At 64.9% G+C, this 42,705-nt stretch carries 36 protein-coding genes, 1 tRNA gene and 1 pseudogene; 25 read left to right on the top strand and 13 right to left on the bottom strand.

Annotation, left to right across the window (positions count from 1 at the left end; genetic code table 11):
* From B1A78_RS06005 to B1A78_RS05995, 3 genes and pseudogenes are all read right to left on the bottom strand, one after another.
* Window positions 1-375, bottom strand: a pseudogene (locus tag B1A78_RS06005) (GNAT family N-acetyltransferase); the annotation flags it as partial.
* Complete coding sequence (locus B1A78_RS06000; RefSeq protein WP_077146084.1) at window positions 372-773, bottom strand: ketosteroid isomerase-related protein; 402 nt, start codon at window positions 771-773, stop codon at window positions 372-374. The gene B1A78_RS06000 and the pseudogene B1A78_RS06005, both read right to left, overlap by 4 nt.
* A 123-nt stretch (window positions 774-896) precedes the next feature.
* The gene (locus tag B1A78_RS05995) at window positions 897-1,514 is read right to left on the bottom strand and encodes a DNA-3-methyladenine glycosylase (protein WP_077146083.1); all 618 of its coding nucleotides are present in this window, start codon (window positions 1,512-1,514) and stop codon (window positions 897-899) included.
* A 102-nt stretch (window positions 1,515-1,616) separates the two neighbouring features.
* On the opposite strand from B1A78_RS05995, the gene B1A78_RS05990 reads away from it, so the two are divergent.
* Window positions 1,617-1,931 (top strand): 2Fe-2S iron-sulfur cluster-binding protein, encoded by a 315-nt coding sequence (locus B1A78_RS05990; protein ID WP_077146082.1) that lies wholly within the window; start codon window positions 1,617-1,619, stop codon window positions 1,929-1,931.
* Between the two features lie 31 nt (window positions 1,932-1,962).
* On the opposite strand, the gene rlmB is transcribed toward B1A78_RS05990, so the two are convergent.
* Window positions 1,963-2,730, bottom strand: a complete 768-nt coding sequence (rlmB, locus tag B1A78_RS05985; protein WP_179101991.1) for a 23S rRNA (guanosine(2251)-2'-O)-methyltransferase RlmB — start codon at window positions 2,728-2,730, stop codon at window positions 1,963-1,965.
* A 79-nt stretch (window positions 2,731-2,809) separates the two neighbouring features.
* Between rlmB and B1A78_RS05980 the strand changes: the two genes are divergently transcribed.
* Window positions 2,810-2,895, top strand: a tRNA-Tyr gene (locus B1A78_RS05980).
* Window positions 2,896-3,195: 300 nt separating this feature from the next.
* Here B1A78_RS05980 and B1A78_RS05975 read toward each other — a convergent pair.
* The 3 genes from B1A78_RS05975 to B1A78_RS05965 are packed head-to-tail and all read right to left on the bottom strand — an operon-like array spanning window position 3,196 to window position 7,724.
* Window positions 3,196-5,079, bottom strand: a complete 1,884-nt coding sequence (locus tag B1A78_RS05975) for an AMP-binding protein (protein WP_077146080.1) — start codon at window positions 5,077-5,079, stop codon at window positions 3,196-3,198.
* 4 nt (window positions 5,080-5,083) lie between these two features.
* Window positions 5,084-5,476 (bottom strand): 2,4'-dihydroxyacetophenone dioxygenase family protein, encoded by a 393-nt coding sequence (locus B1A78_RS05970; protein ID WP_218667950.1) that lies wholly within the window; start codon window positions 5,474-5,476, stop codon window positions 5,084-5,086.
* A 25-nt stretch (window positions 5,477-5,501) separates the two neighbouring features.
* Entirely contained in the window at window positions 5,502-7,724 is a 2,223-nt protein-coding gene (locus tag B1A78_RS05965) for a TonB-dependent receptor (RefSeq protein ID WP_077146078.1), read from the bottom strand.
* Between the two features lie 277 nt (window positions 7,725-8,001).
* Here B1A78_RS05965 and B1A78_RS05960 point away from each other — a divergent pair, with 277 nt between their 5' ends.
* From B1A78_RS05960 to B1A78_RS22245, 6 genes are all read left to right on the top strand, one after another.
* A complete protein-coding gene (locus B1A78_RS05960) occupies window positions 8,002-8,997 on the top strand; it encodes a helix-turn-helix domain-containing protein (RefSeq protein ID WP_077146077.1) in 996 nt (331 codons plus the stop codon).
* Between the two features lie 70 nt (window positions 8,998-9,067).
* Window positions 9,068-9,841, top strand: coding sequence for a glucose 1-dehydrogenase (locus B1A78_RS05955; RefSeq protein ID WP_077146076.1), 774 nt, complete (start codon window positions 9,068-9,070; stop codon window positions 9,839-9,841).
* The gene (locus tag B1A78_RS05950; protein ID WP_218667949.1) at window positions 9,838-10,827 is read left to right on the top strand and encodes a thiamine pyrophosphate-dependent dehydrogenase E1 component subunit alpha; all 990 of its coding nucleotides are present in this window, start codon (window positions 9,838-9,840) and stop codon (window positions 10,825-10,827) included. Before B1A78_RS05955 ends, B1A78_RS05950 begins: the two co-directional genes overlap by 4 nt.
* Window positions 10,814-11,860 (top strand): alpha-ketoacid dehydrogenase subunit beta, encoded by a 1,047-nt coding sequence (locus B1A78_RS05945; RefSeq protein ID WP_077146075.1) that lies wholly within the window; start codon window positions 10,814-10,816, stop codon window positions 11,858-11,860. The genes B1A78_RS05950 and B1A78_RS05945 overlap by 14 nt, the downstream gene beginning before the upstream one ends.
* Window positions 11,857-12,087, top strand: coding sequence for a lipoyl domain-containing protein (locus B1A78_RS05940; protein ID WP_077146074.1), 231 nt, complete (start codon window positions 11,857-11,859; stop codon window positions 12,085-12,087). The genes B1A78_RS05945 and B1A78_RS05940 overlap by 4 nt, the downstream gene beginning before the upstream one ends.
* On the top strand, window positions 12,087-12,785 hold the full coding sequence (locus tag B1A78_RS22245; RefSeq protein ID WP_144037708.1) for a hypothetical protein: 699 nt from the start codon (window positions 12,087-12,089) through the stop codon (window positions 12,783-12,785). The genes B1A78_RS05940 and B1A78_RS22245 overlap by 1 nt, the downstream gene beginning before the upstream one ends.
* A gap of 47 nt (window positions 12,786-12,832) precedes the next feature.
* On the opposite strand, the gene B1A78_RS05935 is transcribed toward B1A78_RS22245, so the two are convergent.
* From B1A78_RS05935 to B1A78_RS05925, 3 genes are read right to left on the bottom strand one after another with little or no spacing between them, the layout of a single operon-like run.
* The gene (locus B1A78_RS05935; protein WP_077146087.1) at window positions 12,833-14,386 is read right to left on the bottom strand and encodes a long-chain fatty acid--CoA ligase; all 1,554 of its coding nucleotides are present in this window, start codon (window positions 14,384-14,386) and stop codon (window positions 12,833-12,835) included.
* A gap of 29 nt (window positions 14,387-14,415) precedes the next feature.
* Window positions 14,416-15,663, bottom strand: coding sequence for an MFS transporter (locus B1A78_RS05930; RefSeq protein WP_077146073.1), 1,248 nt, complete (start codon window positions 15,661-15,663; stop codon window positions 14,416-14,418).
* Window positions 15,660-17,177 carry a class I adenylate-forming enzyme family protein gene (locus tag B1A78_RS05925; protein WP_077146072.1) on the bottom strand — a complete coding sequence of 506 codons (1,518 nt, stop codon included), beginning with the start codon at window positions 17,175-17,177 and terminating at the stop codon, window positions 15,660-15,662. Before B1A78_RS05925 ends, B1A78_RS05930 begins: the two co-directional genes overlap by 4 nt.
* A 35-nt stretch (window positions 17,178-17,212) precedes the next feature.
* Here B1A78_RS05925 and B1A78_RS05920 point away from each other — a divergent pair, with 35 nt between their 5' ends.
* The gene (locus B1A78_RS05920; protein ID WP_179101990.1) at window positions 17,213-17,914 is read left to right on the top strand and encodes a TetR/AcrR family transcriptional regulator; all 702 of its coding nucleotides are present in this window, start codon (window positions 17,213-17,215) and stop codon (window positions 17,912-17,914) included.
* Between the two features lie 5 nt (window positions 17,915-17,919).
* On the opposite strand, the gene B1A78_RS05915 is transcribed toward B1A78_RS05920, so the two are convergent.
* Window positions 17,920-18,780: an alpha/beta hydrolase fold domain-containing protein gene (locus B1A78_RS05915; RefSeq protein ID WP_179101989.1), complete on the bottom strand. Its 861-nt coding sequence runs from the start codon at window positions 18,778-18,780 to the stop codon at window positions 17,920-17,922.
* An 88-nt stretch (window positions 18,781-18,868) separates the two neighbouring features.
* Between B1A78_RS05915 and B1A78_RS05910 the strand changes: the two genes are divergently transcribed.
* The 4 genes from B1A78_RS05910 to B1A78_RS05895 are packed head-to-tail and all read left to right on the top strand — an operon-like array spanning window position 18,869 to window position 23,957.
* A complete protein-coding gene (locus tag B1A78_RS05910) occupies window positions 18,869-21,109 on the top strand; it encodes a TonB-dependent receptor (protein WP_077146069.1) in 2,241 nt (746 codons plus the stop codon).
* A 1-nt stretch (window position 21,110) separates the two neighbouring features.
* On the top strand, window positions 21,111-22,079 hold the full coding sequence (locus tag B1A78_RS05905; RefSeq protein ID WP_077146068.1) for a fumarylacetoacetate hydrolase family protein: 969 nt from the start codon (window positions 21,111-21,113) through the stop codon (window positions 22,077-22,079).
* The gene (locus tag B1A78_RS05900; RefSeq protein ID WP_077146067.1) at window positions 22,076-22,717 is read left to right on the top strand and encodes a nuclear transport factor 2 family protein; all 642 of its coding nucleotides are present in this window, start codon (window positions 22,076-22,078) and stop codon (window positions 22,715-22,717) included. Before B1A78_RS05905 ends, B1A78_RS05900 begins: the two co-directional genes overlap by 4 nt.
* 1 nt (window position 22,718) lies before the next feature.
* Complete coding sequence (locus tag B1A78_RS05895; RefSeq protein WP_077146066.1) at window positions 22,719-23,957, top strand: thiolase family protein; 1,239 nt, start codon at window positions 22,719-22,721, stop codon at window positions 23,955-23,957.
* Between the two features lie 205 nt (window positions 23,958-24,162).
* Here the strand turns inward: B1A78_RS05895 and B1A78_RS05890 are convergent, their stop codons facing one another.
* Entirely contained in the window at window positions 24,163-24,459 is a 297-nt protein-coding gene (locus B1A78_RS05890) for a DUF1330 domain-containing protein (RefSeq protein ID WP_077146086.1), read from the bottom strand.
* A gap of 150 nt (window positions 24,460-24,609) precedes the next feature.
* Between B1A78_RS05890 and B1A78_RS05885 the strand changes: the two genes are divergently transcribed.
* On the top strand, window positions 24,610-25,236 hold the full coding sequence (locus B1A78_RS05885) for a hypothetical protein (protein WP_077146065.1): 627 nt from the start codon (window positions 24,610-24,612) through the stop codon (window positions 25,234-25,236).
* A gap of 62 nt (window positions 25,237-25,298) precedes the next feature.
* Entirely contained in the window at window positions 25,299-27,638 is a 2,340-nt protein-coding gene (locus tag B1A78_RS05880; protein WP_077146064.1) for a TonB-dependent receptor, read from the top strand.
* 50 nt (window positions 27,639-27,688) lie between these two features.
* Here the strand turns inward: B1A78_RS05880 and B1A78_RS05875 are convergent, their stop codons facing one another.
* Window positions 27,689-28,297 carry a TetR/AcrR family transcriptional regulator gene (locus tag B1A78_RS05875; RefSeq protein ID WP_077146063.1) on the bottom strand — a complete coding sequence of 203 codons (609 nt, stop codon included), beginning with the start codon at window positions 28,295-28,297 and terminating at the stop codon, window positions 27,689-27,691.
* A gap of 212 nt (window positions 28,298-28,509) precedes the next feature.
* On the opposite strand from B1A78_RS05875, the gene B1A78_RS05870 reads away from it, so the two are divergent.
* The 10 genes from B1A78_RS05870 (at window position 28,510) to B1A78_RS05810 (ending at window position 42,258) form a co-directional block, all read left to right on the top strand.
* A complete protein-coding gene (locus B1A78_RS05870; RefSeq protein WP_083733884.1) occupies window positions 28,510-29,304 on the top strand; it encodes an HpcH/HpaI aldolase/citrate lyase family protein in 795 nt (264 codons plus the stop codon).
* Between the two features lie 2 nt (window positions 29,305-29,306).
* Window positions 29,307-32,729 (top strand): indolepyruvate ferredoxin oxidoreductase family protein, encoded by a 3,423-nt coding sequence (locus B1A78_RS22565; RefSeq protein ID WP_256837497.1) that lies wholly within the window; start codon window positions 29,307-29,309, stop codon window positions 32,727-32,729.
* On the top strand, window positions 32,726-34,054 hold the full coding sequence (locus tag B1A78_RS05845) for an MFS transporter (RefSeq protein WP_077146060.1): 1,329 nt from the start codon (window positions 32,726-32,728) through the stop codon (window positions 34,052-34,054). Before B1A78_RS22565 ends, B1A78_RS05845 begins: the two co-directional genes overlap by 4 nt.
* Before the next feature lie 36 nt (window positions 34,055-34,090).
* Entirely contained in the window at window positions 34,091-34,870 is a 780-nt protein-coding gene (locus tag B1A78_RS05840) for an SDR family oxidoreductase (RefSeq protein WP_077146059.1), read from the top strand.
* A gap of 7 nt (window positions 34,871-34,877) precedes the next feature.
* Complete coding sequence (locus tag B1A78_RS05835) at window positions 34,878-36,590, top strand: acyl-CoA dehydrogenase (protein ID WP_077146058.1); 1,713 nt, start codon at window positions 34,878-34,880, stop codon at window positions 36,588-36,590.
* 11 nt (window positions 36,591-36,601) lie between these two features.
* Window positions 36,602-37,483, top strand: coding sequence for an SDR family NAD(P)-dependent oxidoreductase (locus B1A78_RS05830; protein WP_077146057.1), 882 nt, complete (start codon window positions 36,602-36,604; stop codon window positions 37,481-37,483).
* Window positions 37,484-37,582: 99 nt separating this feature from the next.
* Window positions 37,583-38,203: a TetR/AcrR family transcriptional regulator gene (locus B1A78_RS05825; RefSeq protein ID WP_144037704.1), complete on the top strand. Its 621-nt coding sequence runs from the start codon at window positions 37,583-37,585 to the stop codon at window positions 38,201-38,203.
* A gap of 180 nt (window positions 38,204-38,383) precedes the next feature.
* The gene (locus tag B1A78_RS05820) at window positions 38,384-40,729 is read left to right on the top strand and encodes a TonB-dependent receptor (protein WP_077146055.1); all 2,346 of its coding nucleotides are present in this window, start codon (window positions 38,384-38,386) and stop codon (window positions 40,727-40,729) included.
* Between the two features lie 60 nt (window positions 40,730-40,789).
* Window positions 40,790-41,416 (top strand): hypothetical protein, encoded by a 627-nt coding sequence (locus B1A78_RS05815; RefSeq protein ID WP_077146054.1) that lies wholly within the window; start codon window positions 40,790-40,792, stop codon window positions 41,414-41,416.
* Between the two features lie 50 nt (window positions 41,417-41,466).
* Window positions 41,467-42,258 carry an SDR family NAD(P)-dependent oxidoreductase gene (locus B1A78_RS05810; RefSeq protein WP_077146053.1) on the top strand — a complete coding sequence of 264 codons (792 nt, stop codon included), beginning with the start codon at window positions 41,467-41,469 and terminating at the stop codon, window positions 42,256-42,258.
* The last annotated feature ends 447 nt before the right edge of the window (window positions 42,259-42,705 follow it).

The following is a 42,705-nucleotide window of genomic DNA, read 5'->3' as shown; positions in this document are numbered from 1 at the left end:
GGCCTGCGCCTCGCGGTGGTCGAAGAAGGCGTGGCCGATACCCTGGCCGCGATACTCCGTGAGCAGCACCGATTCGCCGAAATAGAATGTGCGGCCGATGTCGAAGCCCGCGGCGGCGAGCGGGGCTTGCCAGGCCGCATCCTGCGCCGCGAGCGGCGCGGCGGTGGCGGCGCCGACGATCCGGTCGCCGTCGCGCGCGACGACGATCACCGCGCCCGCGGCGGCGGCGAAGGCGGCGAGATAGTCGGCCTCATAGGCGGCATCGCCGTCGTAGAGATAGGGGAAGGCGCGGAAGACCGCGATGCGCAGTGCGGCGAGCGCGGGCAGCACCTCGGTCAGCCCCGCGCCGGTGACCGGCGCGACGTCGACACTCATGCGCCGACCTGTTGGAGCCAGTCGGCGAGATTATAATAGGTGGTGATGCGGTCGATCTTTCCGGCGGCGTTGACCGAGAGGAAGGCGCCGGCGGGCAGGCGATAGGTCTGGCCATGCGCTTCGGGCAGGCCCTCGTCGGTTGCGAGATAGGTGCCGCCGACGATGAATTCGGCGGCGGCGCGATGGCCCTCGGCGAAGATCACCATGTCGCTGAGCCGTTCGCGGTAGCAGCGCGTCATATGGTCGTTGAAGTCGGCGAAGCGCGCCTTGCCGTGGCGTGGTTCGCCCTGGTTGACGTCGTGGCGCACATCGTCGGCGACGAGCGCGAGCATCGCGTCGGTGTCGCCGGCGTTGAAGGCGGCGTAATAGGCGGTGACGATGTCGCGGGTGGTGGTCATTAGGGCCAATCCTCAAAGCTCGTCATTGCGAGCGTAGCGAAGCAATCCAGGGCGGTTTACGCGGGCTCTGGATTGCCGCGTCGCTTCGCTCCTCGCAATGACGAAGTTGTTTGGATAAGCGCGTCAGATCACTTCCATATTATAGCAGTGCCAGCTGAACACCGCCGCTGCGCCGCGGTGGGGGCGCCAGGCTTCGGCAATTTCGCGGATCGCTTTCTCGCTGGGGCGCGCGTCGAGCCGCATGATGCGGCCGACGGCTTCCTGCACCGCAAGGTCGCCCGCGGGCCAGATGTCGGGGCGTCCCTCGGCGAAGAGCAGGTAGATTTCGGCCGACCAGCGCCCAATGCCCTTGACCCGGGTGAGCAGCGCGATCGCCTCCTCGTCGTCGGCGGGGAGCGCGTCGAAGGCGAGGTCGCCGTCGATCACCAGCTGCGCGAGGCTTTTCGCATAGCCCTGTTTCTGCGCCGAGAGGCCGCAGGCGCGCAGCGCGTCGAAATCGGCGGCCGCGATCACCTCGGCCGGGCAGCCGGTGCCGAAGCCCGCCTCGAGCTTGGTCCAGATCGAATTGGCGGCGGCGACGCTGACCTGCTGGCCGACGATGGTGCGCAGCAGCGTGGCATAGCCGCGGTCGCGGATGCGCGGTTCGGGATAGCCGGCATGGCCGAGCGCGCGCGCGAATCCGGGCTCGATCGCCGCGAGCGCGTCGATTCCGGCGTTTAGCTGCTGCTGGCCGAGGCCCATCGCGATATTCTCCTTTTGTTCCGACTTGCCTGACTAGCAGCGCTTGATTTGGCGCGCAACGCGCGACATAGGCCATGCGAATCAAACGAATTGGGGATGCACATGGCCAAGCTGATTGTGGTGACGCGCGACGGGACCGAACATGAGATCGAAGGCGACACCGGCCTGACCGTGATGGAAAATATCCGCGACGCGGGGTTCGACGAACTGCTCGCGCTGTGCGGCGGTTGCTGTTCGTGCGCGACCTGCCACGTCCATGTCGAGGTCGCGGTCGGCGACCTGCCCGCGATGAGCGAGGACGAGAACGACCTGCTCGATTCGACCACCGACCGTGACGACACGTCGCGCCTGTCGTGCCAGCTGCCCTTCACCGACGCGATGGACGGGCTGAAGGTACGGATCGCCGCGGAAGATTGAGGCGTCGCCCCCGCGAAGGCGGGGGCCGCTATCAGCCCTGCGCTGTCGCGACCGCGTAGAGCGCGATCGCCGCGGCGTTCGAGATATTCAGGCTTTCCATGCGCGGCGAGATCGGCAGTTTCGCCAGCACGTCGCAATGTTCCATGACATTGTGCCGCATGCCGTCGCCTTCGGAGCCGAGGACGAGCGCGACCTTGCTGCCGTCGAGGACCGAGCCCAATGTCGTGTCGGTGTCGCCCATCAGCCCGATGCGCCAATATTGCGCCTCGGCAATCTCCTCCAGCGCGCGCGACAGGTTGACGACGCGCACCCAGGGCACGATTTCGAGCGCGCCCGACGCCGAGCGCGCGATGACGCCGCTTTCGGGCGGGCTGTGGCGGTCCTGCGTGATGATCGCGGCGGCGTCGAAGGCCGCCGCCGAGCGCAGCACCGCGCCGATATTATGCGGGTCGGTGACCTGGTCGAGGATGACGAGCGGGCGCGTGCTGCCGGCATCGACCTCTTCCTGGAGCAGGTCGCCGAGAAAAACGCCCTCGAGCGGGTCGACCTCGATCACCAGCCCCTGGTGCGGCGCGTCGCGCGCGACGAGGCGCGCGAGGTCGGTGACCTCGGCATAGCTGATCGGCACCACCGGCGGCAGGTCGAGCTGGCCCAGCGCTTCGCGTGTGCCCCAGATGCGCTTGACGGTGCGTTCGGGGTTGGCGAGCGCGGCGAGGACGGCGTGGCGGCCCCAGAAACGGATGGGCTGGCCCTTGGACGATTGGCCCGCAGGGCGACGATGGCGCGAAAATTGTCTCATATGGCGCGCCTTTCCCACGAGCGGCATTGACAGGCAAGCCTCGTTTCGCCATTGGGCCACTTCCCAACGCGGACCCCATGGACAGGTGGCCGAGTGGTTAAAGGCAGCAGACTGTAAATCTGCCCGGTTTTCCGTACGCTGGTTCGAATCCAGCCCTGTCCACCATCCTCCAATCCGAGGGCATCCGCTGAAGTTCCTAGAAATCCCGGAAAAATTGGCGTATTATCGCTCGCCCTGTCCGCCGGTCTTCGCAATAAGTTGATTCATGAAAGGACCACGATTCCTATTAGTGATCGGCAAATTGCAGACTACCGAAAGCTGATCGGAGGGGTCCTCAGAATTCTCTTTGGCCTTAGATTTCCAAGTGGTTAACTGCGGAGAAGGTTTTGTAAATGTCGGCTATGTCGGCTATGTCGGATTGATACCTGCAAGCTGACAGCCTCCAATCGGCAAAAAGTGTTCGGCCTAGGTTGCCGCCGCATGCTGCCGGGACTGCATCAATTCTGCGATCTTCGCCAGCGCATCGGGATTTTCGATCGTCGGCGGGATGCCGACATCGGCTCCGTTGACGATGCCGCGTATCGCGGCGCGCAGGATTTTTCCCGATCGGGTCTTGGGCAGTGCGCCCACGATATGCACCTGCTTCAAGGCAGCGACCGGCCCCAGTTCCTGCCGGACGAGCGAGACGATCTCGCCGGGCAGGGCGTCGCCGGCGTCGACGCCGCTCTTGGTAATCGCAAAGGCGATCGGGACCATGCCCTTCAGGCCGTCGTCGGCGCCGATGACGGCGCATTCTGCGACGGCGGGATGCGCAGCGATGATCTGTTCGATCTGGCCCGTCGACAGGCGGTGGCCGGCGACGTTGATGATATCGTCGGTGCGGCCCATGATGTGGACGAAACCGTCGCTATCGACATGGCCGGCGTCGCCGCTTTCATAATGACCGGCGAAGCTCTGGAAGGCGCGGCCGTACCCCTCGGCATTGTTCCAAAGAGAGGAATAGCAGCCGGGCGGCAGCGGCGTGGCGACGGTCATATGGCCACTCGCACCGGGAGCGACGGATACGCCGTCGTCGCCGAGCACCGCAAACCGGAAACCGGGAACCGGGAAGCCGGCGCTGCCGGCGCGGCGGCGTTCGTCTCCGAGACCGAGGCAGGTTGCGACCGCGGGCCAGCCGAGTTCGGTCTGCCACCAATGGTCGATCACGGGCATGTCCAGATGCTGCTCCGCCCACAGCAATGTGTCGGGGTCGGCGCGCTCGCCGGCCAGGAACATCGCGCGCAGGCGTCCGGTGCCGATATCGCGGATAAAGCCGCCGTCCGGATCTTCCTTGCGGACGGCGCGGATCGCCGTGGGGGCCGTGAAGAAGATATCGACGCGGTGGTCGGCGATCGTACGCCAGAATGTCCCGGCGTCGGGGGTGCCGACGGGTTTGCCTTCGAAAAGCAGGGTGGTGCATCCCGCGATCAGCGGCCCATAGACGATGTAACTGTGTCCGACGACCCAGCCGACATCGGATGCCGCCCAGAAGGTTTCGCCGGGCTTGATCCCGTAGATGTGCCGCATGCTCCAGGCGAGGGCGACGGCGTGGCCGCCGTTCTGGCGCACCACGCCCTTTGGCGTGCCCGTCGTCCCCGACGTGTACAGGATATAGAGCGGGTCGGTCGCTGCGACGGGAACGCAAGGCGTCGGGGCGGCTGCGTCATAGCCTTCGGCCCAGTCGCGGTCGCGGCCGGGGATCAGGTCGGCGGCGCATTGCGGGCGCTGCAACAGCAGGACATGCTCGACGCGGTGGGCCGCAAGGTCGAGCGCATGGTCGACGAGCGGTTTGTAAGGCAGGATCCGCCCGCCCTCGATCCCGCACGAAGCGGTCAGCAGCACACGCGGGGTCGCATCGTCGATGCGCTTGGCGAGTTCGGGCGCTGCGAAGCCACCGAACACCACCGAATGGATCGCGCCGATCCGTGCACAGGCGAGCATCGCGAACAGCGTCTCGGGGATCATCGGCATATAGATGATCACTCGGTCGCCCTTGCCGACGCCAAGGTCCGCCAGCATCCCGGCGGTGCGTGATACCCGGTCGAGCAGCGTGTCGAAGTCGATACGCTGCCGCGCGCCGGTTACGGGGCTTTCGTAGATCACGGCGACGTCGCCGCCGCGTCCCGCTGCGACATGACGGTCGACGGCATTGTAACAGCTGTTGAGGGTGCCGTCGACGAACCAGCCCAGACCATCGGTCCATCCGGTTCGCGGCCGGTCTATCCAGTCGATCGCGCCGGCCGCCTCGAGCCAGAAGGCGTCGGGGTCGGCGAGGCTGCGGGCATAGGCGTCTTCGTAATTGTCGCTCATGGTCTCACACGGCCGCGGTCAGATCCTCGAGCAATTTGTGATCGAGGATCGACGATATCTCGCCCGCTTCGTCGAGGAACGCAATCGGTCCGTAGTTGGTGAAGAGCAGTTCGGTATACTCGGGAAAGGCGGTGTGGTCGTGGATGACGTCCAGCGGTTCATAGCCATAGGTGCCCGGACCCGCCTCGCCCATGCGATAGGTCATGCGGCCCTTGGTCACATAATATTCGCCTGCGCCAAGATGGCGATGCGGCCCGAAGAAGCTGCCGGGCTGGGCGCGGAACAGCACCGTCCAGCGGCCGGTCTCGGCGCTCGAATAGAGCAGCGCGAATTCGATGCCGTCGGCGATCGGGGCCCATTTCATGGCGGCAGGGGGAGTCAGATGTTCGTCCATCATGTCGATATACTCGCGCGATAAAGGGTCAGAATTTGAAGGAGAATTCGGCGCCATAGGTCGACCGTTCGCCATAATAGCGTGGCACGAAGCCAAAACCGCTCGTGTCGGTGGCGTCGACGATATAGGCCTTGCCAGTGACATTTTTCGCCCAAGCGGCGAGTTCCCACCCCTGATCGGGATCGGCGAAAGCGACGCGAAGATTGAGGAGGCCATAGCCTTCGCCGGAGCTGATCAACTCGTCTTGGGCATTGTTGTAATATTTCTTGCCGGTGTAGTTATATTCGGCGCGCCAGCGCGTCTCGAACCGGCCGACCGGCACGGTGACCTGCGCAAAGGTCGACAGGGTGAACTTTGGTGCTCCGGGCATGCGGTTGCCCGAAAAGTCGCGCGGATCGCCGGTCACCGGGTCGATCGCACCCGACAGGTAGTTTTTGTACTTCGCATCGAGGATGCCGAGGTTGAGCCCCATGTCGAGCCAGTCGGTCGGCACCGCCGTCGCCTCGACCTCGATCCCCTTGATCGTGGCGTCGGCGGCATTGTCGAGGCCCAGCGTCGGCACCGCGCTGCCCGCCTGCCGGTTCACCGACAGCACCTGCAGATCGGTATAGTCGTAATAGAAGGCGGAGAGGTTGAGCCGCAGGCGGCGGTCGAAGAGGGTGCTCTTCAGTCCGATTTCGTAGGAGGTCAGATATTCCGGATCGACCTGCGTCCGCTCGGCGACGCTCGTGATGATTCCGATGTTGAAGCCGCCCGCCTTGAAGCCACGGTCGACGCTCGCATAGGCAAGGATGTCGTCGGTCACATCGACATCGGCAGCGATCCGCCAGGTGAAGGATTTGAAGGTGTCGCGCAGCGAAGCAAATGGCACCAGCGGCACAGGCGTTCCGTCCGGGATGTCGGCGTCGAAGAAGCCCGGGACGAGGTCGGCGCGGTGCGTCGCGCGCACCTTGTCGATTGTGTAACGCCCACCGACGGTCAGTCGTAGCGTCGGGATCACCGCATAGGTTGCTTGCCCGAAGATCGCATAAGCCCGGTTCTTGCGCGTCGCGCGCGTGATCAGCGGCAGCGCGCCCTGCGCAAAGGTCAGCTCGCCGAGCAGGTCGGCATTGCTGTCGGCATCCAGATTCTCCTGGAAATAATAGAGGCCGCCGATCGCGTTCAGCGGACCATTGTCATAGGCGAGCTGGAACTCCTGCGTCCATTGCTCGGCGTCGGTCAGAAAGGTGATTTCGTCGACGCGCTTGGTGCCACCGTCGACGTCGACGCGGTTGTCGACATCGCTCTTGTCGTAGCCGCTGATCGACTTGAACGTGAAGTCGCCGAAGCTCTGAGCGATGCTGAGGTTGACGAAGACATTGTCGCTGTGGTTGCGCGACTGGCCGTTGAAGTTGAGAAGATTGGGATTGTCGGGGAACGGATCGGAATAGCCGAACAGGTCGGCGCCGTTGATCGTGCCCACCGGCTTGTTTTCCAGATAGTCGCTGCGGTCGCGTCCGCCGCCGACCGACAGGCGGATGTCGGTGTCGCCGCTCGGTTGCCAGCGCAGGATGGCGCGGGCCGCCGCTTCGTCGACATCGATCGCGCGGTCGCCGGTGAACAGGTTGATCTTTTCGCCGTCGCGGCGGCGCACGATGCCGGCGACGCGCAGCGACAGCGTGTCGTCCAAGGGCAGGCTGACGGCGGCCTCGCCCTCGAACAGGTCGAAGCGGCCATAGCCGAAGCGGGCATTGCCCTCGAATTCGCCGTCGGGAAGCTTCGAGAAGAACTGGATCGCGCCGCCGGTGGTATTCTTGCCGAACAGCGTGCCTTGCGGGCCGCGCACCACTTCGATCCGTTCGAGGTCGAACAGCGAGAAGATCTGGCTGCCCGTCGAGGCGACGACGACATCGTCGCGGTAGATACTGATCGGGCCGATCGACGAGGCGTTGAAATCATTGTTGCCGACGCCGCGGATGAAGATGTTGGGCACGCCGCCAAAGGTCTTGATCTCGAGGTTGGGAACCTGATCGCCGATCGAAAGGCTATTGGTGAAGCCGGCTTCCCGGATCGCCGTATCGTCGAACGCGCTGACCGAGATGGGGACGTCCTGCAGATTCTGCGCGCGCTTCTGCGCGGTGACGACGATCTCTCCGACGCCGCCGCTCGGCGCATCGGTCTCGGCGCCGTCCTGCGCAAACGCCGGCGTGGCCAGGGTGAGGACCGAAAAGGCGGCGGCGGTCAGAAGCGACGTTCGGAACTGGCTCTTCATGATATTCCCTCCCAGGATGTCGGCGCCCTCTGTTGGGGCGTCCTGCTCATTCCGTCTTCTAGGCCGGTGGCGACGCCTCGCGCATGTGCCTGAGCGGTGCAAAATTTGGTTGAGGGAGAACTGGGCGGGCGGGCTGTAGTGCACGAAAAGCTGGGGCTTTGGGGCGCCACTTGTTTCGCAGCGCAACCATATTTGTATGAGCGTGCACCGATCTGTGTCGTAGATTGCATCCACGCTGCAAACCGCATAGCTTGCCGGGTTGGAGAGAGGGCAGACCATGTTTCTGACCGAGGAAAAATGGACATCGGAGCATTTGCCGCCGCCGCGCCAGTTGCCGGGGTTCCAGGAAGTGTTCGATCGCACCCATTTCCATTGGGCGCTGAGCGAAGGGAGCGGCGAGCGCTATGAGGCGCAGGTCCGCCGCCGCGCGATCGACGATTTCGTCTTTACCGACATCATTTGCGACCCGGTCACCGGCTATCGCACGATGGACGAGGTGAAACGCGGAGCCGAGGATTATTTCTGCCTCCTCTATTTCGAGGAGGGGCGGTGCCTGCTCCGTCAGGGGCGCAATGAATCGGTCGTCCGCCGCGATACGATCGCGGTGTGGGACAGCACCCGCCCGGCGATGTTTCGGAACAGCGAGCAACTGCATCAGTTGTCGATCATGATCCCGCACCAGATGGCAAAGACGATCGTGCCGGGGATCGAGGACATGTGCGGGCTGACCGTCGACGGCAGCGCGGGGCTGGGCGCGATCCTGCTTTCGCACCTGCGGCAAATCCACCGCACAGTCGAGACAGTCGACCCGCGCGATCGGTCCGCCGTCTTGCGCGCGACGGTCGAACTGGTCGCGGCGGCTTTCCGGCCCGATGCCGAGCAACTCGGCGGGACCAACTTTCGCCGCGCATTGCTTGGCCGGGTGCAGGATCATATCGTCGCGCATCTGGGCGACCCGGGGCTATCCGCAGCGAGCATCGCCGCGGCCTTCCGGTTCAGTCCGCGCTATCTGCATCGGCTGTTCGAGGAATTCGGCGTGACCGTAGGCACATGGATTCGCGAGCGGCGGTTGCTCGCGGCGCGCAGCGACCTCTCCAGCCGGTCGATGGCCTCCTATTCGATCACCGAGATCGCCATGCGGCGCGGCTTTGCCGACGCCTCGCATTTCAGCCATGCGTTTCGCGACGCTTTCGGCCTTTCACCGCGCGCCTTTCGCCAGTCGATGGCCGTGGCGCCCGAGGTTGACCTCCATGGTTCCCTCCTACCCAAATAAGCCGCCTTTCTGATGCAAGTCACGAGGTGTCCGCTCCCCTAGATCGTTCGAAAGACGATGGGAGAAGGATATGGCGGGCAGGCTCGCAGACAAGGTCGCGCTGGTCACGGGCGCAGCACAGGGTATCGGGGCCGGGATCGCGCGGGCGATGGCGGCCGAAGGCGCGCGGGTCATCGCCGCTGACCGCAATGTCGCGGGCTGCGAAGCGCTGGCGGACGAGATCGGCGTCGAGGCGCTGGGGCTCGACGTGACCAGCGAAGACGACTGGGCGGCCGCGGCCAGGCATATTGCGGCATCGCACGGCAGCCTGTCGATCCTGGTCAACAATGCCGGCGTCGAACTGGTCAAGCCGATGACCGAGCATAGCCTCGCCGACTGGCGCTGGCTGATGGCGGTCAATGTCGACGGGTTGTTCCTCGGGTGCCGGACGATGCAGTCGCTGCTCGCGGCGAGCGGCGCGGCCAGCGTCGTCAACATCTCGTCGATCGCGGGGCTGGTCGGCTATCCCGACCAGCTCGCCTATAACACGTCGAAGGGCGCCGTTCGGCACATGACCAAGAGTCTGGCGATCGAATGGGCGTCGCATGCGCTGCCGATCCGCTGCAATTCGATCCACCCCGGCTGCATCCGCACCCCGATGCTCGAGATGGCGGTCGAGGGCTGGGTGCGCGAAGGGTCGATCCCGCCCGATGATCCCTGGGCCGCGGTCGCCTCGCTCTGTCCGCTGAACGCGGTCGGCAGCCCCGACGACATTGCGATGGGTGCTGTCTATCTGGCGAGTGATGAGGCGCGTTTCGTGACCGGGATCGAACTGGTCATCGATGGTGGGTGGGTCGCCCGATGAGCAGCGCCAGCAATGCGAGCGACCGGCTGTGGATGTATGCCACGATGGTCAAGAGCCGGTATTTCGAGGCGCTGATCAAGCCCGCCTATTTCGAGGGCAAAAGCCCGGTGTTCAATATGGCGAAGGGGCCGCTGCCCGGAGAAATGCATCTGTCCGACGGGCAGGAGCCTTGCGCCGTCGGCGTGTGCGCGCATCTTCGTCCCGGCGATACCGTCACCGCGACGCACCGCCCCCATCATGTCGCCATCGCCAAGGGCGTCGACCTCGACGCGATGGCGGCCGAGATTTTCGGCAAGGCCAGCGGCCTGTCGGGCGGACGCGGCGGGCATATGCACCTGTTCGACGCGCGGGTGAATTTCGCCTGCTCGGGGATCATCGCACAGGGCCTGGGGCCGGCCGTCGGGGCGGCGCTGGCGAGCAAACTTCGGGGCGACGACGGGGTCGCGGTCGCCTTCCTCGGCGAAGGAGCGGCGAACCAAGGCGCCTTTCACGAGGCGCTGAATCTCGCGTCAGTTTGGAAGGTTCCTGCCGTCTTCGTGATAGAGGACAACGCCTATGGCATTTCGGTCGCCAAGCGCGACTGTACTGCGGTCGAACGCAACGCCGACCGTGCCGCTGCCTATGCGATGCCCGGCCATTTTGTTCCCGGCAATGATGCCGACGCGGTCCATGCGGTCGCCGGAGAGGCGATCGCGCGCGCAAGGCGCGGCGAGGGGCCGACGCTGATCGAGATCGAAACCTGCCGGCTCGAGGGGCATTTCATGGGCGATGCCGAGGGCTATCGTCCGGAGGGAGAGGTCGAGCGGCTGAAAGCGCGCGATCCCATTCCCGCCTATCGCGCGCGCCTGCTCGCCGACGGCTTCGAGGCGGCGGACCTCGACCGGGCGGAGGCCGACGCCCGCGCCGCGGTCGATGCGGCTTTCGCGGCCGCGCGCGCCGCCGCCTATCCGAAACCCGAGGAGGCCTTTGCCCATGTCTTCGCCTGACACTACGGTCGATGCCCGCCCGGCGCGCCGCCTGACGATCGCCCGCGCCATCGCCGAGGCGATCGGACAGGAGATGGAACGCGATCCCGATGTCCTCGTCATGGGCGAGGACATCGCGAAGCTCGGCGGGGTATTCGGCACCACGACGGGGCTGCTCGACCGCTTCGGGCCCGAACGCGTGCGCGACACGCCGATCTCGGAAACCGCCTTCATCGGAGCGGCGGTGGGCCTCGCGGCATCGGGTATGCGGCCGGTCGTCGAATTGATGTTCGTCGACTTCTTCGGCGTCTGCATGGACGCCATATACAATCTCGCCGCGAAGCAGAGCTATTTCTCGGGCGGACAGGTGACCTGCCCGATGGTGCTGATGACCAGCGTCGGTGGCGGTTATGGCGACGCGGGGCAGCACAGCCAGACGCTCTATGCGACCTTCGGCCACCTGCCGGGGCTGAAGGTCGTCATCCCGTCGAACGCCCATGACGCGAAAGGCCTGATGCTCGCGGCGATCCGCGATCCCAATCCGGTCGTGTTCATGTATCACAAGGCGCTGCAGGGCATGGGCTGGCTCGGCACGGTACAGCGGTCGATCACCGACGCGCCCGAGGGCGATTATGTCGTCCCGCTCGGCAAGGCGAAATGCGTGCGCGAGGGCGAGGACATCACGCTGGTCGGGCTTGGCCTTACCGTCCATCAGTCGCTCGATGCCGCGGCGCAATTGGCCGAAGATGGGATCTCGGCCGAGGTGATCGACCTGATCAGCATCGCGCCGCTCGACCGTGAAACGGTGCGCGCTTCGGTGCGCAAGACCGGACGGCTTATTGTCGTCGACGATGACTACCTCAGCTATGGCGTCGGTGCGGAGATCATCGCCAGTGTCTGCGAGGCGGGGATCGCCCTGCGCGCTCCGCCGCAGCGGATCGCCTTTCCCGACATCCCCGTGCCCTTCACCCCGGTGATGGAGCATTTCCTATTGCCCAGCGCCGACAAGGTGACCATCGCCGCGCGCCAGATGATGGAGGTTTCGAGCCGATGACCGATGTGGTGATACCATCCGGCCTGTGGAGCGCCGATGACGAGGCCGCAATCTCGGCCTGGCTCTATGCCGACGGCGATGCCGTTGCCGAAGGCGCGATCATCGCCGAGATCATGGTCGAAAAGTCGAGCTTTGAACTGATCGCGCCGGTTTCGGGGACATTGCGGATCGAGATTGCGGCAGAAACCCCGGTACGCGCGGGAGCGGTCGCGGCGCGGATCGTCTGATGCCCACGTCTGACGATGCGTTCGTGCATCGCGTGGCCGAGGCGATCGCATCCGGCGTGGCCGTCGAGGCCGGTGACGGATCGGCGGCGATAGACACCGACACACAGCGCCTCGATGCGCTGCTCCGGGGTGGTGACAGCGTCAGCGGCTGGCGGTTATGGACGAACAGCCAATGTCTTGTCACGACACGGCGTTTTGCGGCGACGCCTCGCTTCGCCGATGCTGCATTGGCGAGCACCCGCCGCGGATGGCCCGTATTCGTACGTGTAAGTGGAGGCACAACGGTCGTACATCGACCTGGCATACTCAATGCGAGCTATTTCGAGGCCTGGCGCGGCGATGGCGGCGAGGTGACCCGCCGGTTTCGGATCTTCTGCGAGCATCTGGCAACATCAATCCGTTCGGTCGGCGTCTCGACATGTCTGGGCCATGTCGATGGGAGCTACTGCGACGGCAGCCTCAATTTGGTATCGGGCGGGCAAAAACTGGCTGGTACCGCTTCACTAGTGCGGCGCAGAGGGGATACTATCGGATTGCTATCCCATGCATCCATCGGGGTGACAGGGCAGGTGGCGGTGGATGTCGAAGCCATCGAGCGCTTTGAGGCCGAGCTAGGTTTTCAGCCGTCATACTCCGAAGATGTGCATACAACGCTGGAACAGCGTCTTATGTCTGCTCCCGCAAGGGCAGACCCCTAAAGCGGCCGGTCCGCAACCGGCCAAACGAACTCGCTTTGGTGCAAGGCTCAAATAGCTTTCGCTTGCTTCAGGAGCTCGCTTCTCAGAGCGGTCTTCAAGATTTTGTTGGCGCCACTCAGCGGCATCGGCTCGTTTCGGATGTGGATTGCGCGAGGGCATTTGAAATGCGCCAGACGGTTCCGGCAATGCGCGATGATCTCATCGGCGCTGGCGGACATTTGGGGCCGGAACAGAACCACGGCATGCACCGTCTCCCCCCAATGCGGGTCGGGCACCCCGATTACTGCGCATTGCGCCACCGCAGGATGCGCGCCGATCACGTCCTCGACCTCCTGCGAGTAGATATTCTCGCCGCCCGAGATGATCATATCCTTGATGCGATCGACGACGAACAGATAGCCCTCCGCATTAAAGTAGCCGGCATCCCCCGTGTGCATCCAGCCCCCGCGCAGGGCTTCCGCCGTCAAATCCGGACGGTTCCAATAGCCAAGCATCACGTTCGGCCCGCGTGCGACGATTTCCCCGACCTGGCCTGCAGGCAATCCGACATCGTCGGGGCCAACCACTCTGACCTCGGACAGTCGCACAGCACGTCCTGCGGATCGCAAGAGGCCCTGATCGCCTGTGCCCCGCATGTGATCGCGCGCGCCGAGGATCGTCACGACCGGCGCAAGTTCGGTCATTCCATAGGATTGAAGAAAATGCGTTTGGGGAAGCGCTGCCATGATCTCGTCGAGCAGCGCCTCGGGCATGGGTGCGGCGCCATAGGAGATGAGCCGCAATGACGACAGATCGGACCTTGCAAGGTCGGGCGTGTCGAGCAGCGACCTGATCATGGTCGGCACGAATGTCGCATGCGTGACGGCTTCGCGTGCGATAACCTCTATTACCTCGGTTGCGGTGAAGCGCGGAAGCATGACGTGCGTTCCGCCCGCATGCGTGACCGAAAAGAGACGCGCGGCGGCAGCGACATGAAACAGGGGGCCGTGGTGCAGATGCACGGTATCGGGTCCGAGACCCACATCCGCCATGGTGTTGTGGGTGTTCGCCATGAGGTTCGCGTGGCTCAGCATGACGCCCTTGGGCGCGCCCGTCGTGCCGCTCGTGTAGAGCAGCAGCGCAAGGTCGTCACCGCTCCGGCCGGCATCGGCAATTGGCTCACCTGCATCGAGCAGCGCCTCATATTGCAGATCTCCGTCCTGGCTGTCGGCATCGCCGAGGCGGATGATTGCGGCTCCGGAGCCTGCGGCCTCACTAAGCTGATGTGCCTGGTCGGTAAATTCCTCGCCGAGCAATATGAGGGTGGGGGAGCAGTCCGCGACAAGGACCGCGAGTTCGGGCCCGGAAAGGCGGTGATTCAGCGGAACAATTGCGCCGCCGGCCCAGATCGCGGCGAAAAAGGCTTCGAGCGAGCGATGGCTGTTCAGGGCCAGCAGGGCCACGCGCCCGCCCGGGGTCAAGCCGAGACTTCGGAAAACCCCCGCGAGCTTTTGCACCCGCTCGGCAAATTGTCGCCAGCTGTAACGGCGGCTGCCGTCGATGAGCGCCGGCGCGTCCGCGCGGGTCGCCGCCGTCGTTGCAAGCGAACGGGACAGGCTCACGACCATAGCCTCCCTCGGTGCTTCTGCTGTCATGCGGCCTGAGGCGTCGAAAGCGGCGCGAAAGATCGATAGGCTATCGATGCGCGCCAGTAGCAGAAGGCGGGCGCGAGCAGAGCCGGAGCAAGCGCGAGCAAAGCGAAACGGAGCGAGTCCGGCCCCCCGTGCGCGTCGCTCAGCATCCCGACCGCGAGGGGGCCAAGTCCAGCCCCGATCAGGTTGGAGACGAGCAACGATACCGCGGTCGCCATCGCCCGGAGATTCGGGGCGGCAATCGTCTGGATCATCGCGAACGCCGGGCCATAGGCGGCCGAAGCAAATCCGGTCCCAAGCAGCACGAGCGCCAGCGTAACCGCCGCGTCCTGCACGGCCAGCGCTCCGATCAGCAATGGTCCGCCGATGACATAGGAAAGGGCGGCGAGCCACAGCGCCCAGATCGTGTCACGCTGCATGAGCGGCGTCGCTAGTGCGCCGCCGAGAAGCATGCCGCCGATAGCGCCGAGACCGTAGGCGAAGCCGAAGCTGACACCGGCCTCGGCGAGGCCCATCCCGAAGGTGCGGCCGAGATAGCTTGGAAGCCATTGCAGGAGGCCGGTCATCGCGAAACTGCCAAAGGCGAAGCCAAGAAGCAGCCAAAGATAGGCGCGATTGGCGAGGAGCGAGGTGAGAGCCGGGCGCGGTGCAGCATAGCTCGCAGCGATCTGCGCTCGCGGTTCGTCGAGTAGCCATATGGTGAGACACAGCACCGGCAGTCCGGCCGCGCCGAGGATGAAGAAGGTCGTGCGCCATCCCATGCTCCCGGCCAGGAAGCCGACGCCGGCAAGCCCGATCAGCGCGCCGAACGGTACCGCCGCCGAATGGAGCGCGAGGACGAGTGGGCGCCGATGCGTCGGTGTCATTTCGCTGAGCAGTGAATGCGCGGCCGGCACGCCGCCTGCTTCGCCGACCGCCACGAGCATGCGGGCCACGGCGACCTGCGCGAAGCTTCGCGCCAGACCGGTCGCTGCGGTCGCGAGGCTCCAGAACAGGATAGCGAAGCCGAGGAGGTTGCGCCTGTTGCCGCGATCGGCCCAGCGTGCGAGCGGCAGGCCGAAAAGAGCGTAAAAGAGCGAAAAGGCGATGCCCGTCAGCAGCCCGAGTTGAGTGTCGCTGAGCGCAAGATCCTTCTTGATTGCCGGCAGGACGGCCGCGAGCGCCGTACGGTCGATCGAGGCGAGTAGATTGACGAGGAAGAGAATGGCGAGCGGCGCGGCGACGCCGCGGGCAGTTTTACCGCTCATGACGCCGCGCCCGCACTCGCGATGAGCAACTCCCGAATGCGCTTCTTGTCGATCTTTCCGTACTGGGTCAGGGGCAACCTCTCCACAATCTGCACGGTCTTCGGCACCTTGTAAGCCGATAGCCGGGCCTTTGCGAAGAGACGAATGTCTTCTGCCGCTACGCCCTCGTCCGCGACGACGATTGCGGTGACGGCTTCACCCCAATCCGCATGCGGGAGGCCCACAACCGCCGCTTCGCGAACGCTGCCATGCTCGCGCAGTACCGCTTCGACCTCTGTCGAATAGACGTTCATGCCGCCGCTGATGATCATGTCCTTCGCGCGGTCGACCAGGAACAGATATCCGTCTTCAATCCGCCCAAGGTCGCCTGTCTTGAGCCAGCCCTCGTCGACGGCTTGTCGCGTCGCGCCCTCGTCGCGGTAATATTCGGTGAGGAGATAGGGCGACGAGACCTCGACCTCGCCCGCGTCGGCGCCTTCCGGTTGGAGACGCAATGCGACGAGCGGCACTGCCCGGCCGCAAGATGCCAGGAGTTCCGGCCGTTCATGATCGTCCTTTCCAAGGGTCGTAATGAGGTTCGGACATTCGGTCTGGCCATAGATTTGCAGGAAGACCTTGCCGAATTTCCGGAGGCCCTCTTCGAGCCGCGGCCGACTGATCGGTGCGGCGCCATATACGATCGTGTTGAGCCTAGAATGATCGCCGCCGCCCGCTGCGGGATGGTCGAGCAGTCGGTACAGCATGGTGGGCACCATCATGGTCCAGGTCACGCCATCCTCGCGGCAGAGCGCGAAAAACCGGTCGGGATCGAAGCGCCGTTCGATGATCACATGGGCACCTTGCAACAGGCCCGCCACCATGTGATAGCCCGACGAATGCGGCAATGGCGTCGTAAGCAACATCACTTCCTCGGTACGGATGTCGAGGCAGTTGATGTGCGAGAAGAGGTTCCACGCCATTCGGCCGTAGCTGTGGCGCACACCCTTGGGGCGCCCCGTGGTTCCGCCGGTGTAGGCGATGATGGCGGTATCGTCTGCCGCCGCGGCCCTTGTTGCAAAAAGGCCTTCCCCTGCAACCGCTTCCGCCCAGCCGACTGCCAAGGAGGACAGGGCAGCTGTCTCTCCGACCAGTATGTCGATCCGGTGCTCGTCGTCGGGCGCCGCCCGGGCAAGATCGGCATCGGCGATCAGCACCTTCGCTCCGCTATGGTCGAGGCAATAGGCGAGTTCCGGTCCGCCCATCAGCTCGTTGAGAGGCACCCGCACGGCGCCAAGTTTTAGGATAGCGAACTCGGCGACGACATATTCCGCGCTGTTGCGAAGGTACAAGGCGACCGCCACGTCGCGCTCCACGCCACGTTCGCCGAGGAACATGGCGAGTCGGTCCGAGAGCGCGTCGAGTTCGGCGTAGGTGAGGGTGCTATCGTCGGCGGTGACAGCGGGCCGCGGGCCGTTCCGTTTGAGCGACGCGAGCAGCAGCTCCGCCGATGTTGGATGTGTCGAATCGACCAGCATGTTCCTCACCCCGATACATTATTTTATGGTACTATATGAGGTACAATCGTACCTGTAAAGATCGGAAGGGGGCAGTTGGCAGCGCAGGTCGCAGCCGTTATCTGCCTTTGAGACAAATTTTTGTAAGGGTTGGCATGGCTACGAAATCCGTCAGCGAGATAGCAACCGGTTCGGAGCGGCAGAAATCCCTCCTGGAAGAACTCGAGGCGCTGTTCTTCGCCAACGGTTTTCGAACGATCACCGTCGACGAACTCGCTTCGCGTCTCAAATGCTCGAAGCGCACGCTTTATGAACTCGCGCCGAGCAAGCAGGAGCTGTTCATCCTCGTTATCGAGAGCTGGCTCGAGCGCATCCGTCACCTCGGATGGCAAGGCGCGCTGCAACACGATGATCCTGAAAAGCGGATCATGGCCTATCTTGAGCCGGGCGTAACCGAATCGCGTCCCGCGAGCCGGCAGTTCCTCGCCGACTTGCAGAGCTATCGTCCGGCGCTCGCGCTCCTTGAAGCCCACCAGGCGCAGCGGACCAAGGTGCTGATGGAGATCGTCGAGGATGGGATTCGTCGGGGCCGCTTCAAACCGGTCCATTCAGCGCTCGTCGCCGAGATCTTCCTCGCGTCGGTCAACCGCATCAACGAGCCGGCGGTGCTCGATCGCGCGGGCGTCAAGTTCAGTGAAGCGTTCGACGAGCTGTTCCGCATCCTGACAAACGGCCTGTTCCGCCACGCCGGCGATTGACGATCTCAGCCGGTCTGAAGAAAGGCCGCAATTTCGTCGACCGCTTGGCCCGCCTCGGGAAGCATCGCGAGGAGCGGGAAGACGTGCGGCGCCTCCCCATAGACCGAAACGGTAACATCCGTTCCTGCCTGCCGGGTTCGCTCGGCGAAGCGAAGCGTGTCGTCGCGCATGGTTTCGGTGCTTCCGACGAGGAAGAGACAGGGCGGCAGTTTTGCGTTCGCGCTCCAATAGGGCGAGACGCCCTCCGAAGTGGGATTGGCGCCTTGCAGATAGTGCCGGATTTTGTGAATGACGGCCTGCGGGCCGAACAGGGGGTCGGCGTCGGCGTTGGAAACATTCGAACGGCCCGTCATCGCCATGTCGGTCAGGACCGACAGGCCGACGATCCGATCGGGAAGCCGGTGTCCTTCGGCGGCCAGCTTGAGACACGCAGACAAGACCAGAACGCCGCCAGCGGAATCGCACATCAGAAATAGCGGGCCCGTCTGTTCGGCGAGAAGGGCTCTAAGGACGCGCTCGACATCATCGTGCGCGGCCGGGAAGGGGTGCTCGGGCGCGAGCCTATATTGCACTAGGGCGCCGCGCGTGCCGAGCTTGCTGCAAAGTCGGTCGAGAAGGGTGCGGTGTGAGTCGCCGCCCGGGAAGCAGAAGCCGCCGCCCGGCACATAGACGAGGAGCGCATCGCCGTCAGATCCGCGGAGTTCGAGCAACGCGTCACCGATATGCTTGATGCTCGGGCCGGGGTCCATCGTGTCGGCTGCGGCGAGCAGGCTGCGCATGGCAACCGGATCATAGTCCGAATTAAGCATCTGTTTTCGCGTTGTTCTCGCCTCCTCATTGAAGGCGCGCATTTCTTCACTCGGCATCTCTTGACCTCCCTGCGGTACTAATGTACCCATTTCAGTACCGCACAGAAACGATTCGTTCAATAAGCGGGATATTGGGGAGGAACAGATGTCGAGGTCCAGTCTCGCAAATGCACGTCGCGCGTCCGCTTGGCTCGCCGCGAGCGCAACCATCGCACTCGTCACAGCGCCGTCAGCGGCTGCGCAGGACGCGCCGGCTTCCGAGACGAGCAGCGGCGTCGAAGATATTGTCGTTACCGCCCGCAAGCAGGCGGAATCGCTTCAGGATGTGCCGATGTCGATTTCGGCCGTCTCCGGGGAGGCGCTCGAGAGCGCGGGCTATACCGAACTCAACGACATCGCACGGCTCAGCGGCAACGTCTTCTTCGAGGCAGCCGACCGCTCGAAGCCCCAGATCTACATCCGCGGGGTCGGCACGAGGAGCTATGACGCCGGCAGTGATCCGTCGGTCGGGGTGTTCGTCGACGGTGTATATCTTGGCCGCTTCGGAGCGCTCGACATGGACCTTCTCGATGTAGAGCGGGTCGAAGTCCTACGTGGTCCGCAGGGGTCGCTCTATGGTCGCAATACGATCGGCGGCGCGATTTCCGTCGTCACGCGCGATCCCGCCACGTCCTTCAGCGGCCGTGCCAATGGCGAACTCGGGATGAGCGACATCGATGGCGACTGGCTCTATTCGCTCGGTGCATCGGCGAGCGGTCCTATCGCTGGCGACGGCGTCCGGGGCTCGATCTCGGCGACGCGGCGGTATCGCAAAGGCTATCAGAACGACAGCGTCGCGGATGTGCGCGGTGGAAGCGAAGATGCCTGGTCCACAAGCGGCAAGCTGCTGTTCGAGCTCGGTGATGCGACGCTGCGTCTCGCAGCCGATTATTCGCATCTCGACGGCCCGCCGCTGATCCTGGTCCCGAACCAGCTCGGGGGTGCCGCGAACAATCCCGGTGCGCTGGCGCCGGGCTTTGTGACGCCGGCCGAGCCCGCGAACCCATATCGCCCGGCCACCGACGCGGCCGACCAAGCGATCATCAAGGAAACCTATGGCGGATCGGCCCAGCTCAACGTCCCCTTCGGCGACGTCGAGCTGACCTCGATTACTGCTTATCGCAGGCTCAACCTCGATGAGCGTGATGATCTCGACGGCACAACTCTGCCGTTCCAGGTCTATCTTGCCGACGAGAGCGGCAAGCAATTCTCGCAGGAACTGCGCCTCAGCTATGACAGCGACAGCTTCAAGCTGCTCGCCGGCGCCTTTTACTCGAACGAGAATGTCGACCGCACCGAGACCATCACTTTCGGCCCTGCGTCGCTGCTGACCGTGCTGGCTGGCCCTACGCCGCTCGTATGGGATTTCGGCGTCGGCTTGAAATCGAAATCTTACGCGCTTTTCGGCCAGGCGGTGTGGAACCCCACCGATCGGCTCTCGTTGACCGTCGGTGCGCGCTACAGTTGGGACGAAAAAGACGTGCTCTTCGACACGCGTACCACGGTGCCGGTCGGGATTTCCAACTATCGTCAGGCCGCGGCGCGCAAATGGAACAGCTTCGATCCGTCGGTCTCGCTGAGCTATGATCTCGCCGACGACGTGATGGCCTACGCCTCCTACACCTCGGGCTACAAGTCAGGAGCATTCCAGTTCATCGCGACCTCCGCGGCGGTGGCGCAACAGGTCGCCGAGCCGGAAGAGGTGGACTCCTACGAACTCGGTCTTCGCTCGACGCTGTTCGACCGGCGTCTGCGCCTCAATATCGCGGCGTTCAGCATGGACTATACGAACCTCCAGCAGCTTCGGCTCGTCGATGTCGGGGGCGGCGTTACGCGCGTCCTGATCGGCAACGCCGGCGACAGCCGCATCCGCGGGTTCGAGGCCGAGGGGCGTGCCGTCTTTGACGACAGCTGGTCGCTCGATTTCAGCTACGGCTATCTCGACGCGAAGTTCAAAACCTATGTCTTCAACACGCTGCTCGATTTCAGCGGCAACCGCATGCAGCGTGCTCCGAAGCACACACTCTCGCTCGGGCTCAATTTCGCGACCGACACGGGGATCGGCGAACTGACTTCGCGCATCGGTTATTCCTATCGGAGCAAGATCTTCTTCGAGGCGGACAACAATATTGTCGACCGCGAATCGAGCGAAGATGGCCTCGGCCTCTGGGATGCGTCGATCAACCTCAAGAACGGGCCATGGACCTTTGGTCTTTGGGGACGCAATCTGACCGACGAGCGTTATCGCCGCCAGGTCCTCAACAGCACCGGCAACGCGCAGCGCGGCATCTGGGCCGAACCTCGCACCTTCGGGCTGCGCGTCGCGGTCGATTTCGGAGGGAAATAAGTTGAAGCTCGCGACATTCTGCACCGAAGCCAACCCGGCAGCCCGTGTGGGGCTGGTCACGTCGGCGTGTGACGCGCTGATCGACGTGGCGGCAGCCTTTGTCTCCGCCGGGCGTGACCCGAGCGGCGTGCGGTCGATGCAGGATGTCATCGAAGGGGGCGAGGCGCTGCTCTCCGAAATTGTAGCGCATTGCGGCGCGAGCGGGGTCGAGACGATCCCGCTCGCCTCGCTACGGCTCCTGGCGCCGCTGCCGCGCCCGGTTCAGATGCGCGACTGCATGTGCTTCGAAGAGCATCTTGTCGGGTCGGCGAAGGCCGCGATGCAGCGCGCCGGCCTGACCGAGCTGCCCGAGCGGTCGCGCCAGATGCACGAGATATTCAAGAAGCGGCCGATCTATTACAAGGCCAACCGCTTCGCCGTCGTCGGTCCCGAAACCGACATTTACTGGCCACCCTATTCGAGCGTCATGGATTATGAACTCGAGATGGGCTGCATCATCGGCAAGGGCGGCCGCGACATCGCGCGTGCCGATGCTCGTTCGCATATTTTCGGTTTCACCATTTTCAACGACCTCAGCGCCCGCGACACGCAGGCGTTCGAAATGCAGTCCGGCCTTGGTCCGTCGAAATCCAAGGACTTCGACTCTGCGAATATCCTCGGACCCTGGATCGTCACCGCCGACGAGTTTTACCCCGACGATGCTGCCATGATCGTTCGGGTGAATGGCGACGTCCGGTCAGAGGGCAATAGCGGCAGCATGACCTATAAATTCGAGGACCTGATCGCGTTTATCAGCGCCTCCGAAACGCTGCATGCTGGCGAAGTGCTCGGTTCTGGGACGGTAGGGGGCGGATGCGGGCTCGAGGCCGGAAAACTCCTCGAGGACGGCGATATCGTCGAACTGGAAATCAAGGGTATCGGCGTGCTGCGCAATCGCGTCTTCGCGTCGAGCAAAGGAGAGAAAAAGTGACTGATGCCGTGACCGCACGCCTCGATGCGCTCGAGCGCGAACTCACCATTCTTCGCGACAAGGAGGCCATACGCGATGTCATCCATCGCTATTGCCGCGGTGCCGATCGCTGCGACAAGCAGGCGTTCAAGGACTGTTACTGGGAGGACGGCTTCGACGATCACGGCTTCTACGGCGGTAGCGGGCAGGGCCTCGGCGATTATGTGATTCCTGTTCTCGCGCAGATCGATTCCAGCATCCACGCGATCACCAATACGGTCATTGATCTCGACGGCGACCGCGCTTTCGTAGAGAGCCAGTGGTCGGTGATCCATCGACTGAAGAAGCCCGATGGCGACTTCCTCGATTTCTGGCACAACGGACGGTATCTCGACATTTTCGAGAAGCGCAATGGCGAGTGGCGCATCCACACGCGCACAATCGTCAACGATATGGACCGCCTGCTCCGCACCAAGGACATGCGCGGCCTGATGGGCCTGCCCGAAGAACCCGGCAGCGACAACAACCGGACCCTGCGCGGCGCGCGCGCGCCGAACGATCCGGTCTTCGCGGGCTTCGACCTGCCGAAGTTGGTGCACGAACGCACGTCGGTCCCCGATCTTTGGGCCGGATATTTCGCGCTCGATCAGGTTCTCTAATATGTCCGACAAGGCGATTTATATCGCCGGCGTCAGCATGACGGCGTTCGGTCTCGACACAGACCGGACGCTGAAGGATCTGACGCGAGAGGCGGTGCAGTCGGCATTGAGCGATGCCGGCTGCTCGGCCGATCAAGTCGAGGCCGCATGGTTCGCCAATACGAGCCAGGGAGTTCTCGAAGGCCAGCACATGATCCGCGGCCAGGCGGCTCTTCGGCCTCTCGGGTTCGGCGGGATACCAGTCGTCAATGTGGAGAATGCCTGCGCCAGCGCGTCGACCGCGCTCTTCGAGGCTGCCAACTATCTGAAGGCGGGCGCTGCGGATATCGTTCTCGCGGTCGGGGCCGAAAAACTGTCGGACATCGATCGGGTGCGTTCGCTGTCGGTTTTCGATGCGGGATGGGACGTCGCGGTGACTGTCGAGAGCCGGCGGCGCCTTCTGGCGCTCGGCGGCATGGACGACGATGCGTTACCGTCCCCGGCTCCCCGCAGGAGCGTCTTCATGGATATATATGCCGCCTTCGCGCGTCAGCACATGCGGCTATATGGGTCGACGATCGAGCAACTGGCGGCGGTTGCGGCGAAGAATCACAATCATTCCGTTCACAACCAGCGCGCTCAGTTTCGGCGCCCTTATTCGGTGCAGGAGGTCCTCGACGATCGCAGGATCGTCTGGCCGCTCACACTGCCGATGTGCGCGCCGGTCACCGACGGCGCTGCGGCTGCGATCCTTTGCACCGAGGCTGGGCTGCGGCGTCTGGGCAGCAGCACTCGAGGGGTACGGCTGCGGGCCTGTGTCCTCGGTACCTCGGTCGACCGCGAAGCAGATGACCTCGATCGTCACATCGGGCGGATAACTGCGCTAAAAGCTTATGAAGCGGCGTCGATCGGGCCGGAGGATATCGGTGTCGCAGAGGTGCATGACGCGACGGCGGTGGGCGAAGTCATCCAGGTCGAAAATCTTGGCCTGGCGGAGCGCGGACTGGGCGGCGAGGCAGCGGTCCGCGGCGACACGTCGCTTGGCGGTAGGATACCGGTGAACCCGTCCGGAGGCCTTGAGAGCAAAGGTCATCCCATCGGCGCCACCGGCCTCGCCCAGATATTCGAGCTTGTAAACCAATTGCGCGGCGAAGCCGGCGCACGCCAGGTGGCAAGGCCACGCATTGCCGTGGCGGAGAATGGCGGCGGGCTCTGGGGTGTCGAAGAAGCTGTCTGCGTGGTGACTGCGCTTTCGCGATAGTAACGACCGCATATATCGATCCCGGCTTCAAAGCGGACCGACGGGTACCGGCCACTGCGGGAAGCACGGTCCTCAACCTGTCCAAGCGACGCCATGAGGATGAATTGCCGAGAGTGTCCGTGTCTCGACCACCTTCATTTTCCCTCACGAACTCGCGATCTGTTGCGACCTTGAGGTTTGCTTTGCCGGTTCGCCAGCACCCCCCTCATTCGTTTTCCGATCCATCGACGAGGATGAAGCGGAAGTCTGCGCCGCGCAGGCGATGGTCCAGCACTTTCTGATAGGCGGGGCTGAAATACCATTGGCGCGCTTCGTCGAAGGTCGGAAATTCGAGGATCGTGACCTTGGTGGCGTCCGCGCCCTCGAGCACTTCGAATCGTTCCTGGCTGGACAGGCGCTTGGGCGAAAAGCCGCGGAAGGATTCCGGCGCGAGTTCCTTGTAGCGCGCATAGTCTTCCTGATGACGGATGCGTTCGCGGATGGCGACAACATAGGCAGGCATGATCTCTTCTCCCGTTTCCGGCCATTTTAGGCCGCTTTCGAAAAGCATCTACCGAAGTTTGAATTTGAATTCAATTTCTATTGACATCGCTGCGGCGCGGCGTGCACATAGCCCGCAAGCCGAAAGGCATGTCATCGGGAGAGGGTTTTCATGAAGCGCGACGTCACCACGATGATGGCCGGGGCGGAGCGGCTGCTCGAGACGATCGAGAACCCGCGCCACCGCGCCATCCTGCAAAATTATCGCCGCCACGCGATGCTGGAAGTCAGCAATCGCATCGACGAGATTTTCAGCCCCGAAATGACCGTCGAGCATCCCGTCTACGTCCAATACCGCCCCGACGGCACCCGCGCGGTGCTCGATGGCAAGGCGGCAGTGGTCGAGGTGTTTTACGGCCACCTGATCAAATATGGTGCGAACGTCATGATCTTGGAGGACGAGCATATCGCGGTCGCCGACTGGGGTTTCGCGTCCGAATATATGTCGAATGACTATATCACGGGCGATACCGCGCGGGCGCGGGGCTTCGATGTCGATGACCTTTCGGCGATGTATGTGCATCAGCATGCGGTCATCATGACGTGGCGCTACAGCGATGACTGCCGCCTGATCGGCGAGAATGTCGCCAAGGAATCGGCCGGCAAGCTGAGCCTGTTGGCGCCCGACGAGATCATCACGATCGACGAAGCGCATCGCGCGCTGGCGCCGCTGATCGGCCCGCCGCCGCCGCGCTACGACTATCACGGCAATCCCTTGCCGACCGTGGCGATGGCCTGACCGGGCCCACCGGTCGCCGATAGCAGTTTGATAAAAGCAAAAATAATATTGGGGAGAGGACTATGTTGAAGACGTTCCTTTGCGTCGGCGCTTCGGCGTTCGCGCTCATTGCGGTTCCAGCCGTCGCGCAGGATGCCGCATCGGCATCGGATGCCGATACCGCGCAGGCGAGCCGTGACGATTTTGGCGAGATCATCGTGACCGCGCAAAAGCGCGAGCAGAAATTGCAGGATCTGGGCATCTCGATCACCGCGATCGATGCCGACACGCTGAAAAATTCGGGCTTCAGCGATCCGACCCAGCTTTCCACGCTCGTCCCCGGTTTTTCGGCGGCGAAGGGCGAACTCAACGTCCCTATCTATACGCTGCGCGGCATCGGCTTCAACGAACAGAGCCTCGCCGCGACCGGCACCGTCAGCGTCTATGTCGACGAGGTCGGGCTGCCCTATCCGATCATGACCCGCGGCGCGGCACTCGACCTCGAGCGCGTCGAAATCGTGAAGGGGCCGCAGGGTACGCTTTACGGCCAGAACACGACCGGCGGCGCGATCAACTATATCGCCGCGAAGCCGACGCGCGATTTCGCGGCAGGCGCGGTGTTCGGCTATGGCCGCTTCAACGCCGTCGAGGCGCAGGGCTATGTCAGCGGGCCGCTTTCGGACACGCTCGGTATCCGCGTGGCGGCACGCGTCAATTCGGCCGACCCGTGGCAGAAGAGCGTGACCCGTCCCGGTGACCGGCTCGGCCGCGTCGATCAGCGCAGCGGGCGCATCCTGCTCGACTGGCAGCCGACCGACCGGCTGCGCCTTTCGCTCAACGTCAACGGTTGGGTCGACCGCGGCGATACGCAGGCACCGCAGCTGTTCGCGATCGACCCGGTCCGTCCCGCGACCGCCGCGCCCGAATTGCTGACCAGCCCGCTCGCGCCCGACGACAGCCGCTTCGCCGACTGGGATCCGGGGGTCGATTTCGCGCGCCGCGACAGCTTCTACCAGACCTCGGGCCGCATCGATTATGACCTCAGCGACGACATCACGCTGACATCGATCACCGCTTACTCGCACCTCAAGACGCATTCGGTGAACGAGCGCGACGGCTCGGCGGTGCAGGAGACGAAGGTGATCGCCGACGGCGCCATCTCCTCCTTTTCGCAGGAACTGCGCGTTGCCGGCGGCGGCGGGCCACTGGTCGAAAATTGGGTTGTCGGCGCCAATTACAGCCACGACAAGACGCGTGACTTCATCGAATTCCATGTCGCGCGCCAGTCGCGCAACACCGCCAACGGCCTAGCGCGCTCGGACAATTTCGCGAACCAGAAGGTCGAGAGCAAGGCGATCTTCGGGTCGGTCGACTGGCGCCTGTCCGACAATCTGAAACTGATCACCGGCGCACGTTATACGCGCTTCTCGAGCGATCTTCAGGGCTGCACCACCGACGCTGGCACGACGACGACGCAGGGCGTGTTTCGCGGCCTCAGCAATTCGCTGCGCACCGCCGCGGGTCTGCCGGTGCTGCCCGCCTCGGCCTTCGTGCTCGGTGGCTGCGTGACGCTCAACGAACAGTTCGCCCCGGCGCTGGTCGAGCAGAGCCTGAAAGAGGACAATGTCTCGTTCAAGGCGGCGCTCGAATATAAGCCCGCCGAAGATGTGCTGCTCTACGGCTCGGTGACGCAGGGCTACAAGTCGGGCAATTTCCCGACCGTCTCGGCATCGAGCTTCGCGCAATATCTGCCTGCGGTGCAGGAAAAGCTGGTCGCCTATGAGGGCGGCTTCAAGACAACCCTCGCCAATCGGTCGCTGCTCTTCAACGGCGCGATCTTCTATTACGACTATACCGACAAGCAGCTGCGCGGCCGCGTCGTCGATCCCTTCTTCGGCACGCTTGCGCGTATCGTGAACATTCCGAAGTCGCACGTTTTCGGCGCCGAGGCGCAGCTTGTCTGGCGCCCGGTCGACGGGCTCAGCCTCAGCGGCGACGTCACCTATCTGAAGACCAAGGTCGACGAATATGTCGGGTTCGATGTGCGCGGGCGCCAGTTCGATTTTGCCGGCCAGCCGTTCAGCTTCAGCCCGAAATGGTCGTACAACCTCGGCGCCGATTACAACACGCCGATCGGCGACGACGGGCTGAGCCTCTTCGTCGGCACCAGCTATGCCTATCGCTCGTCGACGTCGGTCAATTTCGGGATCGACCCGCGCTACGACATTCCCAGCTATGGTCTGCTCGGCGCGAAGCTGGGTGTCGAGAACAAGGATGCCGGCTGGCGCGCGACGCTGTGGGCCGACAACATCACCAACAAATATTATATCACCAACGTCAATCAGGGCGGCACCGACACGATCGCCCGCTATGCCGGCATGCCCGCGACCTATGGCGTCCGCCTGTCGTTCGACCTGAAATAAGGGGGAAGGCGGCGTAGCCCCGGGCACGGGCTGCGCCGCCGACTATGCCCTCAGCGCAGCGCGCGCACGAACATGGCGAGTGCGGTGTCCATCACCTGCTTGCGGTCGGTCAGTCCCGGCCCCGGATACCAGAGCCGCGCGTGGATCAGCGCGCCGAGCATCAGCCGGATCGTCAGGTCGAGCGGCAGCTCGTCCGAAAATTCTCCGCTCTCGCGCCCGCGCACGATGATGTTGCGGAACAGGAAGGCGTAATTTTCGTCCGAATGCATCCGGTGGTTCTCGCGGATTTCGGGCGGCACCTGGTCGATGACGCGGTGCCAGGCGGCGACATAGGCGTCGCCGCTGTCGAGGTTGCGGAAATGCTCGTCGATCGCGGTGGCGAGCTGGTCGCTGGCGCTTGCGTCCGCGGGCAGTTCGGCGAGGCGCAGCGACAGGCGCGCGCCGCCGCGGCGGGTGCTTTCGGCGAGCATTTCGCGCACGATATCCTCGCGCGACCCGAAATAATGATAGAGTCCGCCGACATGGACGCCCAGCTTGGCCGCGATGTCGGCCAGCCGCGCCAGCGCATAGCCCTTTTCGGCAAATACCTCCGCCGAGGCGTCGAGGATTCTGGCGCGCGTTTCCTGCGCGCGCTTTCCCGGGGGAGGCCGTTTTGCCAAGTTTATCCTAATCTTGTCCGATTGCCCTGATCTTCGGGCTTAGGTGGGCGGGAGCGGCGAAGTCAAGATTTTTGAACTTCGCTTCAATCTTTGAATTTGATTTCAAATTTTGTTGACTCGGCTTCTGCAGTTCGACAATCGTGCGGGATAGAAGGCAGGGGGCGCGGCCCCACGTGCCGCAGCGGGAGCCGGCGATCCGGCGGGAGAGAAAGATGAGCCACGCCCAATCGCAGCACCGCATCATCGCGCCGCGCCGGGAGTCGCTGCGCGATGCCCTGAGCGAGCGCCGCCCGCTGACCGCGATGTTCTCGATCATTCCCGCGATCCCGGTGGTCGAGATGATCGGGCTCGCCGGCTTCGACTGCGCGATCGTCGACATGGAACATGGGCCGCTCGGCATCGCCGACCTGATGCCGCTGATGCTCGCCGCCGATGCGCGAGGCGCCTTTCCCATCGTGCGCGTGCCCGACGCGACCCCGCATATGATCGGTGCCGCGCTCGACGTCGGTGCGGCGGCGGTGCTGGTCCCGCAGGTGGTCAGCGCCGAAACCGCGCGCGCCGCGGTGTCGGCGGCGCGCTATGCGCCGGAAGGGACGCGCGGCGTCAATCCCTGGGTCCGCGCGGCCTCCTATGGCGGCGGCACCGAATGGCTTCAGGCCGAGAACCGCAATGCCGCCGTGATGGTGATGATCGAGGGCAAGGACGGGCTCGCCGCGCTCGATGACATATTGGGTGTCGAGGGGCTCGACGCGATCTTCCTCGGCCCCGTCGATATGGCGCAGTCGATGGGTTTTCCCGGCCAGCCCGAGCATGAGGCGGTTGTCGCGGCAATCGAGGAGGCGGTCGAACGCGCCGGGCGCCGCGGCGTCGGGGTTGCGGTGTTCGCGCCCGATGCCGCCGGCGCGGCACGCTGGTTCGCGCGCGGCGTGTCGTTCGTCGCGGTGAGCGAGGATACGGTGACGATCCTGGGTGCCTTTACGACGCTGCGGCGGGAGTGCCGCCCGTGAACATGCTGGTGCGCGACAGGGCGCGCCCGGTCAGCCTGTCCGACGCGCTCGATCTCGACGCGCCCTCGGCCTATCTGAACGCCAATCAGGCGCTCGTGCGCTTGTTGCTGATGCAGTCGGACGCCGACCGCGCGGCGGGGCTACGCACCGCGGGCTTCGTCAGCGGCTATCGCGGTTCGCCGCTCGGCGGGATCGACCAGGCGCTGTGGCGCGCCGAAGCGGCGCTGTCCGAACGCGACATCCGTTTTCATCCGGGCCTGAACGAGGAACTCGCCGCCACCGCGATCTGGGGCAGCCAGCAGGCGGGCCTCTATGAAAAGGCCAAGTTCGACGGCGTTTTCAGCATGTGGTACGGCAAGGGGCCGGGCGTCGATCGCGCGGGCGATGCGATCAAGCATGCCAATCTTGCGGGCACCGCGCCGCACGGCGGCACCCTGCTGCTCGCGGGTGACGATCATGCCGCCAAATCCTCGACCACCGCGCACCAGTCCGAACAGGCGCTGATCGCGGCGGGCGTGCCGGTGTTCAACCCGGCGACGATCGACGAGATATTGCATTACGGCCTGTTCGGTTTTGCGGCGTCGCGGTTCAGCGGGTTGTGGGCGGGGCTCAAATGCCTGACCGCGGTGATGGATAGCGCGATCTCGTGGCAGGGCGCGCCGCTGCCATCGTTCGTGGTGCCCGACTTTCCCGACATGCCGGCGGGCGGGCTCAATATCCGCGCCAACGACGGCGCGCTCGCGCAGGAAGAGCGGCTGCACCGCTGGAAGCTGCCCGCCTTTCTGGCGATGGCGCGTGCCAACGGGCTCGACCGCACGACGCATGGCGCCGTCGACCCGAGGGTGGTGATCGTCACCACGGGCAAGGCGTGGCTCGACACGGTTGCGGCGCTCGACCGGCTCGGCTTCGACGACGCGCGGCGCGCGGCGGCGGGGATCGCGGTGCACAAGGTCGCGCTGGTCTGGCCGCTCGACACCGCGCCGATCCTGGCGCTCGCAAAGACAAGCGCCGAACTGATCTTCGTCGAGGAAAAGGCGGGGCTGATCGAGGACCAGACGCTGACCGCCTGGGCGCGGACCGGCACAGCGCCGATCCGCTTTGCGGGCAAGCGCGATCCCGACGGCGCGCCCTTGTTCGACGGTTGGGGCGAACTCGACGCCGGCACGATCGCCGCCGGGCTTGCTGCCCGGCTGCGCGCCAACGGAATCGAACCGCCGCGCGCGCCCGCGTCCAAGGCGGACGCGCTCGCGGCGCCCGATCTCGTCCGCGCGCCCTTTTTCTGCAGCGGCTGCCCGCACAACAGCTCGACGCGTTTGCCGGAAGGGAGCAAGACCGGCGGCGGCATCGGCTGCCACGGGCTTGCGGTGTGGAACGACGCCGAATTTACCTTGCCCTTCACCCAGATGGGCGGCGAGGGATCGAACTGGATCGGCCGCGCCCCTTTCGTCGAGGCGGGACATATCTTCCAGAATCTCGGCGACGGCACCTATACCCATTCGGGCGTGCTCGCGGTCCGCGCGGCGGTGGCGGCGCGCACCAATATAACCTTCAAATTGCTTTATAATCACGCCGTCGCGATGACCGGCGGCCAGACCGCCGAGGGCGAACTCAGTGTGCAGTCGATCGCCGCACAGCTCGCCGCCGAAGGGGTCGGGCGGCTCGTCGTCGTCACCGACGATCCCGACAAATATGGTGCCGGGGTGAAATGGCCCGACGGCGTGACCGTCCGCCACCGCGACGATCTGGGCGCGGTGCAGAGGATGCTGCGCGACATCCCCGGCGTCACCGCACTGATCTATGACCAGGGCTGTGCGACCGAATTGCGGCGGCTGCGCAAGCGCGGCCGAGCGCCCGCGGCGAAGGCGAGTGTCTTCATCAACGATCTGGTGTGCGAGGGCTGCGGTGATTGCGGTGCGGTGTCGAACTGCGTCGCGATCCAGCCGCTCGAAACCCCGCAGGGCCGCAAGCGCGCGATCGACCAGACGATGTGCAATGCCGACCTGTCGTGCCTCAAGGGCTTCTGCCCCAGCTTCGTCACCATAACCGGTGCGGAGGGCGGCACGCGCCCGGCGGTGGTACCGACCCGGAGCGGCGCCACGACGGTCACCGAACCCGAACTGCCGGTCATCGACGGCGTCTGGACGATGTTGCTGACCGGCATCGGCGGCACCGGGGTGGTGACCCAGGCGGCGTTGCTCGGCATGGCCGCGCATATCGAGGGCCGGCCGGTGCGCGTCGTCGACCAGACCGGCATGGCGCAGAAGAATGGCGGCGTGACCAGCCAGGTGATGATCGCCGCCGACGATGCGCAATCTTTGCCCGCCTCGATCGCAGCGGGCGCGCTCGACGTGCTGATCGCCAACGACCTTGCGGTGGCCGCGACCGGCGCGGTGATCGAGCGCATGTCGGCGCGGACGATGGGCGTCGCCAATCGCGCGCTGGTCGCGCCCGGCGCCTTCACGCGCGACCGCGACCTGCGGCTCGACAGCGATGCGCTGTTCGACCGGGTCCGCGGCGCAGGCGATGGGGATGCCTTTCGCGGCGCCGATATCGCGGCGCTGTCGCGTGCGCATCTCGGCGATGCCTCTTCGGCCAATGTGACGATGCTCGGCATGGCGTGGCAGCAGGGGCTGGTGCCGCTGGCCCATGCCTCGATGCTGCGCGCGATCGAACTCAATGGTGTCGCGGTGCAGCGCAATATCACCGCGTTCGAATTCGGCCGCGCGATCATCGCCGACCGCCTGTTCGAGGGTGCGGCAGCGGAGGCAGACGAACCGACGCTCGATGCGATTATCGCCGCACAGGTGCAGTCGCTGACCGCCTACCAGAATGCGGCCTATGCCCGGCGGTTCGAAGACTGGATCGGACACATCCGCGCGGCGGAACGGGCGCTGGGCGGCGAGGAGGTCACCCGCGCCGCCGCGCCGACGCTGGCGCGGTTGATGGCCTATAAGGATGAATATGAGGTCGCGCGGTTGCTCACCGACCCCGACCGTCTTGCCGCGCTCCGCGCTGCCGCCGGGCCGAAGGGGCGTCTGCATTTCCATCTTGCGCCGCCGCTGCTCGCGCGCACCGATCCGCGCACCGGCCATCCGCGCAAGCTGCGCTTCGGGGCATGGGTACTCCCGGTCTTCCGGCTGCTTGCGGCGCTGAAGCCGCTGCGCGGGACGGCGCTCGACCTGTTCGGCTATACCGCCGAGCGCCGCCTCGAGCGCGGGTTCGCCGCCGATTATGTCGCCGATCTGCTCGGCGCGCTGGGCAAGGCGGGGGCAGGGCAGCGGGGCGAACTCGTCCGGCTTGCGAAGGCGCCGCTGTCGGTCAAGGGCTTCGGCCATGTCAAGCACGCCGCCTATCTCGCCTATCGCCGGACGCGCGAAGACATCCATTTGAGCCTTGCCGCTCCGACGAAAGGAACCGGCGAATGACCGCCGAAACCCGCCCCGCCAGCAGCGGGCACTCCAACTATGTGCTGTTCCTGCTGATGCTGGCTTTCATGTTCTCGTTCATCGACCGCACGCTGATGAGCCTGCTGATCGATCCGATCCGCGGCAGCTTCGGCCTGTCCGAAATCCAGATCAGCCTGCTCGTCGGCTTCTCTTTCGCGCTTTTCTACACGGTGATGGGGATCCCCTGCGGCATCCTCGCCGATCGCTGGTCGCGCAAGACGCTGGTCGCGATCGGCATTGTCGTGTGGAGCGTCGCGACAGTGTTCTGCGGGCTCGCCTCGGGCTTCTGGTTCCTGTTCTTCGCGCGGATGATGGTCGGGGTGGGCGAGGCGTCGCTCGGTCCCGCGGCCTATTCGCTGATCCCCGACCTGTTTCCGCCCGACCGCGTCGGCCGCGCGACCTCGCTGTTCATCGCGGGCGGCTCGGTCGGCGCGGGCCTCGCGCTCGTGCTGGGCGGCAACCTGCTCGACTGGACGTCGCACATCACCTTGACCCTACCCTGGTTCGGGGAGATCAGCGGGTGGAAGCTCGCTTTCGTCATCGTCGGCGCGCCCGGCATCCTGCTCGGCCTGCTGTTCCAGTTCACCGTGCAGGAACCGCCGCGCATCGCGCCGAAGAGCGCCAGCCGCTCGCTCGCCGATGCCGAGGTGGTGCAGTTCATCCGCGCCAACGGCCGGGTGCTGCTGCTGCTCGCGCTCGGTACCTCGGCGGTGGTCGGATCGAACTATTCGTGGATCATCTGGGGCCCCTCCTTCTTCATCCGCGTCCATGAATTCACCCTGCCGCAGGCGGGGCTGCTGTTCGGCATCCTGCTCGGCTTCGTCGGCATCGCCAGTGTGTTGATCGGCGGTGCGATCTCCGACCGCTTCATGAAGCGCGGCCACGTCGACGGACCGCTGCGCGTCTATCTGATCGCGGTCGCGGTCTCGCTGCCGTGCCTGATCGCTGGTTTCCTCTCGACCAACCTGTGGGTCTCGCTGGTGCTGGTGACCGTCGGCGTGTCGATCGTGCTGTTGCAGGGCGGGATGATCGGCGTGCTGATCATCCAGCTCTGCCCGGCGGGCACGCGCGGCCAGATGACCGCGATCTATGGCATCGTGTCGGTGATGATCGGCGTCGGCTTCGCGCCGACCGGCACCGCGTGGCTCACCGAATATATCTTCGGCGGCGCGATCGGCGTCGGCAAGTCGGTCGCGGTCAGCATCCTGGTCTTCGGCGTGATTGCGCTGCTGACGATCTGGCGCGCGATGCCCGCGGCGCGCGAACTGGTGACGCGCAACCTCGCCGAACGCGCCGCCGCCTGATTCCCTTCTTTTGCTTGCCGCACGGAGTTTGCCGCCATGACGACGCTTGCCAATCTGTTCAGCCTGAAAGGGCGCGTCGCGATCGTGACCGGCGGGTCGCGCGGCCTGGGCCTCCAGATCGCGCGCGCGCTCGGCGAATATGGCGCCTCGCTGGCGCTGGTGGCGCGCAGCCGGGGCGATCTCGACGCCGCGGTCGCCGAGCTGGCGGCGGAAGGCATCGACGCGATGGCGATCGCGATCAGCCTGTCCGACGCCGATGCGCCGGGCCGCGTCGTCGACGCGGTGATCGAGCGCTTCGGGCGGATCGACATATTGGTGAACAATGCCGGCAACGCCTGGGGCGCCGCGGCGGAGGATTATCCGCGCGACGGCTGGGACAAGGTTTTCGACCTCAGTGTGCGCGGCACCTTCTTTCTCAGCCAGGCGGTCGCGCGCCGCGCCTTCCTGCCCGCGGGCAAGGGGGCGATCCTGAATGTCGCGTCGATCGAGGGGCTGCTCGGCCATCATCCGGCACGGCTCGGTACCATCGCCTATAATGCGGCGAAGGGCGCGCTGGTGAACATGACGCGCGCGCTCGCCGCCGAATGGGGGCCGAAGAATATCCGCGTCAATGCGCTCGCCCCGGGCTTCTTTCCGTCGAAGATGACCGCCGCCACGGTGGACGCGCATGGGCGGGAGATGATCGCGCAGACCCCGCTCGGCAAGCTGGGCGGTCCGCACGACCTGATGGGGTCCGCGCTCCTTCTCGTCTCCGATGCGGGCGGGCATATGACCGGCCAGATCCTCGTCGTCGACGGCGGCACCACCATTATCTGAGGCGCATATGACCCTGCTTTCCCGTCAGGATATCGATTTCCTGCTCCATGACTGGCTCGGCGTCGCCGACCTCGTCGACCGCGACACCGCCGATGCGATCCTCGACCTGTCCGAAAAGGCGGCGGCGCGCGATTTCCTGCCGCATTACAAGCTTGCCGACCGCCAACAGCCCGAACTGGTCGATGGCGCGGTCCATATCCTGCCCGCGATCGGCGACGCGCTGAAAAGCTGTGCCGATCTCGGCCTGTTCGGCGCGGGGTTCGCCGAAGAGATCGGCGGTTTCGGCCTGCCGCATGTGCTGTGTTCGGCGTCCTTCGCCTGGTTCGCTGCCGCGAGCATCGCGACCTCGGCCTATCCGATGCTGACCGCCGCCAATGCGCGGCTGCTGACGACGTTCGGCACGGCGGCACAGGTCGATGCCTTTGCGCGGCCGCAGATCGCCGGGCGCTGGTTCGGCACCATGTGCCTGTCCGAACCGCAGGCGGGATCGAGCCTCGCCGATGTCGCGACACAGGCGCGCGCCGAGGGCGAGGACGCGCTCGGCCCGCGCTATCGCCTGACCGGCAGCAAGATGTGGATTTCGGGCGGCGATCAGGACGTCAGTGCGAATATCGTCCATCTGGTGCTCGCGAAGATCGTCGGTGCCGACGGCAAGCTGCCCGAGGGAACCGAGGGGCTGTCGCTGTTCATCGTGCCCAAGCTGCTGCCCGACGGGGGGCGCAACGACATCGTCGTCGCGGGGCTCAATCACAAGATGGGCTATCGCGGCACCTCCAACTGCCTGCTTTCTTTTGGCGAGATGGGCGGCGCGACCGGCTGGCTGGTCGGGGCGCCGGGGCAGGGGCTGCGGCAGATGTTCCACATGATGAACGAGGCGCGCATCTCGGTCGGGCTCGGTGCCGCGGCGCTCGGCTATCGCGCCTTTCTGCTGTCGACGACCTATGCGCGCGAGCGGTTGCAGGGGCGCGCCGCGGGACAGCGCGGCGGCGCGCCGGTCGCGATCATCGAGCATCCCGATGTGCAGCGCATGCTGCTGTCGCAGAAAGCCTATGCCGAGGGGGCGCTGGCGCTGTGCCTCTATTGCGCGAAGCTGGTCGACGAGGCGGGCGATGCCGACAAGGCGGCGCTGCTGTCGCTGCTGACCCCGATCGCCAAGACCTGGCCGTCCGAATATGGCCTCGCCGCGAACGACATCGCGATCCAGATTCACGGCGGCTATGGCTACACGCAGGATTTCGATGTCGAGCAGCTCTATCGCGACAACCGGCTGAACCCGATCCACGAAGGCACGACGGGGGTGCAGGGGACCGACCTCCTCGGGCGCAAGATCCTGGGCGCCGACAATCGCGGTCTCGACATATTGCGCCGCGAGATCGCCCACGCGGCGGCGGCAACCGGGGAATTCGCAGTTTTCGGCGAGGCCTTGGCCGCGGCGTGGCAGGAGGTCGAAGCCGCGATCGACGCCGCGCGCGCCATGGATCCCGGCGCGTGGCTGCATCATGCGACGCCCTTCCTCTGGGCCTTCGGGCATGTCGTCCTCGCATGGCAATGGCTGTCGCAGGCGCAGGCTGCGGCGCGCCACGGCGACGAACGCTTCGCCTTTGGCAAGGCACAGGCCTGTCGCCATTTCTTTACCAGCGAATTGCCGAAGGTCGCCCCATGGCTCGCGCCGATGCAGCGCGGCGACGCGGGCGCGCCGGCGCGCACCGACTATTTTTGATTGGAGGGATTATGAGCATCGATCTGACGGGACGCGTCGCCATCGTGACCGGCGCGGGGGCGGGGCTGGGCCGCGAACATGCGCTGGCGTTGGCGAAACATGGAGCCTGCGTCGTCGTGAACGACCTCGACGGCGACGCGGCGGCGGCGCTTGTTGGGCAAATCGAGGCGGATGGCGGGCAGGCGATGTCCGACCGTGCCGACGTCACCGACTATGACGCGGTCGAGGCGATGGTCGCCGCGGCGACCGGGCGCTGGGGCGGGGTCGACCTGCTCGTCAACAATGCCGGCATCCTGCGCGACCGCAGCTTCGCCAAATCCGACCTCGCCGATTTCCGCCGCATCATCGACGTCCATCTGATGGGATCGGTCCATTGCACCAAGGCGGTGTGGGACGGCATGCGCGAGCGCGGCTTCGGACGCATCATCTTCACCACCTCGTCGTCGGGCCTCTACGGCAATTTCGGCCAGTCGAACTATTCGGCGGCGAAGATGGCGCTCGTCGGGCTGATGCAGACGCTCGCGATCGAGGGCGAGCGCGGCGGTATCCGCGTCAACTGCCTTGCCCCCAGCGCGTCGACCGCGATGACCGAGGGGCTGTACGATGCCGATACGCTGCGCCGCCTCGGTCCCGCGGCGGTCAGTCCGGCGGTGGTCGCGCTCTGTGCCGACAACGCACCGACGAAGGCGGTGGTGCTGGCGGGCGCCGGCCATTTCGCCTTTGCGGAGATCAGCATGACGCAGGGGCTGTTCCTCGACGGGGGTGACGTCGCCGGAGAGCTATCCTGCCGCTGGGCCGACATCGCCGACCGCGCGGACAGCCTGTTCCCCGCGAGCGGCGGCGAGCAGCATGCGCGCGAGGTCGCCAGCGCACTGAGCCGCGTCCCCGCCTGACGGCTTGCCCCCCGATGAGGGCTAAGCTACTCCCGATAGCCGGGGCCAGAGGGGATCGGGAACGCCTTGGGAAGTTTGACCGGGAAGACGAAAAAAAAGGTGCGGCAAACCTCGAGTTCGCCCAAGAGTCAGGAGGCGCGGGCGCGCATCCTCGACGCGGCGGCCGAGGTCTTTGCCGAAAAAGGCTATGCGCTCGGCCGCCTCGCCGACATCGCCGCAAAGCTCGATAGCCATGTCGGGGGCCTCTATCATTATTTCGGCTCGCGCGAGGAGATCGTCCGCGCGATGCTGGAGGAAAGCACGCATCGCGGCGGCGCGCGGCTGGTCAAACGCCTCGAAAAACTGCCGTCCGGCGCGACCCCGATCGACAAGCTCGGCATCGCGATCGACGAGCATTTCCGCAATCTCGACAGCGGCGACAGCTATGTCGCCGCCTGGCACCGCGTCATCGACCAGGTGCCGCCCGAAATCGCCGCCGATCACCGTCGCCATTCGATCGACAATTATACCCGCCTGTTCCGGGAGATCGTCAGCGAGGGGCAGGCGCAGGGCATTTTCTCGACCGACCTGAATTCGGACGTCACCCATTTGTTGATGATGGGCGCGCTGAACCATGCGCGAACCTGGTATCCCGGCAAGAAGCTGCCGGGCCGCGCGGCGGTCGCCAAGGCGACGCTGGAAATGTTCGTTCGCGCCCTGTCGGTGCCCGCCAAAAGCTGATTCGACTCCGGGTGGAGCAGGGTGTTTCGCGCGATAAATCCGCGCGCGCATTTCTATAATATCGTTATTTTACAGTCATATTATCCCCATTGACCGCGCAATTTTTTGAATTTAAATTCAAGTTCAAATAAATTGCTAGCCCGGGCAGTCGATGACCCGGGGATTTGTGGGAGGTGAAGGATGCAAAAGGTCTATACTGCCTGTTCGGTTGTCGCGATCGCATTGGCTGGCGCCATGCCGGTTCATGCGCAGGATGCGGCGACGAGCGATGTCGTCGCGGAAGATGTCGCCGCGTCGGGCGGGGTGAACGAGATCGTCGTGACCGCGCAGAAGCGCGCCGAGTCCGCCAATCGCGTCCCGCTGTCGGTCACTGCGGTCAGCGGCGACGATCTGGTCGAGCGCGGCGTGCTCAGCACCGCCGACCTCGCGAAGGTCGTCCCGGGCTTCACCTACACGCCGACCAGCTCGCAAAGCCCGGTCTACACGATCCGCGGCATCGGCTTTTATGAAACCACGCTCGCCGCGACGCCGGCGGTGACCGTCTACACCGACGAAGTGCCGCTGCCCTTTGGCGCGATGACCAAGGCCGCGGGTCTCGACCTCGCGCGCGTCGAGGTGCTGAAGGGGCCGCAGGGCACATTGTTTGGCCAGAATTCGACCGGCGGCGCGATCAACTATGTCGCCGCCAAGCCGTCGGACGTTGCCGAAGCAGGCATCTCGGGTTCGTTCGGCCGCTTTGCGACCGCCGACCTCCAGGGCTATGCCTCGGGCCCGCTGTCCGACACGGTCGGCATCCGCATCGCGGCGCGCGGCCTGATCGGCGGCGACTGGCAGAAAAGCTACACGCGCGATTCCAAGCTCGGCGAGCAGGCGCAATATCAGGGCCGCGTAATCCTGGCGTTCACGCCGAGCGACGCTTTCCGCGTGACGCTCAACGCCAATGGCTTCATTGACCGCAGCGACCCCCAGGCGCCCTCGGTCATTGCGATCACGCCGCAGCGCCCCGCAACCGCGATCCCGGCGCTCGCCAATTATCCGCTCGCGCCCGAAAAGCCCCGCTTCGCCGACTGGAACGAGGGCGGTCCGGTCCGCAACGAAAGCTTCTGGCAGACCGCACTGCGTGCCGAATATGATATCGGCGACAGCCTGACGCTGACCAGCCTCTCGTCCTTCTCGCGCTATATCGGCCACGACAAGTTCGACGACGGCCTGTCGATCGCGTCGAGCGACGTGCAGGTCGACGGCCGCATCAGCTCCTTCTTCCAGGAACTGCGCGCCGCCTACACCGCGGGACCTGTCGTCGCGATCGTCGGCGGCAATTATTCGCGCGACAAGGTGCTCGAGGTGCAGACGATCTTCGTCGGCGACAGCTCGACCAATCCGACCTTCCCGGGCGTGACCCTGCCGTTTGACAATGCCGGCAATTATTCGGACCAGCGCGTCAGCACCTATGCCGCGTTCGGCAACCTTGAATTCGCGATCACCGACCAGCTCAAGCTGCAGGGCGGTGTGCGCTACACCAGTTCGAACCGGTCGTTCGAGGGCTGCACCTATGGCCAGCTCGGCATCACCCAGACCTTCATGGTGTTGCAGCAGAGCCTGAACAATGCGGTGTTCGGCACGCCGACCTTCGTGCCGATCGCGCCGGGCCAATGCTTTACCCTGTCGGGAATCGGTACCTCGGCCGCGAACAGCTTCCTCCCGACGCTCGTCACCTCGCGGCTCAAGGAAGACAATGTCTCGTGGCGCGCGAGCGTCAGCTATCAGGCGACGCCCTCGGCGATGATCTATGCGACCGTCAGTCGCGGTTATAAATCGGGCAGCTTCCCGACGCTGTCGGGCGGCTTCACCTCGCAATATCGCGCGATCAACCAGGAAAATGTGCTGGCCTATGAAGCGGGGGCGAAGCTCGGCCTGTTCGACCGCCGCGCCCAGCTCAATTTCGCGGGCTTCTATTATGATTATCAGGACAAGCAGCTGCGCGGCAAGGTCGTCGATCCCGTCTTCGGCGTTCTCGACGCGTTGACCAACGTGCCCAAGTCGCGGCTCTACGGCGCCGAGGTGTCGCTCGATGCCGAGCCCGTCGACGGGCTGACGATCAACACCGCAGCGACCTACCTCAATTCGAAGCTGGTCGAATATGTCGGCATCGGCACCACCGGCGTCGCGTCGGACTTTGCCGGCAACCGCTTCAACTTCACCCCGAAATGGCAGCTGCAGGGCAATATGCAGTATCGCTGGAGCGTCGGCGGCGACCTGATGGCCTATGTCGGCGCCTCGGCGCTCTACAATGGCGCGACCAACAGCAGCCTCGGCAACGAGCCGATCACCGCGATCGACGATTATGCCACGGTCGATGCGCGCATCGGCATTGAAAGCGAAGCGCACAACTGGCGCATCGGGCTGTGGGGCCGCAACCTGACCAACACCTATTATTGGCAGAATGTGACGCGCTTCCAGGACGGCGTCTCGCGCCACACGGGCATGCCGCGCACCTACGGCATCGAATTCAGCAAGCGGTTTTAAAGGCATGGCGCCGCGCTCCACCGGGGGCGCGGCGCCATCCTCTGTTTTTCAGGAGATGGTATGAAACTCGACGTGACCAGGATGATGGCGGGGGCCGAAGACCTGCTCGAAAAGACCGACAATCCGCGCCACCGCGCGATCCTGCAAAATTACCGTCGCCATGCGATGCTCGAAGTGTCGGGCCGGTTCGATGAAATCTTCCATCCGAACATGACCGTGCCCGACCCCGAATATTGGGTCTATCGCCCCGAAGGCCGCATCATTCTCAGCGGCATGGACGAGGTCGTGAAGCATTTCTACAGCGAGATGGCGCGCACCGCATCGACGGTGATGATCCTCGAGAACGAGACGATCGCGGTCAATGATTTCGGCTTCAACTCCGAATATATGTCGCATTCCTTCGTGCCCGGCCATGTCGCACGCGCGCGCGGCTTCGACGTCGACGACCTCGACGCCATGTATATCCACAATCACTGGGTCATCATGACCTGGATCTATTCGGACGACTGCCGCCTGATCGGCGAACATGTCCATGGCGCGCCCGGCGGCACGATCCGCTATTGCCCGCCCGAGGAAGTGGTGACGCAGGAAGAGGCGCGTATCCGGCTCGCGCCGCTGATCGGCGACCCGCCGCCGCGCTACGACCGTTTCGGCAAGATACTGGCCGAGGCCGCACCCGCGGCCTAGTCTGCGCCTTGGCTCTCCCCCAATTCCTTTTTGACGAAAGACCACCAGCCATGAAATCGATCTTCATCACCGGCGCGGGCAGCGGCATGGGCTTTGCGACCGCCGAGCTGTTTCTGGAAAAGGGATGGCGCGTCGCGGGCGTCGACCGCAATGTCGCCGCGCTCCGCGACCTCGAAACGCGCGCCGGGGGGCGGCTATTCGTGCGCGAGCTCGACGTGACCGACGTCGAGGACTTCCGCGCCGCCATGACCGAGTTCGGCACGCTGTCGGACGGCAAGCTCGACATATTGTTCAACAACGCGGGGATCGGCGGCCAGTTCGGCCCGTTCGAGGCGCTGACCCACGGTGAGATCATGGCGCTGGTCAATGTGAACTTCGTCGGTGTGCTCAACGGCATCCACGTCGGCATCCCGCTGCTCAAGCAGGCCGAAAATCCGCTGTGCATCTCGACCGCCTCGTCGGTCGTGACCTTCGGCCAGGCGGGCGCCGCGGTCTATTCGGCGACCAAGAAGGGCGTGAAGGGCCTGACCGAGGCGCTGTCGGTCGAATTCGAGGCCTGGGGCGGCCGCTGCGCCGCGATCATCCCCGGCATGACCGACACGCCGCTCGTCCCCGGCGCGGTCCGCGAGGCCGGCGCCGCGCGCGGCATGATGGCGCCCAGCGTCATCGCCGAAACGGTGTGGAAGGCCTATCACGCCGACGACCTCCATTATTACCTGCCGCCGACGCTGCAGGATGAAGAACGCGTGACCGCGAACGACCCGGTCGCGGCGCGGCAATTCCACCTCGACCGCGGCAGCTACCGCGCCTTCATAAAGGCGGGCGACGAGGTGCGGGCTTAGCCCCGAACCGCACATCGATTCCTTCGTCCGCTGCTAGAGGATCAGGCCTCGGGCGCCTTGGACTCTGGTGTGAAGGCTGACGCCGTCGATGACTGCTTCTCGCCGCTTCAATATGAAAAGCCGTCGGTCCGCAACCGGCCAATGTCGGTCGCTACATTCGCCATCCTCGGCATAGATCGGGCCGCGTGCGGCGATCCGGTCGAGCGGGCCGCCGCCGAAATGATCGCCGCCGCCGGGAGCAGCGCGAAGCTGCGTTCGAACCCGCGTGCGTGCCGCGACCGGTCGAGCGTATGGCCGAGATGCCATTTGCCCGAGAGCAAGGTGCGGTAGCCGCCGTCGCGGAGCAGTTCGGGAAGCGCGGCGACGCTGTCGTTAAGATAGCCTTCCTAGCCGGGCGGGCCTTTGAAGTCGGCACGCGCCGTGTCGATCATCGAGCCGATCCCGGCG

Source organism: Sphingopyxis sp. KK2 (assembly GCF_001990265.1).
Lineage (GTDB): Bacteria > Pseudomonadota > Alphaproteobacteria > Sphingomonadales > Sphingomonadaceae > Sphingopyxis.
This window is presented reverse-complemented; position numbering and strand designations above follow the sequence as displayed.

Coding starts and splice junctions, on each gene's coding strand:
- B1A78_RS06000 (WP_077146084.1), bottom strand. CDS start 773: ATGACCACCACCCGCGACATCGTCACCGCCTATTACGCCGCCTTCAAC.
- B1A78_RS05995 (WP_077146083.1), bottom strand. CDS start 1,514: ATGGGCCTCGGCCAGCAGCAGCTAAACGCCGGAATCGACGCGCTCGCG.
- B1A78_RS05990 (WP_077146082.1), top strand. CDS start 1,617: ATGGCCAAGCTGATTGTGGTGACGCGCGACGGGACCGAACATGAGATC.
- rlmB (WP_179101991.1), bottom strand. CDS start 2,730: ATGAGACAATTTTCGCGCCATCGTCGCCCTGCGGGCCAATCGTCCAAG.
- B1A78_RS05975 (WP_077146080.1), bottom strand. CDS start 5,079: ATGAGCGACAATTACGAAGACGCCTATGCCCGCAGCCTCGCCGACCCC.
- B1A78_RS05970 (WP_218667950.1), bottom strand. CDS start 5,476: ATGATGGACGAACATCTGACTCCCCCTGCCGCCATGAAATGGGCCCCG.
- B1A78_RS05965 (WP_077146078.1), bottom strand. CDS start 7,724: ATGAAGAGCCAGTTCCGAACGTCGCTTCTGACCGCCGCCGCCTTTTCG.
- B1A78_RS05960 (WP_077146077.1), top strand. CDS start 8,002: ATGTTTCTGACCGAGGAAAAATGGACATCGGAGCATTTGCCGCCGCCG.
- B1A78_RS05955 (WP_077146076.1), top strand. CDS start 9,068: ATGGCGGGCAGGCTCGCAGACAAGGTCGCGCTGGTCACGGGCGCAGCA.
- B1A78_RS05950 (WP_218667949.1), top strand. CDS start 9,838: ATGAGCAGCGCCAGCAATGCGAGCGACCGGCTGTGGATGTATGCCACG.
- B1A78_RS05945 (WP_077146075.1), top strand. CDS start 10,814: ATGTCTTCGCCTGACACTACGGTCGATGCCCGCCCGGCGCGCCGCCTG.
- B1A78_RS05940 (WP_077146074.1), top strand. CDS start 11,857: ATGACCGATGTGGTGATACCATCCGGCCTGTGGAGCGCCGATGACGAG.
- B1A78_RS22245 (WP_144037708.1), top strand. CDS start 12,087: ATGCCCACGTCTGACGATGCGTTCGTGCATCGCGTGGCCGAGGCGATC.
- B1A78_RS05930 (WP_077146073.1), bottom strand. CDS start 15,663: ATGAGCGGTAAAACTGCCCGCGGCGTCGCCGCGCCGCTCGCCATTCTC.
- B1A78_RS05925 (WP_077146072.1), bottom strand. CDS start 17,177: ATGCTGGTCGATTCGACACATCCAACATCGGCGGAGCTGCTGCTCGCG.
- B1A78_RS05920 (WP_179101990.1), top strand. CDS start 17,213: ATGAGGTACAATCGTACCTGTAAAGATCGGAAGGGGGCAGTTGGCAGC.
- B1A78_RS05915 (WP_179101989.1), bottom strand. CDS start 18,780: ATGCCGAGTGAAGAAATGCGCGCCTTCAATGAGGAGGCGAGAACAACG.
- B1A78_RS05910 (WP_077146069.1), top strand. CDS start 18,869: ATGTCGAGGTCCAGTCTCGCAAATGCACGTCGCGCGTCCGCTTGGCTC.
- B1A78_RS05895 (WP_077146066.1), top strand. CDS start 22,719: ATGTCCGACAAGGCGATTTATATCGCCGGCGTCAGCATGACGGCGTTC.
- B1A78_RS05890 (WP_077146086.1), bottom strand. CDS start 24,459: ATGCCTGCCTATGTTGTCGCCATCCGCGAACGCATCCGTCATCAGGAA.
- B1A78_RS05885 (WP_077146065.1), top strand. CDS start 24,610: ATGAAGCGCGACGTCACCACGATGATGGCCGGGGCGGAGCGGCTGCTC.
- B1A78_RS05880 (WP_077146064.1), top strand. CDS start 25,299: ATGTTGAAGACGTTCCTTTGCGTCGGCGCTTCGGCGTTCGCGCTCATT.
- B1A78_RS05870 (WP_083733884.1), top strand. CDS start 28,510: ATGAGCCACGCCCAATCGCAGCACCGCATCATCGCGCCGCGCCGGGAG.
- B1A78_RS22565 (WP_256837497.1), top strand. CDS start 29,307: ATGCTGGTGCGCGACAGGGCGCGCCCGGTCAGCCTGTCCGACGCGCTC.
- B1A78_RS05845 (WP_077146060.1), top strand. CDS start 32,726: ATGACCGCCGAAACCCGCCCCGCCAGCAGCGGGCACTCCAACTATGTG.
- B1A78_RS05840 (WP_077146059.1), top strand. CDS start 34,091: ATGACGACGCTTGCCAATCTGTTCAGCCTGAAAGGGCGCGTCGCGATC.
- B1A78_RS05835 (WP_077146058.1), top strand. CDS start 34,878: ATGACCCTGCTTTCCCGTCAGGATATCGATTTCCTGCTCCATGACTGG.
- B1A78_RS05830 (WP_077146057.1), top strand. CDS start 36,602: ATGAGCATCGATCTGACGGGACGCGTCGCCATCGTGACCGGCGCGGGG.
- B1A78_RS05820 (WP_077146055.1), top strand. CDS start 38,384: ATGCAAAAGGTCTATACTGCCTGTTCGGTTGTCGCGATCGCATTGGCT.
- B1A78_RS05815 (WP_077146054.1), top strand. CDS start 40,790: ATGAAACTCGACGTGACCAGGATGATGGCGGGGGCCGAAGACCTGCTC.
- B1A78_RS05810 (WP_077146053.1), top strand. CDS start 41,467: ATGAAATCGATCTTCATCACCGGCGCGGGCAGCGGCATGGGCTTTGCG.